This window comes from Pseudomonas sp. 05L36 (assembly GCF_056398125.1).
Window position 1 is genome coordinate 57,672 of record NZ_JBFTOU010000022.1, and the last position, 55,014, is coordinate 112,685.

A 55,014-nucleotide genomic window follows, 5' to 3' on the forward strand; every position below is an offset into this window, starting at 1 on the left:
TGCGGGTTCGGCACCTGCGCTTGAGGCGCCGTGTCTGGTGCGAATTCCACATAGCGGGTCGGGGAACCGGGAACTTCAGCGGTATACACGCCGGTCAACGGGTCCAGCGCTGCATTGACCACCGGTACCCGGGAGTCGATCTCGACACCGGTGCTGGCGACAATGATCGCAGTGCCTTGGGCCTCGACTACTGGCTTTAAGCGGTACTCAACCTCCACCGAGCCGCCCGCATCAGCGATGGCTTGCAACTCTCGACTGTCATGAAGCTCCAGTGCATGTGCTGGAACGGCAACTGCGTGAAACAGGCGAGCACGTTGTTCAGGCGTTAACTCTCCATTTCCCAGTTCGGATGGATACGCTATCCCACCTACGAATATTGCGACTTGCGAAGCGGCAAGTGTTCCTGCTACTTCGCCCAACAGCACCACTGACCGGCTTACTGCAATTGCCAATGCATCGGCCGCCCCGGCAACCGATGCACTGCCGGGAATGGCAAGCGCCGACACGGCAGCCATCGACGGATTGACTGCGAAACGGCAGGTGTTGGCCTGCCTCACCCGCTCTATGCGTATATCAGCGTCAGCCTGCTGCTTGAACCGCACCCGCGCATCACGCTGCTCGGCAACCTGTCGATGACGCTCCCAGATGGCCTCTCTTTCCCGCCAGACAATGGTCTGCTCTGCGTGATGCCGAGACAGCGTCGCAGACCGCTCCGTCAGTGCCTTGATCTGCGCCGATAACAACTGCGCTTCATGGGCTGCGTTGTAAGCGGTTTCCCAAGCCTGGTGACCACTGTTGAGTGCATCGCCGAACTGATCCAGCCGTGCCATGTAATCGCTGGTCGAACGGACGAGTGGATCGTATCCATCGAATGAGCGGGCTATCGAACCCTGAGCATTGAATTCTGCGGCTTTGCGGGCAATCAGCCCGTCGATTTCGTTTTTTTCCCTGGTGATGAGATAGAGCTGCCAGCGCTCGCTCGGGTTGATAGCAGGTGGCCGTCTTGCAGCCAGGACCTCACCGTCAAGCGATGAGGCAAGCTGTTCAGACCTTGCAGCAAAACTGCGATCTGCCTCGACCTTGAAGGCGCTTTGACGCTGGGCCATACCCTCAAGTTGTTGCTGCCGCGTTTGCAGGCGTGCCTGCTCTTGAGCCGCTTGGTCTCGGGCAATGGCTTCTGCCTGCTCTCTTGCCTGCCTGGCGGCATGCTCCAGCTTGGCCTGCCTCCTGAGCGCCCTGGTCCTGGCGCTGGGGCCACCGAAGTTGCCGGAGGCGCCCACACGGTTGCCGCCAAAACCACCACCGCCCCCACCGCCACCACCCACGGCCGGTGGCCCCGACCTGATGACAACGTCCCCAATTGATCCATCATGCAATGTTCGTTGTGCCATACAGTCTCTCCTTGTCTGTAGGGCACAGCTTGTCTTCGGGGCAGCGATCAGGTGCGGTACATATTTATAGGATGCGATTGGTTTACGGGATCAATGAGGGATCGGATGGGCCGCGCCCTGAAACTGACCCGCCTCGGCCCGCGCCTGCAAACCTTCCTGCGTGCCTGTTCCTGTTACGGCCGTGAACCGGACAAAGATCAGGCGCTACGCCAAATCAGGGAATCCTTGTCTACGCTGCATAGTCAGGCCGGGCGCAACAGAGAATCAGTCACTTGTGCACTGCATCCGCCCAACCCCGTTCACGAGAAGGATTTCCCATGACGAATTCGATATCGTTGCGCCATCACTGCGCATTCAGCTTCCTGCTGACCCTGGCCTTGAGCCTGCCGTTACTGGTTCAGGCGGCCGAGCCGCTATCCTCCTGGAACGAAGGCCTGTCGAAAAAGCAGATCACCGAGTTCGTGCAGACGGTCACCGATCAAAACAGCAAGGACTTCGTAAAGCCCGAGGACCGCATTGCCGTGTTCGATAACGACGGCACTTTGTGGAGCGAGCAGCCGATGTACTTCGAGATGCTGTTCGCCCTCGAGGAAGTCAAGCGCACCGCGCCGCAGCACCCGGAATGGAAAACCACCCAGCCCTTCCAGGCGGTGCTGGAAAACGATCACAAGGCCCTGGCCGCCACTGGCATGGAAGGCCTGCTGAAGATTTTCGCAGCGACCCACTCCGGCATGACCACCGATGCCTTCGATGACTACGCCAAAACCTGGCTGAGCCAGGCCCGCCATCCAAAAACCGGCAAGCCGTACACCGAGATGATCTTCCAGCCGATGCTGGAAATGCTCGACTACCTGCGCAGCCGGGACTTCAAGACCTACATCGTGTCCGGCGGCGACACCGGGTTCATGCGCGCCTTCGCCGAGAAGGTCTATGGCATCCCGCCAGAACAGGTCATTGGCACCACCTTTGTCACTGCCTATCAATTCAAGGACGGCCAGGCGTCTATCCTGCGCACGCCAAAACTGGCCCACAACGACGATGGCCCGGGCAAACCGGAAAGCATCGACGCCGTGATCGGACGCCGGCCAATCCTCGCCTTTGGCAACTCCGACGGTGACTTGCAAATGCTCCAGTGGACCGCCGCCGGTCCCGGTAAACGCTTCATGGGCCTGGTGCATCACACCGACGCCAAACGCGAATGGGCTTACGACCGGCAATCGCAGATCGGTCGTCTGGACAAGGCTCTGGACGAAGCAAACAAACGTGGCTGGACGGTCGTCGACATGGCGTCCGATTGGCGTCGGATCTATCCGTTCGATGCCTCCACAGCCGAGCAAGTGCAATAAAAAGACGTGATGCAGGACTGCAATAAACGTTTGTCGCAGTACATTACCGGTGGTTTGTCGGGGAGTGATTGGGTGCCTTGCCCGCGAAGGGGCCATCAGCCCAACGCAACGTCATTTGACACACGCCGACCATCCGGCAAAGCTGCATCGAGCTTCATCGCGCACCGCAAGGCAATCGCACCTGGACCATGGAAGTCGTGATGCCGAAACATAAAAATAAAGCTGCAAACCCACACCCTGTTTCGCAACCGACCCTGATCAACCGTTATCTGTTCCCGGTCACCATCGGCATCTTGCTGCTCGCAGTGGCAGGTATTGGCTGGTTTTTGCTGAGCAGTACACCGACGCAGCTCCAGCCAGTCCCTGTCAGCGCCCCTGCCGTCGAATCGGCCAAGCCGCAACCGGTCGCTCTCGTGCCTGCGAAAATGGTCGACGAGCAACAATGCCAGGGCTGCCACGGCGAGCAGGTCAAGGACTGGCAAGGCTCCCATCACCAGTTGGCGATGCAGCAAGCCAACGCCGACACCCTGCTCGGCGACTTCAATAACGTCACCTTCAAGACCGAAAAAGAGACCACGGTGTTCTCGCGCAAAGGCGACGAATTCCGGGTCAACACCCCCGGTGTCGACGGCAAGAATGCCGACTTCAAGGTGGCCTATGCTTTTGGCGTCGCCCCCTTGCAGCAATACCTGATCGAGGTCGGCGAAGGCCGCCTGCAGGCGCTCGGCGTAGCCTGGGATACCGAGAAGCACCGCTGGTTTCACCTGTATCCGGGCCAGGGTGTGAACTTCAAGAACCCGCTGCACTGGAGCAAACCGAGCCAGAACGCCAATTTCATGTGTGTCGAGTGTCACACCACCGGTTTCAAACGCAATTTCGATGCGGCGAAGAACACCTTCGACAGTCACTGGAACAGCCTCGGTGTCGGTTGTCAGGCCTGCCACGGTCCGGCGTCCAGCCACCTGGAATGGACGGCGAAGAAAACCGACCTGATCCATGCCGGGTTTGCCGTCGACCTCAAGGACAAGAACGCCACCGTCGAAATCGAAACCTGCGCCCGCTGCCACTCGCGCCGCGCACCATTGGACGACGGTTACACAGTCGGCAAGCGCCTGATGGACGACTACCTGCCGAGCGTTCTGACCCGTGAACTGTACGCGCTGGACGGCAAGATCAAGGACGAAGTGTTCGAACACGGCTCCTTCGCCCAGAGCAAAATGTTCGACAAGGGCGTGCGTTGCAGCAACTGCCACGACCCGCACAGCACTCAATTGAAAGCGCCAGGCAACGGCGTTTGCCTGCAATGCCATAACGCCGCCGGCAAAACCACCGTGGAAGGCGTCGACGGCAAGGGCCTGCAAGCGAAAAACTACGATTCAATCGAACACACGCGCCACACCATGGGCCAACCGGGCTCGCAGTGCGTGGATTGCCATATGCCCGGCAAGTTCTATATGGGCAATGACTTGCGGCATGACCACAGCTTCAGCATTCCCAACCCTGAGCGAGCAAAGATTCTCGGTACGCCGGACGCCTGCCTGACCTGCCACCAGGGCAAGGCCGGCGACAAGATCACCGGGCAATTCAAACTGTGGAACACCGCCAACGCCAGCGCAGTGCAAGCCCCGCGTTACGACGAAAGCCTGTGGCTGATCCGTAACGGTCAACCGGGTGCGGCGCAGGCGCTGTTCGAGCAACTGCGACGCAGCAATCTGCCGGCGATCCAGCGCGCGACGCTGCTCGGCGAATTGTCGCTGTATCCGAGCGAACAAGCGTTGAAACTGGCCACCAGGGACCTGAACAACACGGCGCCTGAAGTACGTGAGAGCGCCATACGCGCGCTCAGCGCATTCCTGCCGCCACCGGAACGCGCGCAGCTGCTGACCCCCTTGTTGAATGATCCTGTCAGAGCAGTGCGCATCGCCGCCGCCCGGGATTTGCTGAGCGTGGCACGCAATGGACTGGGCACCGCCCAGGACAGCTGGAATGTCGCCATCGCTGAATACGAGACAGTCCAGAAAAGCCTGCCCGAACGCGCCGAAGCCAACCTCAACCTGGCCATGCTCTATCAGGCTGATGGCCGCAATGCAGAAGTCGAAGGTTTGCTGCGTACCGCCTTGCAGCGCGATCCGGACTTCTACCCGGCGCTGGTCACCCTGGTGCAATGGCTAGAGGCCAACGGTCTCCGTCAGGAAGGCCATGTCCTGCTGGCGCAAAGCCTCAAGGACCACCCCGACTCCGGCCTGCTGCAACACACCCAGGGCCTTGCGCTGATTCGCGCGGGCATGGCCGCACAGGCCATGCCGTACCTGCGCAAGGCCGCGCAACTGGAGCCACAGAGCGGACAGTTCGGCTATGTGCTGGCGGTGGCCCTGCATGACAGCGGCAAGATTGACGAGGCGTGCGCAGAGCTGGAACGGCTGTTGAAAGAACAACCGTCCAACCGCAATGCCCGCTTGTCGTTGATCCAGTACTACCTGGACAACGGCCAGGAGCCCAAGGCGCAAGTTCTGTTGCAGGGCTGGAAGAAAATGAACATGGGGGATCCGGCGTTGAAATAACAGCTGGCGTCACACCTCAAACGCTTTGCTTGCCCTGGCAAAAGTGTATCGAAACCAAGGCGTGAAATGCTCCGGGTCCCGGAGCAGGCGCGCCTCTATTTGCCCTCGGGACAGGTAACAAAACGCTTGGGCTTCATCTGGGTTCAGTACTGGCAACTGGTCGCTGACCCCATAAAATACGTGACCGTATTCGTGCTCCACCAAGCCTTGGTCAACCTCCAGCCGGTACTTGATCTCAAAGCCCTTGTGTAGCGTACACCTGAGGCCCATTTCCTCTTCAAGTCGCCTCTGTGCCGCTGCAAGTGTGTCCTCCCCTGGGTAAGGATGACCACAACAGGCGTTACTCCAAAGCCCACCACAGTGGTATTTGTCCGCGGCGCGCTGCTGGAGCAAAAGCTCACTGCGCGAGTTGAACACGTACACCGTGACCGCTCGGTGCAACAGCCCCTTTTCGTGGGCTGCCAGCTTTTCCATCTCGCCCACCGGATGGTCATTTTCATCAACCAGAATCACTTTGATCTCAGCCATCACAGCTTCACCAGATGCAACTGGACCATGCGCAAGGTACCGACAACGTACAGTGGATCACCCGCAATATGCGCCAGCTGGGCAAGAATGGAATCAGCCTCTTGCCCAGTACACAGCCCCATCGAGATCAAGGGTTGATGAATTTGCGCAAATGAACGCCAAAGCAGGCTTTTCTGGTAGTCGGTGGCCAGGATTGGCTGGCTGAACGAATAAGCCTTTACCCGGACACTGTCCAGTGCATGAACATAGCTCCATAACGGATCAATACAGTCAAAACGCAAGCCCATCCTCGAGGTCAGTGCTTGTCCGAGAGCGTTCGCACGATCGAGCGCTTCATGGCGTGGATAACAGAAAAAGGGAAATCCCGGCTCTTCGATCAGCAGTGAACCGCCCGGCTTACAGAGTGCCAGAGCGTTATGGAAGAAGGTGTCCCACTCTCTCAAATGCAACAGGAGATAGCGGCAATAAACTGCATCTGCCTGTGGAATATCCCGGGCAGGGTCCAGCACATCATGACGATGGAAGCTGACATTCGGCACGTCAAGCGCCACCCGGTTCTGCTCACAGATAAACAGCTGCTCATCTGATAGATCCAGCCCGTAGACCCAGGCCCGGGAGAACGCCTTCGCCGCCCAGCATGTCAGTTGGCCGTGACCACAACCAAGATCAATCAGAGTACTTGCCTGAGCTGGCAGGTGACGTTGCAGAAAATCCTGGCTGCCTGGATCGTAGATGCTGGCCAGCACTTCGAGGCGCTCGCGATCGGCATCGCCCACGCGCAATAGATAGGACCGGGATTGACTGTCCAATTAAAGCTCCATTTTCAAGGTTTATTTCCGGGTAGGTTCAACGCTTGCTCAGCAGTACCGCCACATGCGAGGGGCAAAGGGTGAAGGCGTAAACTTCACTCGTTTCAACGGCGTCCGGGTCCGGTAGCACATGGAAGTTCCTGGCCAATGTGCTGATGGCCATGAGGCACTCCAGTTTCGCCAGGCGATGACCGGGGCAATACCTAGGCCCGGATCCAAAGGGCATGAAGGCCTTGTGGTTGTCATCGACATAGCGTGCGTCATCGAGCCAGCGTTCGGGGCGCATCTGCCAGGCATCGGTAAAGCAGCCAGACTGCTGTCCCAGGTGGCCCGGCAACAGAAACAACGGGGTGCCTCGGGTCACCGACACATTGTCGATCACCACATCCTGGTTAGGCTCAAGCGTCAGGAGCGGAAACACCGGTTTGAGACGCATGCTTTCCTGTATGACTGCGTTGACGTAGCGCAACTCGTCAATTTGCTTTATGTCGCTCAACCGGGTGCCGGCACCGATGACACTGTCCACCTCGCGCTGCATCTCACGCTGAATATCGGGGTGACGGGCCATGTAGTAAATCGTCCAGGCAATCGTATTTGCAGTGGTGTCCTCTCCCGCCAACAGGAAAGTCAGCACATTGCCGACAATCTCGCCATCGCTCAGGGCTCCGGTGTCATTGTTGTTCTGGTAGGCAACCAATGCTTCAACCATGTTACCCGGGCGCTCGCAAAGCGAGGGATCGGCTGCAATACGCACGCGCGCCTGCGCGATCATTTCATTGACTGTCTGGTTTATTTGCGCAAGGGATGCGTCGAACTTGCGGTCCAACCGAGACTTCAGGTAACGCCAATAGGGAAATATCGCGGCCTGACGCCGCGCAGCCGTGTGCAAGAACTGCGACAGGTGCCCCTGCAGCACGCTGTCCCTGTCATTCAAGGTGTTCAGGTCATGACCAAAGGCAAACCCGGCAACGATGTCGACCGTATAGCTCATCGAATCCTGGCGAATATCAAACGCCCGCCGGGCGATAGCGCGCGCGCGCCAATGGTTCTCAAGGCGTTCCGTGACTATCTCCAGTCGACTCCAGAAATGTTTGACATGCAGTTTGTCAAATGTCGGCACAACCAACTCGCGATGGCGCCGCCACTTCTGTCCCTCGGCCACAAACACGCCATCGGCTCCAACTTCCAGGCCCAGCTCTTCCATTTTGCTCCATCGACGAAACTTTTCCGGACGATTGCGCAACAACTCGCCGATCAGTGCCGCATCGGAAATAACCAAAATACGGCGCCAACCGATTCTGAATGTATAGATAGAGCCATATCGGTCCGCCCACTCGCATAGTTGCCTGTAGACCTGCGATGACTTGAGTTGCAATGCATTACCGAGCAACGGCAATCCGGCGGGTCCGGGAAGTTGTTCAATCGCAGGCATTGCTACCCCCTGGTTCGACATCATTTCGAGAGGTCAGGCGTAAATAGGCATTTTTTAATGTTTGATCGAGTTGCCAATCCTGACTGGCACCTGTGCGACCTCTGCTCTGGACGAGTTCAGCGAGATGCAGACTGTCTTCTTTTCCTTTCCAGTTTTTCCGGTACTCACCCGATTTGTATCCATTGCGTTGTCGAAACACATGCAATTCATATTTTTCGCGGTACGTTGAAACTACAGCGTCCCAGTCACTCAGCCCCGACAGGCAAAATATGCGCTCCAGCACAGGCAAGGCAGCCACTCCAAAAATCGCCAGGCCCGCGAACCACTCCAATAGCTGCAGGACATCACAGGCCTTCAGGTCAATCACGCGCTTGTCGAACAGATAATGTTTCACTTCGGGATCTGATTGCCCGACCAGGGCGCGAGCGGAAATACTCAGGTCACCGCGATTTTCACTGATGTGATGGGAGAGGAAGAAGCTCAATACATCCATGAGTTCATATTGAAACTGTTGCGGATCGGGGGCCTGGGGAGTCCACCACTTCCAGCCGTGATGGTCCATGGCCTCGGCGGTTTCAGCCAGAACGCCACGCAGATAAGGATACCGAGCACGGGACCAGTCCGGATCCACCAGGCAATTGAGACTGTTCTGCCATGAGACCAGCGACAGAGCCTGTTCAAACGAAATTCCCTCCATCCGATGAAACCTCTTTGATCTGACCACCCATTCAAGAGCTGAACAAAGTGTCATCTCGGAATCAGAGCAACTATCAGCTTTTTCGGATATGTACGTAGGAAACCACGTTACAGATTCAGCTACCCTAATCGCCGCTCCCACAGGGTTACCTGCCAATCACAAAATTGACAACAATCAGCTGCGCTCGCGGGGAATCAGACTCTGCAACTGCTGCGCCAGAAAGTTCGCATCGAAGGCAAAGGTGTCCGGGTCTTTCAGGCCATTGGTCTTGCGCCACTGCCAGCTGTCCGACGGCGGCAGGCAAACCAGCGAAACACTGCCATACCGCGCCGCCGTGAATCCCATCACCGCCAACGAAATCTGTCCGCCGACACCCATCACGTCCGGTACGAATTCCACCGGTTTGCCGGCGATCAGGATGCTCAGCTTTTCGGTCTTGAATGGAGAGGTCTCCACCGGAACACTCGGCCCCGACGCGACATACACTTCACGTTTCACTTCGAGCAGGTCAGGTGCCTTGACCGGTTCCAGCCACTGCTGGATCTGATCGAACAGCCCACCAATACGCGCTGTCCAATCGGCCGACTGGGACTCAAACAGTTGCTTCTTGTGCGCTTCGCTTTCCGCGTAGTGGCGCAGCATTTCACCCAGTTGCTGTACATCGTCCATTGCAGTGTTCCTTTGGTTGCAGCGGTGCTACGGACATTGAGCATGGCAGATGCGTGCAGCCGGTGTGCAACTAACAGCCGGGAGGTACGCCAGAAGTTTGCCCTGGGTGACTGACTCAACCGGCCTTGGGCGGGCGACGCAGGCGCGCCATGCTCAAGGTGTCCACCAGCACGCCGTCGCGCACGGCGTAATCACGGAAAAGCCCCTCGGTTTCGAAGCCGAATTTGCGGTACAGGGCAATGGCCGCTTCGTTGTCGGCGTACACTGAAAGCTCGATGCGCTGCAGATTCATCCAGTTGTCAGCGATATCCAGCGCCGTCGCGAGCAGCTTCGAACCCACGCCCTTGCCCTGCCACGCCACCGCAACGCCCATGCCGAAACTGCCGGCATGGCTGCGACGAATGCGTGAGAACTGCTCCAGGCCAATGTTGCCAATGACCGTCCCTTGATGCAGGGCCACCACTTTCAGCAGGCGTTCGTTATCCAGCGCCAGGCGACTGCGCCAGAGCTCGGTGGACTGAAACGGCATTTGCAGGGTTTGTCGGGCGATCTCCGGGTCGTTGTACAGCGCCGTGATGCCTTCGATATGGGACTCGTTGAAGCGCTCGAGGGTGATAACGGGTTCGGTGGCTGGCATGGGTGAATCATCCTTGAAGCAGACATGGCCGTTCACTCTATAACGGACGAAACCTTTGTGGCGATTGCAGCTTGCCAAAACATCTTCATTCAAACCACGCCCGGCGCTCGCTGAAGGTGTTTTCGATCAATTCGACGATCATCCTTACCCGCGCGTCGTCCCCGGAATGGGCGTTGACCGCCATCCACACCTGACGTCGCATCGGCTGGTCAAACAGGCCCGGCAAGGCGATCAGCCCGCGGTCGAAGTGGCTCATGTAGTGCGGCAGCAGACCTATGCAGGCACTGCAACGGATCATCTCCAGCATCAGCTCCCAGGATTGCAGCTGCACCGCTCCGGCCAGGCGCTGATCCACCAGCGCATTCCATGGCCGCAAGCTTTCTACATGGCCGTCCTGCTGCCATTGCACCAGGAGAAAATCGGCCAGGTCATCCAGGCATTCCGGCCTGGAAGCGACCCGCGAGTAGCGCTTGGCAATGTGCGCCAGGTAATCCAGTTGCACCAGACGCCGGGGTTCAGTGGTGGCAAAGCTTGGCCCCGGTAACGGAGACTCGGTCTCGCCCAGCCACACCACCACGTCGGCGCTGACCGCCTGCAATGACAATTCGCTGTCGAGCGTGATGATGTCCAGCCGCACGCTGGCGTTGCGCCGCAGCAGTGCAACCAGGCCGCGTCCGAGAATGTCATGCAGGATCGAATCCGCCACGGCCAGGCGAATCAACGGCTGCTCGATCACCGGCAAATTGCGCTCATGGGCCAGGGCGATCAATTGTGCGTGCAAACGCAAGCCATCGCGGCTGAGGCTGAAACCATTGTCTGAATGGTTGAACAATGAACACTGGAGCTGCGTCTCCAGCAGCACCAGTTGCCTGCGCAGGCGGGTGGCCTTGAGGTTGAGACTGCGGGCGGCCTGCATGAAGCAACCGCAACGGGCGCTGGCGGTGAAACACAGCGCCAGTTCGGGGTCGATACCTGCTGCCAACTGGCGCCAGGAGGTGTTTTTATCAATGGCTACACGATACTCGGTAGCCCCCTGGCGGGTGCTGGTTTCCATGACTGACATCGAGGACTCCCTGTCGATCTGACACTGACAGTTGCATCCTGCGGGTCGTTCATGAACCTGCCATGACAAAGACTCAGGTGCTGGGCGTCTGACGAAAGCTCACGGCCAGGCGGTTCCAGCTGTTGATGGTGGTGATGGCGATGGTCAAGTCGACCATTTCGCTTTCACTGAACTGCTCCCGGGTTTGGGCGTAGACATCGTCCGGCACGTGGCTTTCGCAGAGCAAGGTGACCGCCTCGGTCCAGGCCAGCACGGCTCTTTCCCGCGGATTGAAAAAATTACTGTCGCGCCAGACCACTATGGAATAGAGGCGCCGATCGCTTTCGCCCAGGCGCCGTGCATCCACCGAATGCATGTCGGTGCAGAAGGCACAGCCATTGAGCTGCGAAGCACGAATCTTGATCAGGTGCAGCAGGCCCTGCTCGATGCTCAGGCTGCTGGTCAGGGCCTCCATCGCGATCATGGCTTTCATCGCTTTGGGGGACGCGCTGTAATAATCCAGGCGGGGGGTCATGGAGCGATCTCGTGCAGCATTGATGTGACCTTCACGGTAGTCGCTGGCTCGCAGGCAAGACAGATCCAATCAGGCGATTTCCCCGGGGACCACCGCCACCAGACCAATTGACGATTTTTCCACTGCACAACTTCTGTACCACCAGCTGATAGGGGTAATCTTGCGCGACGCACACGCGCCTCAACAGCCCCGGAGCCTCGCCGGTATGGAACTACATGTTGTCATCAACGGCCGCAAGGACCTGGCCGGCCAGCTGTACAACCAACTGCGCAGCGCCATCGAGTCCGGTCGCCTGACCGCCGGGACGCAACTGCCGCCCAGCCGCTTGCTGGCCGGGCAATTGGGTATTTCGCGCAAGACCATTTCCGATACCTACGCCCAACTGACCTACGAAAACTTCCTCACCGGCGTGGTCGGCAAAGGCACTTACGTCAACGCGCGCACTTCGAAGGTGCAGCGTAAACAGAGCCATTGCGAGCTTGCCGGTTTCGAGGTGATCGAGTCCTGGCGCAACCTGCCGGTGTTTCTGCGTCACCCGACGCTTGAGGGCTCGCTACGCTACGACTTCATCGGCGGCGCCACCAGCAAGGGCCAGTTTCCTCAGGATGACTGGCGACGCTGCACCTCTCACGCACTGCGCCAGATTGCCGGTTCCAAAGGCCTCTACAGTCTGCCAGAGGGTTTGCCAGCCCTGCGCAACGCCATTGCCCGGCACATCGCGTTCTCCCGCGGGGTCAATTGCCAGGATGAGGATGTGGTGGTGTGCAACGGCGCGCAGCAGGCGCTGGACCTGATCGCACGGGTGCTGATCAGTCCAGGCAGCCTGGTCGCCATGGAAGACCCAGGCTACCCACCGGCGCGGCTGCTGTTCGGCAGCCATGGCGCCACGGTGATTGGCATGCCGGTGGACGCCGAAGGCATTGTGGTGGACCAGATTCCTCGCGGTACGCGCCTGATCTACGTCACCCCTTCGCACCAGTTTCCGCTGGGCATGCCGATGAGCCCGGCGCGTCGGGTAGCCCTGCTGGCCAAGGCTCATGAGCTGGGCGCGATCATCATCGAGGACGACTACGACAGCGAATTCCGCTACGAGGGCCGTCCTGCCGACTCCCTGCAAAGCATGGATGAACGGGGGATCGTCGCGTACGTCGGAACGTTCTCGAAAACCCTGTTGCCGGAACTGCGTCTGGGCTATGCGATCCTGCCGCCAGCGATCCTCGAGGCCGTGGTGCGTGCCAAACAGCTCACCGACCTGCACACTTCGACCCTGCCACAATGGGCGCTGGCCAAGTTCATCGCCGAAGGCTGCCTGCTCAAGCACATCCGGCGCTGCCATACGATCTATGCCGGGCGCCGCGAGCGAATCCTGGCGCGCATGGCCGGCGATCTTTCGCCCTGGCTGGAGGCGGTGCCGACCACCGCCGGTTTCCACTTGGTGGTGATGTGCAAAGTGCCGATGGATATTCCATTGGTGATCGAACTGGCGAAAAAAGTCGAAGTCGGGCTCTATGCCATCGACAGCTTTTTCTATCAGCAAGCGCCCAGGGCCGGGCTTTTCTTCGGTTTTGGCGCCATCGAAACCCTCGACATCGACATTGCCCTGGACCGTTTGCGCGACATTCTGCAGCAGGTAGCCTGAAGGATTGGCCTGCGGCTTTATCCGGCGATTGGCTATTGGCGGTCCCCGGGGGCAGGCCTATCCTGCATAGGCGTTATCCCTCAATGAGCAGGATTCGTCCGGCCTGATTCAGGAGTGTGAGCAATGTCCCATGAAGTGATCAATACCGTACAGGTACAGGCCGCCGCCGGCCGCTCGGATGAACTGGGTAAGCAACTGCAAAAGATTGTCGAAACCCTGCGTGAACTACCGGGCTGCGAATCCTATATGGTCGACCGCTGCCCCGAGGACACCAATCGCTGGACCGTCAGCGCCCACTGGCAATCGGAAGCGGCCATGCGATCACATTTCAACTGCCCGCAGGTCCAGGGCTTTATCAGCCTGATCGATAGCCAACTGGCCAATGCCGTGGACTTCAACAGTTTTCCGATCGTTTAAAAACAAGATCAAAAGATCGCAGCCTGCGGCAGCTCCCACACGGAATTCTCCGTAGGAGCTGCCGCAGGCTGCGATCTTTGCTTTTAACGCCGGTTAATTGGTCCCCTCGCCTTCCCGAATATTGGCTGTTTGATCGTTACCACTTGCGCACTACTGTGGATTGCAACAACCAACCACCGCAGGTAACGAACCATGAACGTGTTGCGCTTCTGTGCTGCCCCCCTTGCCGCCCTGGTCCTGATGTTTTGTGCATCGGCTTTTGCCCATGATCCTGCGGAAAAGGTCACTGTCCTGCAGGACGAAATGCTGAAGAACGTCCCCGGTAAAAAAGCGCTGATGATCGAAGTCGATTACCAGCCCGGCCAGTCGTCCATCGCCCATAAACACGATGGCACCACCATGGCCTATGTCATTTCGGGAGCAATCGTTTCTCAGGTCAAGGGCGAGCCGGCGAAAACCTACAAGGCCGGTGAGTTCTGGTATGAGCCGGCGGGGTCGGAACACCTGGTGTCGAAAAACGCCAGCGCAACCAAGCCTGCCAAGTTGCTGGTATTCATGGTTTTGGCCCCGGACGAGAAAGTGTTGATCCCATTGGAACACTGATGGCTGAACGTACAGCTATAAATAAAAAGGCTCGAATCACGGATTCGGGCCTTTTAATTTCCTCACGCAATTAACCGAGAACTTTTAAACCAAACAAAACTATTGGCCACCGGACAAGTGCAGGTATTGGCTATTTAAATAAATCATTCAGGGTTTAGTCTTGAGTCACCGCCGGTACCACGCCGGCAACTTTAACTTTCGACTGAAGTTGTTTCACTGGAGAAACACCATGAAACTTGCGCTTGCCAGTACGTTGACCATGGCTGTTGTTTTAACCGGCTGCTCGATCCCCACCGCGCCCACGGCGATCTCTTCGCTGAACGGTATCTTCACCGAACCGGTGGGCCGCAGCGGTGCCACCAGCATTACCAACGGTAGCCAAGTTTCGTTGGGCGTTATCTACAGCCAATCCACTCAGACCAATCGTGCCTACCTTCGGGATTATCAAGCCAACGCCGGCACCGGTTTCGGCCAGAGCCTGCTGGTGCAGCCGATTCATGACGCCTACGTAGCCACCTCCAGGCCAGACCAGGCCGTGGATTGGGTCAAGGCCTCCCTGCAGCGGCAATTTGGCTCGGTTATCGTATACCCGGACATTCAGAGCCTCAGGGCAGCGAAACCGGATGTGATGGCAGTGGTCGACACCCGCAGTCAACTGATGACCTCCCGCAGTTCGGATATCCAGGCGGATGTCCGTGCGGACTTTTATGACAAGAACTTCAACTACATCGGTACTGCACAAGGGCATGACGCCAAGGCACTAAGTCCGGTATGGGCCGACTATAAACGCAGTGAAGAGATAGTTGCGGACATTAATGAACAACAGAACGTGCAAGTCAGGGCGCTGCAAAAATTTGATCAGTCGCTCAGTAATTTACTGACCAGCCCGACAAGTAATGTCTCGATGAGCACTGAAAATTCTTCAGTCTTCCAGTAATTAGTTGATCCTTAGTCCCCCATCGCGGGCAAGCCCGCTCCTACAAGGTTCTTCGGTGTTCACAAAACCTGTGGGAGCGGGCTTGCCCGCGATGGGGACCTACCCTTCACTGCAAAAATTCAGGAAAAAAAAACCCCGCATCTTTCGATGCGGGGCTTTTTCATTCAACGCCTGATCAGGCAGCCGGTTCCAGCTCGGCGGCGACAGCGGCAGGCACTACCGCTTGACCGCTCAACGCCAGGTCCAGCAGTTCGCGGTTGGCCACCGCGTACATGGCGTAGTCGGTGCCGCTGGCGGCACGGATTTCCACCAGCATGACGCGCCAGCGTTCGATCATGCTCTCGTGCTGATCCATCCACAGCGCCAGGCGTGTTTCCACGTCCCGGGTACCATCGCCCTGTTGCAGGACCGAGATGGTGATCGCACGTTGCTGCCAGTCGACGTCATCGCGGAACGCTTCACGGGCCAGGGCCTGCCAGTTGTTTTCAACCGGCAGAGCGCTGATCTGTTGGATGTACCAGGTGATGTCCAGCGCGCTGCCCACGGCGAAGTAGGCCTTGGCCACCTCTGCCGGGTCCTGGCCAGTCACGTCGGAAGCCTCGATGATCGGCAGCAGGGTATACAGGTGCGAGGTGCCAGCCACCATACGCGCCAGAAGCTCCGGAACACCGGCTTCGACGTAAGCCTGATAACGGCTCTGCCAGTTTTCACGGATCTCGCCACTGAGCAGCTCGTCGAGCTTCAGACCCAACTCCTTCAGGTGCGGACCGAAGTGCGCGACGTCACGTGCAGCGTTCTGCTCGTTGCGACGGGCACGCAGGAACCAGCGCGTGGCGCGGCGGCCCAGACGCATCAGCTCGTCCATCAGCTCCAGTTGCACGTCGGCGGAGACCTGGTAGTCCAGGTTCTCGATCTGACGGAACCAGTGCGGGAGGTGGAAAATGTCGCGCACGATCACGTAGGCGCCGGCCACGTTCGCCGGGCTCATGCCGGTCGACTCTTTGAGTCGCTGAACGAATGTGATGCCCATGTGGTTGACCAGGTCGTTGGCGATCTGGGTGCTGACGATTTCGCGCTTCAGACGGTGACGACGCATCGCCGCGGAGAACTTGCTCACCAGGGTTGGCGGGAAAGCGGTTTCCATGTCGCGGGTCAGGTAGTCGTCGTCCGGCACCAGGGAGCCCAGCAGCTGCTCCTTGAGGTCGATCTTGCTGTACGAGATCAGCACCGACAGCTCGGCACGGGTCAGGCCATGGCCTGCCGCGATGCGCTCGTTGATTGCATCTTCGGCCGGCAGGAACTCGATGGCGCGATCCAGCTTGCCACGGCCTTCCAGGTCGTTCATCAGGCGCTTGTATTCGGCAATCCGCGGCAAGGCGCGACGGGCTGCCAGGGACAGGGCCTGAGTCTGCTTGTAGTTGTTGCCCAGCACCAGACCACCGACTTCGTCGGTCATGCTCGCCAGCAACTGGTTACGTTGCTTGTCGGTCATGTCGCCGGCCTGAACCACTTCGTTCAGCAGGATCTTGATGTTCACTTCGTGGTCGGAGCAGTCCACGCCACCGGCGTTGTCGATGAAGTCGGTGTTGGAACCGCCGCCATTGAGGCCGAACTCGACGCGACCCAGTTGGGTCATGCCCAGGTTACCGCCCTCGCCCACGACTTTGCAGCGCAGTTCGTTGCCGTTCACGCGCAGTGCATCGTTAGCCTTGTCGCCGACATCGGCGTGGCTTTCGCTGCTGGCTTTGACGTAAGTACCGATACCACCGTTCCACAGCAGATCCACCGGAGCCTTGAGCAAGGCGTTCAGCAGTTCGGTCGGGGTCAGCTTGTCGGCCTGGATATCGAAGCGCTCTTGCATCTGCGGGGAAATCGCGATGCTTTTCGCGCTGCGCGAGAAGATGCCGCCGCCTTCAGACATGATGCTGGTGTCGTAGTCCGACCAGGCCGAACGCGGCAGGTCGAACAGGCGCTGACGCTCGGCGAAGCTCGATGCCGTCTCCGGGTTCGGGTCGATGAAGATGTGCAGGTGGTTGAACGCTGCGACCAGTTGCAGCTTGTCGGACATCAGCAAGCCGTTACCGAACACGTCACCGGCCATGTCGCCGACGCCCACCACAGTGATGCTGTCTTCCTGGACATTGATGCCGCGCTCGCGGAAGTGGCGCTGTACGCCGACCCACGCGCCCTTGGCGGTGATGCCCATCTTCTTGTGGTCGTAACCGGCCGAACCACCGGACGCAAACGCGTCACCCAGCCAGAAGCCGTAGTCGATGGCAATGCCGTTGGCGATGTCGGAGAAGGTCGCAGTGCCCTTGTCCGCAGCCACTACCAGGTACGGGTCATCGTCGTCATGACGCACGACGTTGGCCGGCGGCACCAGGGCGCCGTCCTTCAGGTTGTCGGTGATGTCCAGCAGGCCGGAAATGAAGATGCGGTAGCAGGCGATGCCCTCGGCCGCGATCTCGTCACGGCTGCCGCCCAGTGGCAGGCGACGCGGCAGGAAGCCGCCCTTCGCACCCACCGGCACGATCACCGAGTTCTTCACTTGCTGGGCTTTTACCAGGCCCAGGACTTCGGTACGGAAGTCTTCTTCACGGTCGGACCAGCGCAGGCCGCCACGAGCCACGTTGCCGAAGCGCAGGTGCACGCCTTCGACGCGCGGCGAGTAGACGAAGATTTCGAACTTCGGTACCGGCTTGGGCAGCTCGGGAATCAAGTGCGGGTTGAACTTGAAGCTGAAGTACGACTTGTTATGGCCGTTGGCATCGGTCTGGTAGAAGTTGGTGCGCAGGGTGGCCTTGATCAGGTCCAGGTAGCGACGCAGGATGCGGTCTTCGTTCAGTACCTGAACGTCATCCAGGGCGCTGAGAATCGCGTGCTCCAGGCGTTGCTGCTTGTCGTCCAGATCGTCGCTGGCCAGCTTGCGTGCCAGGTAGAAACGGGTCTTGAACAACCGGGTCAACTCGCGGGCGATGTCGGTGTGGTTGTTCAGGGTGCTGGCGATATAGCCCAGGTCGAAGCCCAGACGGATCTGCTTCATGTAGCGGGCGTAGGCACGCAGCAGCGCCACGTCGCGCCATGGCAGGCCGGCGGTCAGTACCAGACGGTTGAACCCATCGTTCTCGGCATCGCCACGCACGATGTGGACGAATGCGTCCTGCAGCGTGTCGTTAAGCTGCTGGATGTCGAGTTCCAGGCCTTCGGCGGCAGTGAACGCGAAATCGTGAATCCAGAACTCGCGACCACTGTTGTGGCGCAGGCGGTACGGGAACTCACCCAGCACGCGCAAGCCGAGGTTTTCCAGGATTGGCAAAACGTCGGACAGCGCCAGCGGGGTATCGGCGTGATACAGCTTGCAGTGCAGTTCGCGCTGGCCGGACACCTGGCCCAGCGGCTGGTAGAAGCTCATCACCAGCGGATTTTTTTCGTTCAGGCTCAGCAGGTGCTGCATGTCGACCACAGCCGAGTGGGCTGCGAAACGCTCGCGGTAGCCGGCCGGGAAGCCTTTCGGGAAGTCGGCCAGCACGTTGGTGCCGTGGGCTTCGCCGAAGCTTTCGACGGTCAGGGCGGCGTAGTCGTCCTGCCAGCTGCGGCAGGCCTGCACCACTTCTTTTTCCAGCAGCAGCGGATCGATGTCGAGGCGGTTTTTCGGGTCGACGCGCAGGATCAGCTGCACGCGGGCCAGCACGGACTCGGAGAAGAAGGTCCAGAACTCGCAGTCGGTGGCTTTCAGGCGATCCATCAGCACTTGCTGGATCTTCTGGCGCACTTCGGTGGAATAGATGTCACGCGGCACGTAGGCCAGGCAGTAGCAGAAACGGCCGTACGGGTCTTTGCGCAGGAACACGCGAATCTTGTTGCGTTCCTGGATCTGCACGATCGACATCACGGTGCTGAACAACTCGTCCACCGGGGTCTGGAACAGATCGTCGCGCGGCAGCACTTCGAGCACCTGCGCCAGTTCCTTGCCCAGGTGAGCCTTGGCCTGGAAGCCGGAGCGGTGTTCGATTTCCTCGACCTTGCGGCGGATGTACGGGATCACCCGCACGCTCTCGCCATACACCGACGAGGTGTACAGGCCCATGAAACGGCATTCCTTGATGACCTTGCCATTGGCGTCGATTTCGCGGATCGACACGTAGTCCGGGTAAGCCGGACGGTGCACACGGCTTGGGTGCGCGGCCTTGGCGAACGTCAGCAGGGTCGGTTCGCGCAGGTAGTTCACGGCGTAGTCTTCGATGCGCAGGTCATCGTAGGTCAGGCCGGCGCGCAGCAGCTTGGTCAGGCCAAGGAAGGAGTCATTGTCGTAGACGATGTGGCCGCCATCGGCTTCATCGCTGACCACGAACTCTTCGTAGCCGAGGAAGGTGAAGTGGTTGCCCACCAGCCATTCCAGAAAGCTCTTGATTTCGTTCTTTTCGTCGGCATCGACGGCGAACTGGCTGTTGTCCAGCTTGGTCAGGATGTCCTGGACCTTGGCCTTCATCGGCTCGAAATCGCCAACGGCAACGCGGACTTCACCGAGCACCTGCTCCAGCTCTTTGCTCAGGACATTGAGCTCGGCAGTGTTGGCGCAGCGGTCGATTTCCAGGTACATCAGCGACTCTTGCTGAATGTCGTCGCCCTGGGTGCCTTTAGGCAGGATTTCCAGCAACTCGCCCTTGCTGCCACGACGCACGCTGAGCACGGTGGTTTGCAGGGTATGGATGCTGTAACCGCGGCGGTTCAGCTCGGTACGCACCGAGTCCACCAGGAATGGCAGGTCGTGGTGCAGCACTTCGACCGCGGTGTGGGTCGACTGCCAGCCGTGGCGTTCGTAATCGGGGTTGTAGACGCGCACTTGCGGCTGCGCGTGATCGAAGCGCTCAAGCAGGCGCCACGCAGAAAGGGTGCAGCCAGCAAGGTCGGACAACCGACGCTGCGTCAGCTCGTCAAGGGAAATGATGCCGAAGAATTGTTCAGCGAACAGCGCCACTTGTGGCAGTGCCTGTTCACTGATGTGCTGCGCCAGTGCCGCTTGCAGTTGGTGCTGGAAGTCGGCTTTGCTGGCTGCGGTGAAGAACGCCATCTGTGGTACTCCGCTTGGGCTTGTTATTGATGGAAGCGTCGCGTGCAAAACCCCTGTTCGGGGCTACCCGTCACCCTGTTCCTGATTCTCGGGCAGAGGAAACAGGGTGACAGGTGGGTGAAGCTGGACGAGACACTCAAGTCACATTCACCTTCCGTGAATGGGCATCTGCAAAAACGACTGGGCCGGGTGCAGCGCAATGTCTTTACGGGTGCTCATCCGTTGCGCAGCTTAACGAGTGCGGCAAGGCCCATGCTTGCGGTGCTGCGACATATTCGGTCATCGGTACGCAGCTCTGGGGGCGCACATCGAACAACACTAGCAGCCACAGGCGATTTCGGGGGCTAACTGGACGGTTTTTGCGGGACATTCGTGCCAGAACGACCGGTCGGGACGCGCCCGCCCCGCTTCAACCAAAAATTGACAACATCCATGATCGCCGAACCGACCATGGACGCTATTGGGGCTCATTGAAGAAACCTCGACCGATTCAGTCGATCAAGTCTTCGATCGCTTGAAATTTACTGACTGTCGCGCAGTCGTAACACATCATTCGAACCGTGACTTTGTCCATGCTGGCGTCGACGTTGCGCGAATCACATTCGCGGCAGAACAGCTGCAGATGTCCGGCCAGGTCCGCCCCGCCGGTATCGCCGGAGAAAAACCGTGGCACCAGCTCGTCACGCCAGTAGCCCCCCGGCGATCTGGAAAAACCTGCGCCGCTGTCCTTGAGCACCACGTCATACAAGATTCGGTGCAAAGCCGACTGCGGCACTCGCGAATCGCGATAGGCGGTTTTGCGCCAGTTTCGCGCCAATGCATCCTGCGCCGTGCCCAACATGCTGCCCGGGATGGTGTTGCAAGCATGGGGGCGGCCCCTGGAGTTGCCGGTGGCATAAAAGTGCGCGGCATTCTTCACCGCCAACCGCGCAAAGTAGTAGATATGACTCACCGAGAAGTCCTGCAGGAGCTGGTCGACAACTTTTTTCGCACGCCCTTGGGCACTGAATACAAAGCTCACTTCACTGGCCAATACCTGGATGTACTGAATCGACTCGTCCCGCGCCAGGCTAAACATCAAGGCGTACAGCTCGCTTTTCCAGGCGGGCTGAACAGTCCCGGACAACTCTTGATACAAAGCTCGATACAGCGCGTCGCGAGTGCTTCGTACATCGGGTTCCAACGCGACATTGGGTATCCAGCGCACGGAGGAAAAGTCATTGATCCGGTAATCGGACGCTCGATCGAAGGCCTTGATATCGCCATCCAGATCGACGTCCAATGCACCGGTCTCGTGCAAATCCCTCACCAGCGCTTCACTGGCCTCGTCAGTAGGCGCCAGGTGTTCGCTGCGGGATCCGGCGATAAGCGAGGCAATGCGCTCGGCACCGCCTACCTGGCCGTCGTCCAGCAAGGCCAGCAGTGCCAGTTTCTGGACGAAGCCCAGCGAGGCATAAGGCACCGCCGGACGTGGCGTGGCGTAGCGTTTCTCCAGCTCGAGACGATCGCGCCGCGCTTGTGCGGCAATTTCCTCCTGGCGCAGCTTGTAGCACTCGTTGCAAGTACAGAGTTTGCGTCGCCAGTGGCCGGGTTCAAAGTGATAGTGCTCGCAACGTACACACTTGAAGTGGTTGCGCAGTGAGACAGGCGTGCACTTGGCGTGCCGACGCACCCACATGGGCAGGTCGCAGTAGGGACAGGTCAGGTCCTTGCTGATAATCGGGGGCAAAACCTTCAACAAACTGCGGACTTCAGGCGCAATGTTGAACTCTATTTTCAGATCGGCACTTTTTTCACCATTCAGATAGCGCTGGTACAGTTGCTCGATCTGCTCCTCGGACAGGTGCTTGATCTCATCCGCCCATTCGAAATACTGACTCATCGAAAGAGGTCCTTTTTTCATGATTGACTGCGCAATCCTTTGCGTCTGGGCGATCACGCTAAGGGATTGAATTGCGCCAATACAAGTAAAAAACCTGCGGACGGGCGTTATTTTCACCGCTCGCAAACTTCCTGCAACAGGATCTGAAATTTCCTAGGTCAAGTTAGGAATAGTCCGAGAGAAACACCTCTCACAATTCAAAAAGTCGAATTTTTAACGTTTTTCCATTCATCAAACTGATAATACAAATCGGTTTCTTCCCACAGTTCCCGCACCATAAGGCACAGAAATTTTCGTGGGCTGGGAGAATTGCTTTTTTGTTACGTGGCCCGCTGCGCGGTGTTTTTCACCAAGGCTCGGAGGTGGACTTTCGTGTAACCAAACTGCACTTGATCGCTCGGAATCTGATTCCTCACATTGTTGGGATGACAGGGATAATCCGCGAATAAATAGCTTGTCCCTGATACAACCCATTGCTGAGTGTTGTTATCCACCCCCAACAAGCCAGCGAAATATCCTACATTTTTTTATGAAAATACCTACTCAATTTTTGATCGCTTTTTTAAAGCGTTTCGAGACACTATTTCTTTCAAGTTTTTTCATTTCCTCGAGTGTCCACGATGCCGACGAAAACATTTAGCTTGGCGGGAACACTCGATATATCCCAACTCAAGACTGCTGTGAATAATCTGCTGCTCAGACATACCAATCTGCGGGCAGCTTTCATCTACCAAGGTCTGGAGAACCCGGTGCAAATCGTCACCCAAGACGTCGAGGTACCGTGGAAAATCCACGACCTGTCTTCCTTGGCGCCAATTGAGCAGCACATGCACTTGGAAAGACTTATGACAGAAGACCTGTCACAGCGATTCGACCTTAGCAAGCCTCCGCTGATGCGGTTCACCCTGCTGATTCTGCTACTCCTTCTGTTCTTTCGTAGCGCCTTCACTCCCGTCACGGCCGCAGCCCCCGCCGATGCCGAACGAATGAAGTTCGCAGGAACCCTTGCAGTGTTACGGGGGGACCAACGCCTTTTATTATTCACCCTTGGCGGCATTTTCAGCACGGCCGTCTACGGACCATTGCTGACCTACCTGTCGCAATATCTCATCGTGGTGGAAACGGCCAGTGTCGCTTACGAAACGGTGGCCTACCTCTCCGCCGCGAACGCCGTCGTCGTCATATCATTGCAGTATCTATTTGGCAGCTGGATCAAGGAGGAGAAACTCCTGGCTTGGGTGTCGCTAGTATCGGCAGCCTTCGTAGTAGGACTGATCGGCCTTTCCCTATCGCAGGAACTTTGGATTTGGGTGTTCGCAATCATTATCTTCACTATCGGTGAGATTATCATCGTCCCAGCCGAATATATGTTTATCGACAAGATTGCCCCTAACCACCTTGCGCGGGATCTACTTTGGCATGCAAAACCTCGTTTACATGGGAGTCGCCATTGGACCAATTGTGTGCGGAATAGCATTGAAATACGCAATGCCCGGTGCAATGTTCTACGCCTTGATCAGCATGACGTTAATTGGTTTGTTGTTCTATTACGTTGGTTGCCGACAGGCCGAGAGCGGAGGAAGAAACGGTGTTCGTGTGGGATGAAAAGAAGAACGATAGCAACCGAAATAAACATGGCGTGACTTTCGAGACCGCCGCCCAAACGATCAATGACCCGCTGAATATCACATCACTCGTCTCATTGGAGAAATGATGACCCTCGCTGGCAGACCATCGGCATGGTCGACGGTGCAACAGCACTGCTCGTTGTGCACGTGATCGAAGAGAATATCCACGAGATGGAGGTCATCCGCATCATCTCCGCGCGACGCATCACGAATGCTGAGCGAAGACAGTTTGAATCACTCTACGACGAGCGCCGGAAACAGGTACTTGGGCATGCTGCGAGCCCAAATGATCGGGGTTGGTTCGGACCACGCGGATATCGCGCGCGCCGCAAAGGCAATCAGAGTTAAGCGCCCATGTACTACATAACGAGCTGATTCCTACTCGGTTGATTCGTATGAAAATTTGAGTGTTGAAGGTCCACGATAGGAAACTATGAGTCACACAAGTCGGCAGAAAATCCTTCGAGCTGGCAGAATTGCCTTTTCACCACTCTCGTCGAGCTAGGAACTACCCATGCAAATGACCACCGCCCTCTTGATCGTCAACCCATGCGATGAAGAAGAAGACGACATGGCCATGCTCTGCTGCCACAGCGACCAGGGCGAGATGTTCCTTATGAGTCGCTACCCGGATGAAGACGAGCTGGAAATCACCCTCGACGGCGAACCCTCGACCCTTGATGGCGTGAAAGTCACCCTCAGCCCTTCCCTGCTGAAGATTGAAATTGCTGCAGCAGATGCTGATGCGCTGAATGGGGATGATGTGCTGGAGATCACCCACAGCACGGATGCAAGCGATCTGGCGGAAGTAGAAGAAACGTTGCAGAACATTCTCAAGGGGACCGGCACCTATATCAGCCAGCTCTGAATATCAGCGCCTGTTCCGGCCTCATCGCGAGCAAGCTCGCTCCCACATTTGATCGCATGCCTCAGTGACGGCGTGGTCCCCTGTGGGAGATTGCTCGCGATGGCGTCAGTAAACCCACCACAATACTGAAATGGCACGAAGGGCCAACAATTTCACCCATCATTTCCCGCACTTTGCACAAAATGCCGTTAGTCGCCGCCCCCCGCGATGGATTAAAGTAACGCCCCCAGCCCTGGCGTATTTCGAACGTCCTCGGCCACCCTTTTGCAGGAACAGTCATCGATGGAACATCGTGAAGCGCTACTCGCGCTGCGAACCTTTCTTTCAACGCAGATTCTCGGCCAGGAAAAACTCATCGAGCGCTTGCTCATCGCCCTGCTCGCTGACGGCCACATGCTGGTCGAGGGCGCCCCTGGCCTGGCCAAGACCAAGGCCATCAAAGAACTCGCCGAAGGCATCGAAGCTCAGTTCCACCGCATCCAGTTCACCCCTGACCTGTTGCCAGCCGACATTACCGGTACGGAAATCTACCGCCCGGAAACCGGCAGCTTCGTGTTCCAGCAAGGCCCGATCTTCCACAACCTGGTATTGGCGGACGAAATCAACCGTGCCCCGGCCAAGGTCCAGTCGGCGCTGCTCGAAGCCATGGGCGAGCGGCAAGTCAGTGTCGGGCGCAGCACCTATGAGCTGTCGCCACTGTTCCTGGTGATGGCCACGCAGAACCCTATCGAGCAGGAAGGCACCTACCCGCTGCCCGAAGCCCAGCTCGACCGCTTCCTGATGCACGTGAAGATCGGTTTCCCGGACGCGACGGTTGAACGCAAGATCCTGCAACAGGCCCGTGGCGAAGCCCTGAACGGCGAAGCCAAGCCTGAGCGGCGGGTTACCCAGCAGACGATCTTCGCCGCACGCAAGGAAATCCTCGGCTTGTACATGGCCGACGCCGTGGAGGAATACCTGGTGCAGTTGGTCATCGCCACCCGCACCCCGGCCAAGTTCGATCCGGAAATGGCCGAGTGGATCGCCTACGGCGCCAGCCCGCGCGGTTCGATTGCCCTGGACCGCTGCGCCCGCGCCCACGCCTGGCTGGCCGGACGTGATTTCGTCAGCCCGGAAGATATCCAGGCCGTGCTGTTCGACGTGCTGCGCCATCGCATCATCCTTTCCTTTGAAGCTGAAGCCGCTGGCATCGACCAGGACCGGGTGGTCCAGCGGATTCTCGACGTCGTAGCCGTCGCTTGACCCCGATGAACGCCAGCCTGCCGCCCGAGCCGGGCATCCGTGTCAGCCTCGCCGACCTGATCGAGATGCGCCATCGCGTGCGCGAAGTGCAGCTGTTTTCCACGCCGAGCCAACGCAGCCCGCTGATCGGCCTGCACCATTCCAAATTGCGCGGCCGTGGCGTCGACTTCGATCAAGTGCGGGTCTATCAGGCCGGCGACGATGTGCGCACCATTGACTGGCGCGTGACCGCACGCACCCAGGAGCCTCACACCAAGCTGTTCCACGAAGAACGTGAGCGGCCGATTTTCATCATGGTCGAGCAAAGCCGTCGTCTGTTTTTTGGCTCGGGCCTGATGTTCAAGTCAGTGCTCGCCGCACAGGCCGCGAGCCTGATCGGTTGGGCAGCCCTGGGGCATAACGACCGGGTCGGCGGGCTGGTCTATGGCGACAATCAGCACTACGAAATCAAGCCTCGGCGCAGCAAGCAAAGTCTGCTGCAACTGCTCAACCGGCTGGTGCGGGTCAATCAGTCGCTGAACAGCGAAAGCGAGCCGGACCGTGATGCCTTTGGTATCGCCCTGCGCCGCGCCCGGGAAGTGTCCCGCCCGGGCAGCCTTGTCATTGTGATTTGCGATGAACGCGCGCTATCGGAAAGCGCCGAGCAACAGCTGAGCCTGTTATCGCGTCATTGCGACCTGTTGCTGCTGCCGGTGTCCGACCCGCTGGATCATGCCCTGCCCGCCGCGGGGCTTTTGCGTTTCGCCGAGCGCGGAGCGCAACTGGAACTCGATACGCTGAATTTCGACCTGCGCCAGACTTACCGGGCCCAGGCCGAAGCACGCATCGCTCGCTGGGAGTTGCTCGCGCAGAAGCTGCGCGTCTTGCTGATGCCCCTGAGTACCCAGAGCGAAATGGTCGAACAACTGCGCGAGTACCTGAACCCACAAAAGCCGGGGAAAGGTCGATGAGCGGACTGGAACAACTGCAACCGCTGATTTCTCCCCCGCCGATCGACTTTTGGCCGCCTGCGCCGGGCTGGTGGTTACTGCTGTTAGTGCTGCCGCTAGCCGGTTTCGGGCTGTGGAAGCTACGGCATTTCATTCCTCGTAAACGCCCCGTGGTGCGCGCCGAACAGCCGCTGGACCCGGTTCGCCTGGCTGCACTGGCCGAACTGGCGCTGATGCCCAAGCCGTATGACGGAGCACCGGCCGGTGCCTGGCTGCAGCAACTCAACGGTTTGCTCAAACGCCTGTGCCGCAACCATTACCCCTACAGCCAGAGCCACACCCTCAACGGCCGCAAATGGCTGGCGTTCCTCGACAACCGCTGCCCGGCGGCCGGGCTGACTCGCTGGATGGTGCTTGTGGAAGGCGCCTACAAACCCGAATGCAAGCTCGACGACAAGGCGATCGCCGGCCTGACCCAGGCCGTCGACACATGGATTCGCAAGCATGTTTGAATTTGCCTGGCCGTGGATTTTTGCCCTTCTGCCGCTGCCGTGGCTGATGCGCATCGTATTGCCGGTGGCCGACAGTGGCGAACCGGCACTCAAGGTCAGCTTCCTGAGCGATCTCGAAGGCCTCGCCGGGCGTCGCGCCCGGGCCAACCTGCCGGCATGGCGCCAACAGACGCCGTTCATTTTGCTGTGGCTGTTACTGCTGGTCGCGGCGGCGCGCCCGCAGTGGCTCGGCGAACCTTTGCCGATCGCCGCCAGCGGTCGCGATCTGCTGGTCGCGGTGGACGTTTCCGGCTCCATGGATTTCCCTGACATGCAGTGGCAGGACGAAGATGTGAGTCGACTGTCGTTGGTCCAGCACCTGCTCGGCGACTTCCTCGAAAGTCGCGAAGGTGACCGCGTCGGCCTGATCCTGTTTGGCAGCCGGGCCTACCTGCAGGCACCGCTGACCTTCGACCGCCACACCGTACGCGTCTGGCTCGACGACGCGCGCATCGGCATTGCCGGCAAAAACACCGCCATCGGCGATGCTATCGGTCTGGCCCTCAAACGCCTGCGTTTGCGTCCGGCAACAAGCCGCGTGCTGATACTGGTCACCGACGGCGCCAACAATGGCGGTGAAATCGATCCGCTCACCGCCGCCCGACTGGCGGCCCAAGAAGGTGTGAAAATCTACCCGATCGGCATCGGTGCCGATCCGGAACAAAGTGGCTCCGTGGGGTTCCTCGGTGTCAATCCGAGCCTGGACCTCGACGAGCCGTCCCTGAAAGCCATCGCCAAAGCCACCGGCGGCCAGTATTTCCGCGCCCACGATGGCAAGGAACTGCAATCGATCAAGGACACCCTTGACCAACTGGAGCCCGTGGCCCAACAACCCACCCAGGCCCGCCCGACTCAAGCGTTGTATCACTGGCCGCTCGCCTTGGCGCTGTGCTTGAGCATACTGCTGGTGGTTCCCGTACTCTGGCCGGACAATCCGTTGCAACGCCTGTTTACCAAGGATCTGTATTTGCAAACGCAATTGCTGCCCGACTGGCGCCAGCGTCTTAAACGCCTGCGTCTGCGGAGGCGCCGATGAGTGCGCTGTGGCCCTACTGGTTCCGGCCCTGGTGGCTACTGTTGCTGCCGGTGCTTGGCTGGTTGCTCTGGCAGCTCTGGCACCGCAAGAAGCGCGCCGGGCGCTGGCAGATGATCCTGCCGCCGGCCTTTCACACGGCACTGCTCAGCGGTGGCAGTGGTCGCGACAGTAAACTGCCCTGGGTCGCGCTCGGCGTGGCGTGGCTGTTGACCGTGCTCGCGCTGTTGGGCCCGGGTTGGGAACGCGTCGAGCAAACCAGCCAGAAACCCGCGGACCCGTTGGTGGTGGTTCTTGAACTGACCCCGGAAATGCTCGCCACCGACGTCACGCCCAACCGACTCGAACAGGCACGACGCAAGCTGCTTGACCTGCTGCAGATCCGCAGCGACGCGCAAACCGCCATCGTCGTCTACGCCGGCAGTGCCCACACGCTGGTACCGCTGTCAGATGATCTTTCCACCAGCCGCAACCTGTTGGATGCACTGAAACCGTCGTTGATGCCTGAACCCGGTCATCGCGCCGATCTTGCGGTGCTCAAGGCCCTGGCGCTGCTCGAACAGGCGGCTTTGGGCGACGGCCGGATCCTGCTGATTGGTTCGTCCCTGACCGAACCAGAGCGGCTGGGCATCCGTCGCGCGCTGAACGGCAAATCGACTCAGTTCCTGATGCTCGGCATCGGCACCGCCGAAGGCTCGCCGATCACCCAGGAGGACGGCAGCTTCCTCAAGGATGAACAAGGCGCCATTCTCGTGCCGCGCCTCGACGAGCCCGGCCTGAAAGGTTTTGCCAACGACCTGGATGGGCGCTATCGCCAGGCGCGCCTGGACGATAGCGACCTGCACGCCCTTGGCCTGCTCGACGGTCCACGCAATTTGCGCAACGACGGTCAGACCTTGCGCCTCGATACCTGGGCCGACCAGGGTTACTGGCTGCTGCTGCCACTGTTGCTGCTCGCGGCCTGCGCAGGACGTCGTGGTTGGTTGCTGTGTCTGCCGCTGCTATTCGCGCTACCGCAACCCGGCTATGCCTTCGACTTCGCTGACCTGTGGCTGCGTCCTGATCAACAAGGCGTGCAATTGATCAAGCACAAGCGTCCGGCCGAGGCCGCCCGGCGCTTCGAAGACCATCAGTGGCAAGGCGTGGCGCTCTATGAAGCCGGAGACTACGCCGGCGCCGCCGAGCGGTTCGCTGAAGGCAACGATGCCCATGCCCACTACAATCGGGGCAACGCCCTGGCCAAAAGTGGTGAGCTGGAGGCCGCCCTGGACGCTTATGAACAGGCACTGGAACGTCAACCTGATTTGCGTCCGGCACTGACCAACAAGGCGCTGGTGGAACGTCTGCTCAAGGAGAAAAACACTCCACCCGCTCCTGAGCCAGACGCAGCCAGCAACGCCCGGCCCGAAGCCGAATCGCAGGAACCACCGCCCGGTGCTGCTGCCCAACCCTCGAGCAGCGACGATGGGCAACCGCCCAGCCCGGGTGAGCAACAACCGCCCACCACACCGCCGAAACCGGGGACCAACGAAGTACCAGGCAGCGAACTGGGTGACGAACAACACACCACACCACCCTTGCGCCCGGCCACCGACGGCATCGAAGGTGAACAGCGCCAGGCACTGGAGCAGTGGCTGCGGCAGATTCCGGATGACCCTGGTGAACTGCTCAGGCGCAAATTCTGGTACGAACAGCAACAACATCAGGATCAGGAAGAAACTCGATGACCCGCTTCACCGTTTTATTGCTCGCGCTGTTGCATGGCCTGTTGTTCTGCACCGCCCAGGCGCAGGCAGCAGAGCTGGTCGCCAGTGTGGACCGCAGTCGCCTCAGCTCAGGCGAGACGGTCGAGCTGACCCTGGAATCCACCGATGTCACCCAGTTCGGCAAACCCGACCTGGCACCGCTGGAGCCGTTGTTCGAAGTGCGCGGCACGCGCCAGGTCAACCAGTTGAACACCTTAAGCGGCGAAAACCAGGCCGCCACGCGCTGGATCGTCACCCTCCTGCCCCGGCAAAACGGCAGCGTGGTGATACCGGCACTGCAACTGGGCGAACTGCAGAGCCAGCCGATCGCCCTGCAAGTGGTCGAGAGCGAGACACCGGACAACCCGAACAAACGGGCCCCGGTGTTCATCGATGCCAGCCTCGATCAAACCAGTGTTTACGTACAGGCCCAGGCGGTCCTGACCCTGCGTATCTACCATTCGGTGTCGCTGTACGACGACAGCAGCCTGCCACCCTTGCAGATACCTGACGCACGTATCGAACAATTGGGCGACTCACGCACCTACGAAAAAGACATCGATGGTCAGCGCCACGGCGTGATCGAAATGCGCTATGCGATCTACCCGCAACACAGCGGCGAACTGATCATTCCGGCGCAGGTCTTCAACGCCGCGCTGGTCGATGCGCAACCGACACAGGACGCCACCCAAGGGCCGAAATCCGGCAAGCTGATGCCCGTCACCTCGACCGAATTGCTGTTGACGGTCAAGGCCAAACCCATCACCTATCCGGCCGACGCACCCTGGCTGCCCGCACGCAGCCTGAGCCTGAGCGAGAGCTGGAACCCGGAGCCGGATCACACCCAGGTCGGCGATTCACTGACCCGCAGTCTGACGGTGGAGGCCGAAGGCTTGTCCAGCACCCAACTGCCACCGCTGCCCGGCACCGATGTCGGCGGCTTGCGCCGCTATCCGGATCAACCGGTGCTCGGCAACCAGAACAGCGAACGCGGCCTGGTCGGCAGCCGTGAAGACCGCGAGGCCCTGGTGCCGACAAGGACCGGCGCCATCGAGCTGCCCACTGTCGATGTGGTCTGGTGGAACACCTTCGAAGACCATCTGGAACACAGCAGCCTGCCCGCGCGCACCTTGCACGTGGCGGCCAATCCGAGCCTGGTGGTCGACACCCCGGCCAGCGCCTCACCGGTCGATGCCAGCGCCGACAGCGAAACGCTCTGGCGCTGGAAGCTCAGCACCTTGATTCTGGCCTGCACCACCCTGCTCGGCTTCGGCCTCTGGTGGCGTGGCCGCTGGCAACCGGCGGTGGCGCGCGCCGCTCAAACCGGCCCGAGCCCGCGCACCGTACTCGACGACCTCAAGCGCGCCTGCCAGGCCAACGACTCCCACGCCACCCGCCAGGCCCTCGACGCCTGGGCCCGGCAACAGCCGGAAACCCTGGCCGACATGGCCGCCCGCTTCGTGCCGCTGTCCAACGCCCTCGACGGCCTGAACGGCGCGCTGTACAGCGAAACCGGCCAGTACTGGCAAGGTGACGAGTTGTGGCGGGTGATCAAGGCGATCCCGATTGCCGAACGGGTGCAGGATCCGGTGGGTGATAGTGGGTTGCCGCCGCTTTATCCGAAGTAAAATCAAAAGATCGCAGCCTGCGGCAGCTCCTACAGGTTATCCGCCGTGTAGGAGCTGCCGCAGGCTGCGATCTTTAACGCCTTTCAGCCATTCACAATGAACCCGTCAACAGGTCAGGCGTGTACTTTCCAAAGCACATTGTCGCCCTCTCCAGGCGCCCACTCCTCTACGTGTGCCGTATGTGCCTGAATGCAGGACCAGTTCTGTCCGACGTGGCCCACCACGTCATTTTTCGCATACACAGTACCCAGCTTCCACGCCGGATACTCGCCCCCGCCACCCAGAGTTCTGACGCTCAGGACGTTACTGGACAACGAAAGCTTGTTGTTCAGGTCGCGGGCTTTCACCGCGTAACGGTATTGGGTGTCGGGTGAGAGGTCAGAGTCGTCAAACGAGGTCTGAGCGGCGCTCACGGATTTGATGTGAATGCCGTCCCGTTCGATCAGGTAATCCATTATTGGCGCACTGCCGGCGGAGGCACCCCACATCAGGCTGATGCTTTGCGCAGTCTGGCTCATGCTGTGCAGGTTCGTCGGTGCGGTAGGTCCCTCTCCACCTTCTGGCAAGGTGTGCACTTGAATTGGCCGGCTCGACGCCGAGACATTGCCGTTATCATCGACTGCGCTGATGGCATAGTTGTACTGGGTTTCAGGCGCCACGCCGTTATCTGCAAAAGCAAGATTCGGAGTGTCCACATGAACCAAAAAGCTTCCGTTACGCAAAATGCGGTAGGAAGCGATCGGAAACGGGCCGGTTGCTGCATTCCATTGCAACAGTACCTGCTTGTCAGTGACCTTGACTGCGGCCAGTCCGGTCGGTGTATCGGGAAGTTCACCCCCGCCATCCGGTGGCAGAAAATTCAGATCAATCACTTGGTAAAAAGCCATCGAAGTGTTGGCAACTTCCCAAACCGCCAGACAGACCTGGTACCCATCCCGTTTCGGCAATGGGACGGCATGCGTGGTGGGTGAAGTGGGCAACATTTGCTCGCCATGGGCCCAATGCGGTTGCAGGTTGATTTGCGCTGTGTAAAACGGTACATCTTCAAACTGGCTGCGCGACAAGACCTCGTCAGGATCCCAATCTGCCTTCGTCATGAAATAGTTCCAGCGCCGAGTAGCGTGCTTCGCGCTGAAATGCCAGGAAATATCCAGCGTTTCGCCACCTCTCACATCATGTTTTTGCCAGTGACTTCCTGGTTCATCCAATAATGCGCCGGTCAGTTGATCCGCACTGGCAATTTTTCCATCCGGAGGTGGTGGGACGTTGGCTACATCATCTTTTGCAAAAGCATCTACCACTCCGCCGGAGGTGAGCGGAAAAAATTTTCCGGACTCGCGTTGATTCAAGGCCCCTTCGTCCAGTCGCCCCGCAAGCCATTCGAAATGAGCCCGTGAAGAGGGGGAAAAAACGTGGCCATGTTTCGGACTGTTACTTCTACTGATAGCGTTCGGGCGATCCTGTGACATAGTGTTTCTCCATTAAGGTAGCTTCGATAATCTTCGAATCACATGTAACGCCCTAACCACTTCAGGCACCGCACGACCTACCTCGCCTCCCTTCTGTTGAAAGGCACATCCTGTCGCTTGCACCGCAAGGCTCCATGCTCGAATCCATTAAATACCCGGCTCGCTAGAACGCCTACTGACAGATCTGACAGTAGGGACAGACGGTCGCAAGTTTTCCTGCCGACTGAACACGATTTCAAAGGACCCAACGCGAACGCATGCGACAAAGCGCAGCCCGTCATCATCAGGCTCCGGACACCGACCTCTCGCTGTCGAGATAGAACTCAGTGTCCAGATGAATGGTTTGTAAAAAAGTACTGTCGTGAGAGACCACGATCAATGCCCCTTGATACTGATTGAGCATTTGCTCCAGCGCGATTCGACTGGGCAAGTCCAAATGGTTGTCTGGTTCGTCCAGCAACAGCAATTGTGGTGGCCGCCGTGCATACAACTGCGCAGCGAGCGCTATTTTCAGGCGTGCGCCGCCACTCAACTGGCAGGTCTTGAGCATCGCACGGTCAGCATCAATCCCCATCTGCGCCAAGCGGGTTCGTGCCTCGGCTTCGGGCAACTCAGGATTGCTCTCGTAGAGCCATTGCACCGCCGTGCGTTCGGGATACTGCAATCCGGCGTGTTGATCCAGCCAGCCGACATGGCAACTGCGGATGAGTTCGCCTTCGCGCACCGGCAGTTGGCCGGCGATCACTCGCAACAGGGTCGACTTGCCGCTGCCATTGGCGCCCAGGATTGCCATGCGCATAGGCCCCGTCAACGTCAGATTGATCGGTGCCGCGTAACCGAACGGGAGGATGAGGTCGTTGAGCTGCACAATCAGCTTGCCATTGGGCACTACGCTTTCCGGAGACAACATCATGCGTTGAATGTCCGGTGCACACCGCGCACGGGCCTCGGCGATCCGTTGTTGCTGCTGTTCCCGGGTCACCTGTTGATTGAGGCGCAATCTTCCCTGACTGTTTTCGCTGCGCTCTTTCTGGGCATTGGTGATGAGTTTGGTCTGGCTACCCTCTCGAGCCTGACGGTCACCGCGGGCATTACGCCGTTGCTGACGCTCCATCTGCACGACCATCTCACGTTGCTCACGCTTGGCTTGCGCCCGCTCCCCTTGCAATGCCGACTGGAACGACTGCTGCTCCTGCTCGCGTGCCGCCGCATACTGACTGTAGTTGCCGCCATAAACCGCCAGCCCCTTGGGTGAAAGCTCGACAATTTCGTTGACGTGTTCCAGAAGGCTACGGTCGTGGCTGATCAACACCAGGCCATTGGGCCAGCGCTCGATCTGCTGCGCAAGCTTTTGCTGCTGATCAATATCCAGGTGGTTGCTGGGCTCATCCAGAATGAGCCAGTCGGCCCTCGATAGCCACGCCCCCAGCAGCGCCACCCGTTGCCGCTCGCCACCACTGAGTGCGTCGGTGCGCGTGTCGGCATTCAAGTGACCGAGGCCGATCTGCTGCAGTTGCGCCTCAAGGCGTGTGGCGCAATCCCAATGATCGACTGCCAGCGCATGGTCGTCATCGTCGACGCTACCTTGGGCAATGCGCGCAAGCGCCGCCAGAATATGGTCGACCCCGGCCAGCGCGGCGACGCTGGGATAGCGCTCGGGTTCAAGTAATTGCGCCACGGCGTAAACCCGCCCTTCGCGACGGACGATGCCGCTGGTGGGCAGTTGCTCCCCTGTCAGGAGCCGGCCAAGCAAGGACTTGCCACAGCCATTGGCGCCCACGATGCCCGTGGCCCTGGTACTGAAGGTGTGGTTCAAGTGATCGAACTGAACGCGCCCGTCGGGCAGGTTGAACGACACTTGATCAAGTTGCAGTAACCGTTGAGTCATGACACTTCCTTGAATAATCGACCCGATGGGCAGCGCATCACTCCCTGATGATGCGCAACAGCACCCGGCGGATGGGCGATGACCGTAAACACGGCGCCTGCCCACATTTGAAAATGACCTTCGAACAGCATGCCGGCCCTGATCGACGCAGAGAGGTCTTGTGTCAACCTCAACAGCAGACGTCCCAAGGGCAATGTACCTTGACCAGGCGCCCCCCTCTACCAACAACAGGTTCGAAAGATCGCAGCCTGCGGCAGTTCCTACATTGGGTATGCGCATATCCTGTAGGAGATGTCGCAGGCTGTTTTTTTTGCCTTCTGCATTCCCGACCTTTTGCCAGTAAACTCTCTGCCCTTTCGCCGCCTTCATTTTTCCCGCGGCCATTACCCATTTTGTAGCGGAGTCCGCCTTGCGCTTGTTTCACACCTCCGACTGGCACCTCGGGCAGAACCTGCACGGCCAGGATCGCGATTTCGAACACGGCTGTTTTCTCGAGTGGCTGTTGCGCCAGCTGCAACTGGATCAACCGGATGTGCTGTTGATCGCCGGTGATATCTTCGACACGGTCAATCCGCCGGTCAAAGCCCAGGAACGCCTCTATGACTTCATTGTCAGCGCCCATGAACAGCAGCCATCGCTGACCATCGTGATGATCGCCGGCAACCACGATTCCGGCTCGCGGATCGAACTGCCCGCACCGTTGATGCGGCGCTTGCGCACCCATGCGCTGGGCCGAGTTCTGTGGCTGGATGACGGGCAACTGGATGCCGAGCGACTGTTGCTGCCATTGCCCGATGCCAGCGGCAACATCGCCGGCTGGTGCCTGGCGCTGCCATTCCTGCGCCCGGCGGAAGTCACCGGTGCGCATTTGGGCGACAACTATTTGCGCGGGATCGGTCAGGTGCACGAGTGGCTGATCGAAGCGGCCAACGCCAAGCGCCAACCGGGGCAGGCACTGATTGCCATCAGCCACGCGCACATGGCCGGCGGCTCGGTGTCGGAAGACTCCGAGCGCAGCCTGATCATCGGCAACGCTGAAGCCCTGCCCGCCAGCCTGTTCGGGCCGAGCATCAGCTATGTCGCCCTCGGTCATTTGCACAAGCCGCAGAAGGTCAACGGCGAGGAGCGCATCCGCTACAGCGGCTCGCCGATTCCGCTGTCGTTCTCCGAGATCGGCTATCAGCACCAGATTCTCGACATCAAGCTCGACGGCGAAACCCTGCTCAGCGTCGAGCCGAAACTAATCCCTCGCGCGGTCAACCTGCAACGCATCGGCCCGGCGCCATTGAGCGAGATCCTGCTGCAACTGGCGGACCTGCCGAACATCGACCTGTTGGCCGACATCCAGCGTCAGCCATGGCTGGAGGTGCGGGTGCGCCTCGACGAGCCGCAGCCCGATCTGCGCAATCAAGTGGAAACCGCCCTGCAAGGCAAGGCCGTGCGCCTGGTGCGCATCGCCGCCGAATACGCCGGCAACGGCGGCGGTGACGGTGCCGAGGAAGGCAGCACGCTGATCGAACTGGACCAGCTCACGCCTCAGGAACTGTTCAGCCGCGCCTGGCAGGACAACTACGGCAGCGAGGTCGACGAGCAGACCCTCAAGGACTTTGCCGAGCTGTTGCAGGACGTGCAGATGGAGAGCGAACAGCCATGAAAATCCTCGCGATCCGCCTGAAGAACCTCGCCTCCCTGGCCGGGCCGTTTGAAATCGACTTCATCGCCGAACCCCTGGCCAGTGCCGGACTGTTCGCCATCACCGGCCCCACCGGCGCTGGCAAAAGCACCTTGCTCGATGCCTTGTGCCTGGCGCTGTTTGGCGCCGTACCGCGCCTGAACAACACCGGCCGTGACGCCAAGGTGCCGGACGCCGACGGCGAGATCGGTACCGGTGACCCGCGAACCCTGCTGCGTCGCGGCACGGGTGAAGGCTATGCGGAAGTGGATTTCGTCGGTGTCGACGGCCGCCGTTACCGCGCCCGCTGGGAAGCCAATCGCGCTCGGGACAAGGCAGGCGGCAAGCTACAGGCCAGCCGCCAGAGCTTGCGTGACATCGATCAGGATCAATTGCTCGCCAGCCAGAAAGGCGAATACAAGACTCAGCTCGAAGCCGCGCTGGGCCTGAATTTCGAACAGTTCACCCGCGCGGTGATGTTGGCGCAAAGCGAGTTCAGCGCCTTCCTCAAGGCCGACGACAACGACCGCAGCGAATTGCTGGAAAAACTCACCGACACCGCGCTCTACACCCGCCTCGGCCGTCGGGCCTTCGACAAGACCAAGGAAGCCCGCGAGGCCCACAAACTGCTGCAGGATCAGGCCAGCGGCGTGACGCCGCTGGCGCCCGAAGCCCGCGCGGAACTGGATCAGCGTTTCAACGAAGCTCAGCAGCAACTCAAGGCCCGACAGGCTCAACTCAAGCAGCTTGAACTGCAGGACACCTGGCTCAAGGACCTGCGTCGCTTGCAGGACGAGCATCTGGCCGCCAGCGAACAACTGCTATCGGCCCAGACTCACTGGGAAGCCCTGACCAGCGAGCGCTTGAGGCTCACCCGCCTCGAACAGTTGGGTCCGCAACGGCACCAGTTCGCCCGTAAAGCCGAGGTCGACGGACTGCTGACGCCGTTGGCGGCGCACATTGCCTTGCATGCGCAGCAACATGGCGAACTCGGCGAGCGTCAGACGCAGCTCGAGCAACAGCTTAGCGACGCCCGGATCGCGTTGAACGAAGCGCAACAACGGCAAACCGCCAGCGCGCCGTTACTGCGCCAGGCCTTCGAAGCGCAAAGCACCCTCGCCCGCCTCGCCAAGGACACCGCCCTCAGTGCCGAGGCAAAGCAAAATGCCGAGCAGGCCTGCGGCCAGGGCCAGAGCACGATTCAGACCTTGCTCGATCAGCAAACCCGTGGCGCCGGGGACTTGCAGCGCATTGCCACCGAGCTGGAGCAAAGCACTCATCTGGCACCGTTGAGCGATGCCTGGAATGCCTACCGCGATCGCCTGCAACAGTTGATGTTGATCGGTAACCGGTTGAATCAGGGCCAGGCCGAACTGGCCAACCTCGAGCAAAACGCCACGAGCGCCGAACAAACGCTCAGCGCACAGAAGCAGCAACTGGAGGTGCTGTTCAAGGAGGCCGGCGCCGAACCGGATGCCGTCGCCGAGCAGATCGGCATTCTGGGCAGTCTGTTGCAGGACAACCGCAAACAACTGCGCGCCGTCGAAGACCTTGCACGCTTGTGGGCCAGCCAGCAGGACCTGGACCAGCGCGGCACCGAGCTGCAGCAACGCCAGCTCACCGCGCAGCAGGAACGTGAACGCCTGACCCAGGACGGGGTCAAGGCCAAGGCTGATCTGAGCGTTGCCGAACAGACCCTCAACGTCACTCGCGAACTGCTGGAGCGTCAGCGTCTGGCGCGCAGTGCCAGTGTCGAAGAGCTGCGCGCGCAATTGCAGGATGACCAGCCATGTCCGGTGTGCGGCAGCAACGAGCATCCGTATCATCAGCCGGAAGCCCTGCTGCAGAGCCTCGGCCGTTTTGATGAAAGCGAACAGGCCAACGCCCAGAAGGCCGTTGACCTGCTCAAGGAAAAACTCACCGACCTGCGTGCCGAAGTCGGCGGGTTGATCGCCCAACAAAAGGAACTGCTGCAACAGCAGGAGCATCTGGCGACCCAACAGCAAGCCCTCGCCCCAAGTCTGGAAGCGCATCCGCTGGCTGCCCAACTGCTGAATCAGGACGCCGTCAAACGCGACGCCTGGCTCACCCAGCAAAACAGCCAGCTCAACCAGAGCATCAGCCAGGACGAGCAACGGCAGAGCGCGCTACTCACCCTGCAACAGGATGCCGCACGCCTGACCCAGCAACTGCGCCATGCCGAAACCGCGCACCAGCAAGCGACCCAGCACCTGGGCAACCAGCAACGCGAGCTGGGCAACGACCGTCAGCGCCTGGACGAAGAGCTCAGCGCATTCGCCAATCTGCTGCCAGCTGAAACCCTGCAGGCGCTGCGCGTCGAACCGGCCGCGACCTTCATGCAGCTCGACCGGCAGATCGCCGAGCGCCTGGCGCAACTGGAACAACAAAAGGAAGAACTGGCCGAGCAACAACAGCGCCAGCAAAACCTGGAGAAGGAACAAGACCGCCAGCAAAGCCGCGTGCAGCAATTGCAGGCCGCCGAACAGCAGTTCACCGGGCTGGCCGAGCAGCAACAGGCAAGCCAGCACACGCTCGGGCAATTACTCGGCGAACACAGCAGCGCCGAGCATTGGCAGCAGCAACTGGAACAGGCCGTGGAACAGGCGCGCAGCGCCGAAACCAGTACCGCGCAGGTGCTGCAAAGTGTCCTCACGCAGTCTGTGCAACTCGCCGCCGAGCTCAAGGCCCAGCGGGAGCGCTTGCACGCACTGGAAGGCGAAGAACGTGAACTCGCCGGTAAGATCGGCGACTGGCGTGCCCGCCATCCCGAGCTGGATGACGGCGGCCTCGAAGACCTGCTGCGGGTTGACGACACTCAGGTCAGCGAACTGCGCCAGCGCTTGCAGCACAGCGAAAAAGCCATCGAACAGGCCAGCGTCCTGGTGCAGGAGCGCGACAAGCGCCTGCTCGATCATCAGGCGCAACAGAACGGCAACCTCGATGCCGAGCAATTGGCCACCGCGCTGGTCGACCTGCAGAACCTCGCCGCCACCGGCGAGCAACACTGCGCCGAACTGCGCGCCGAACAGGCTGAGGATCAGCGCCGGCAGAACGCCAATCAGGCCCTGGCGCAGCGGATTGCCGACGCCTACAGCGAATACCAGCGCTGGGCACGCCTGAATACGTTGATCGGCTCCGCCACCGGCGACACTTTCCGCAAGATCGCCCAGGCCTACAACCTCGACCTGCTGGTGCATCACGCCAACGTGCAATTGCGCCAACTGGTGCGCCGCTATCGCCTCAAGCGCGGCGGCAGCATGCTCGGCTTGCTGGTGATGGACACTGAAATGGGCGACGAACTGCGTTCGGTGCATTCGCTGTCCGGTGGCGAGACCTTCCTGGTGTCGCTGGCACTGGCCCTTGGTCTGGCGTCGATGGCGTCGAGCACGCTGAAAATCGAATCGCTGTTCATCGACGAAGGTTTTGGCAGCCTCGATCCGGAATCCCTGCAACTGGCCATGGACGCCCTCGACGGCTTGCAGGCCCAGGGCCGCAAGGTCGCGGTGATTTCCCACGTACAGGAAATGCATGAACGGATTCCGGTGCAGATCCAGGTCCGTCGCCAGGGCAATGGCCTGAGCACCCTGGAGGTGAAATGAACACACTGTATTCCTTCCGCCGCTGCCCGTATGCCATGCGTGCACGCATGGCCCTGCGCTACTCGGGAGTGGCCGTGGACATCGTCGAAGTCAGCCTGAAGGCCAAGCCCGCCGAAATGCTCGCGCTGTCGGGCAAAGGCACGGTGCCGGTACTGAGCGCCGATGGCCGGGTGATCGACGAAAGCCTCGACATCATGCGCTGGGCCCTGGCACAGGATGATCCGCAAGACTGGCTGCTCAAGGATGATCCTGTGGCAGCGGCGCAAATCGCCCCGCTGATCGAACAGAACGATCTGGTGTTCAAGGTGCACTTGAATCGCTACAAGTACGCCGAGCGTTATCCCGAGCAGCCGATGGAGGTTTATCGCGCCGAAGGCGAGGTATTTCTGCAAAGGCTGGATGAGTTGCTGGAGGGACGCGACTACTTGCTGGCCAGCCATCCAAGCCTGGCCGATGTGGCCTTGATGCCCTTCGTGCGCCAGTTCGCCCATGTCGACCGCGACTGGTTCGCGCAGACACCGTATCGGCGTTTGCAGGATTGGTTGCAGCGGTTTCTGGAGTCGGACTTGTTTACCGGTGTGATGCGCAAGTAAGCCCCCTCGCCACAAAAGCCCTCATCGACAGCAGGCTTCAGGCCAACACCTCACACATCCCGATCGCCGAGCAATCGACCTGGAACGGCCCGAAAACCACGCCTTCATTCCTGATCGGTGGATTGCCGGCCAACACCCCCTGGGCACTGGCGCTTTCGATGCTGCGGGCAATGTTGTGGTTGGCTTCGATGGCCCGTGCCACCGAGCCTGCCGAGCCCTGTCCGATCCCCAGCAGGGAGGATCCGTTGGTCATGAACGCCAGGAAGGCAATGACCCAAAGTCTGTGCCCTTTCATGCGCCGGCGACCCCTGCGAGTTCAGCCTGAGCTGAAAGGCTGACAACCAGCACCATGGCCAGGTAAAGACCGATCGCCACATAGGCGCCATGTTTGGCAGAAGTGAGAATTGTGCTGGCCATGATGTTCTCCGCAGGCATGTTTCAATGCCCACAGAATCGATCAAAAAAGCCTGGATAACCACTCAGGGTTATCCATAGTAACCATCAACTTCATTGATCATTAAGCCAGACTATTTCAGTCTTCAATAAAACTGATCAAGCGCTCGCGCGCAGCATCCGGCTCACCCGGAACAGGCTCGGCTGCCGATAAAATGGGGGTGGAATAGAGAAACAGAAGAACCAATGCCAGACGCGTCACCATGCTGCCGATCCTTGCCGTGAGGAGGAGTCAAAAAATCAGCGTCAATTTAAACGTATGGCGATGTGATATCAAGCGCGACATTAATGGCAAAATGATACTGTCGTAAATGCGTTATGCAGGAGCGACATCACTCTGATCGTTTCCGACACTCGGGTTTTCAACACAAGTGTCTTCGATCATCAGTGACTTCGCTCCTGCATAAAGGCAGGGGTAAACGCTCAGGCTTGGGTTTTGTGATCCAGCGCGGCGTAGAAGTTGGCGCTCTGTTGCAGGTACTTCTGGGTGTAGCTCTGGGTGTGGGCTTTTTTGTCGCTGATTTCAACGTTGGCACTGGCTGGCAGCGCAACGGTGGCAGAAATGGCGGAAGCGGCGATAACAGAGAAGATGTTGAAGTTCATGGCGGTATTCCTCGGATTCAGTTGGCTTGCTTGCCCGGTGGGGCCGTGAAGCAAACTTAACCCTCGAGGGTCCGTGCCTTGAAATGCTTTGTAGCAGTACCAGATATCAGCGCCATTGATAAAAGCAGGCAGGCCCCATCAACCGGGGCCTGCGGCTTATTGACGCAGCAGAAACCTGAGATCGCTCGGGGCGTCCATCGGCAGTTTTTGCACGGTCTTGCCCAGCAGACCAGTCTTGGCATCGCGTTCGACGACGACAATCTGGTTGCTCTTCTGGTTGGCGATCAACAGGAATCTGCCGCTCGGATCGAGGCTGAATTCCCGCGGATGATCGCCCTCCACCGCCCGACGTTGCAGCTCACTGAGGTGGCCGGTCGCCGGATCGATGGCAAACACCAACAGTTGATTGGCCGTGCCACGGTTGCTGACGTAGAGGAACTTGCCGTCAGCCGAGGCATGCAACGCCGCCGCAGCCTTGTCCGAGACCGGTTGCCCGGCAGCCAGATCGACCATCTGCGTCTGCTTGAGTTGGCCGTCGTGGTAATCGAACACCGCCACCTGGGCGCTCATTTCCATGGTCAGCCAGGCGTGTTTGCCATCGGCGCTGAACAGCAGATGACGCGGTCCGCTACCGGGCGGCAGTTGCACGAATGCCGGGGTCGCCGGAGTCAATGGTAGTTCGGGGTTGGCCTTGGGGTCGAAGCGATAGGCAAACACCTTGTCGGCGCCCAGGTCGTTTGCGAACACGTATTGGCCATCCGGCGACGGGATCGTCGAATGCACGTGGGCCGAGGCCTGGCGCTCGGGATTGACCCGGCTCGCCGGGTGGCTGCTCATCTGCACCACCGGTTTGAGCTTGCCATCGACCGCCACCGGCAATACCGCGAGGGTGCCGCCCGGGTCCTCGGCCACCGAGTAATTGCTGACAAACAGATGGCTGCCATCGGTGCTGAGGCTGGAATGGGTGGGCTCGTTGCCCAGGCTTTGTACCTGGCTGATCAGGCTCAGCGCATGGGTCTTGGGATCGATCGCGAAACTGCTGACGCGCCCTACCGGATCGGTCTGGCCCGGGCCGTTTTCGTTGACCACGAACAGGTGTCGCTGATCCTTCGACAGGGTCAGCCACGAAGGGTTTTCGCTCTTGATCACTTGCAGGGGCCTGGCATCGATCTGCCCGGTGCTGCTGTCGAAAGCCAGGCGGTAGATGCCCTGGCTTTGACCGGCGGTGTAGGAGCCCACCAGCAGCTGATAGTCATCGGCGGATGCGACCTGGACGCCCATGGCGCCGATGCTGCCGGCCATCAACAGTGGCCAGAGGTTACGCATCTTCCTGGTCGTCATCTTCGTTGTCACCGCTGATGACATCACCCAGGCACACCAAACGGTGTTCACCCGAGTCACCGGTGATCAACCAGCTTTGCAGCGTGGTGTCGAAGGTCGCGGCCTGGATCTGCGCCGGGGTGAACTCCCAGTGTTTGGCCGCACGGCCATCCATGCATTCAATGTGCAGGTTATCGAACTCGTCGAGGGCGAATTCGAAGGCATGCAGCCCGTCGATTTCGACCATTCCGCAGTGTTCGAGGGCATTGAGCAAGGTGTCGGTTGGGGCAGTCATGGCAATCAATCTTTGAATGGGAAAGACGCAATGATAGCTCATGCACCACCTCCCCTGTAGGAGCGAGCTTGCTCGCGATGGCGGCAGTCCAGTCGATTTAAATGTTGACTGATGTTCCGCTATCGCGAGCAAGCTCGCTCCTACAGGGATTGTGCTTGTCTGTTACAACGCCTCACGCGATGGCTGCCCATCCACCAGTCGCTGGATGCGCAGCGGATTGCCGTTCTTCAGCGCGTCCGGCAGCAAATTGTCCGGATAGTTCTGGAAGCACACCGGGCGCAGGAAACGATCGATGGCCAGTGTGCCCACCGATGTACCGCGCGCATCGGACGTTGCCGGGTAAGGCCCGCCGTGGACCATCGAATCGCAGACTTCCACTCCCGTCGGATAGCCATTGAGCAGGATGCGTCCGACCTTCTGCTCAAGCAACGCCGTCAGTCCGGCAAACTGTTCGAAATCTTCCGGCTCGCCAATGACGGTGGCGGTCAACTGGCCGTGCAGGCCATTCAAGGCGGCCAACAGTTGCGCATGATCCGCCACTTCAACCACCACCGTGGTCGGACCGAACACTTCCTCTTGCAACACTTCATCGCCATCGAGCAGCAGGCTGACATCGGCCCTGAACAATTGCGGCTGCGCCTGATTGCCCTGCTGCGGGTTGCCGGCCAGATGCTCGATCCCCGGATGCACGAGCAGTTTTTGCAAGCCCTGGCCGTAGCTGCTCAAGGTTCCGGCATTGAGCATGGTTTGCGCCGGCTGGTCACCCATCAACCCGGCCACTTGCTGCACAAAGGCGCTGAACGACGCTGAGCGAATGCCGATCACCAGACCGGGATTGGTGCAGAACTGGCCGCAGCCCTGAACCACCGACGCCGTGAGGTCGCGCGCGACGGTGCCGGCCCGCGCCTGCAACGCCTGGGGCAACACGATCACCGGGTTGATGCTCGACATCTCGGCGAACACCGGAATCGGTTGCGCACGGGCCGCGGCCATGTCGCACAAGGCCCGACCGCCCTTGAGCGAACCGGTGAAGCCCACAGCCTGAATCGCCGGATGCTTGACTAGCGCCTCGCCGACGCCCCCGCCATAGATCATGTTGAACACGCCGGCCGGCATGCCGGTTTTCTCGGCGGCGCGGATGATTGCGTCAGCCACCCGCTCAGCCGTGGCCATGTGACCGCTGTGGGCCTTGAACACCACCGGGCACCCGGCGGCCAGCGCCGATGCGGTATCGCCGCCTGCGGTAGAGAACGCCAGCGGAAAGTTGCTGGCACCGAACACCGCCACCGGCCCGAGGCCGATACGGTATTGACGCAGATCCGGGCGCGGCAACGGTTGACGCTCCGGCAATGCCCGGTCGATCCGTGCGCCGTAGAAATCACCACGCCGCAGCACTTTGGCAAACAGGCGCATCTGGCCGCTGGTGCGTCCACGCTCGCCTTGAATCCGGCCAGCGGGCAACGCCGTTTCGCGGCAGACCACCGCGACAAAATCATCACCGAGGGCATCCAGTTCATCGGCAATGGCCTCGAGAAACTGCGCCCGCCGCTCCGCGCTCAGCATGCGATAGGCCGGGTACGCAGCCGCCGCCGCGGTGGCCGCCGCATCGACTTCCTGCGCTGTCGCCTGAGAAAAATCCTGGGGCAAGGCCTCGCCCGTTGTCGCATCGAAACTCCGCAACTTGACGCTGCCGGCGGCGCTGCGTTGGCCGCCGATGTAGTTGTGACCAAGAATCCGGGTCATGGGTAAGTCCTCAAAGTGTGCCGACGGTGCCGGGTTCGAAAGCCGCTGCGACCGGTGCGATGCCATTGATCAATGGCGCGCCGAATTCGGCCTGGGTGATCTCGAACACGTCGCCCGGTTGCGTGCGAATGCCGTCGGCAAAGGACAGGGTCGCGGTGCCGAAGAAGTGAATGTGAACATCCCCCGGGCGCAGAAACTGGCTGTACTTGAAATGATGGAATTCGAGGTTGGCGAGGCTGTGGCACATGTTCGCCTCGCCACTGAGAAACTCGTTCTGCCACAGCACTTCGCCGTCGCGCAGGATGCGGCTGGTACCGGCCAGATGCTGCGGCAGTTCGCCGACCCGCAGTTCCGGGCCATAGCTGCAGCTGCGCAGTTTCGAGTGGGCCAGATACAGGTAGTTCTTGCGCTCCATGACGTGATCGGAGAACTCGTTGCCCACGGCAAAACCCAGGCGATACGGCTTGCCGTCGCGACCGATGACGTACAGGCCAGCGATCTCCGGCTCTTCACCGGCATCTTCGGCAAACGGCGGCAGGGGAAACGGCTGGCCCGGCCTGACGACGATGCTGCCATCGCCTTTGTAGAACCATTCCGGCTGCACACCGGCTTGATCTTCTGCCGGTTTGCCGCCCTCCACGCCCCATTTGAAGATGCGCATGGTGTCGGTCATCGCCGATTCGTCGCCACTTTGCTGGTGCATCTTGTCCCGGGCCGATGCACTGCCCAGATGGGTCAGGCCCGTGCCACTGACCAGCATGTGCGCCGGGTCCGGATGGTCCAGGGGCGGCAGGATGCGCCGTTGCGTCAGCAGTTCGGCATAGCCGTGGCTGATGCCCAGCCCCAGGCTTTGCACCTGCTGCTCAAGGCTTGCGCCCGCCTCGATCGACGCCAATGCCAGATCGCGAACGGTGCGCGCATCTTGTACTTCGCGTACCAGACCATCCTCGACCACGCCAACGCGGCGTTCGCCGTTACTCAATTCGAACTGAACCAAACGCATGAAATTTCTCCTGTTAACAATACTTCGCAACGCCGCAGAACCCCTGTAGGAGCTGGCTTGCCAGCGAATGCGATCGAACATCCAACATTCACGCTGGCTGACCCACCGCTTTCGCTGGCAAGCCAGCTCCTACAGGTCCGTATCGTGTCAAGTTCGGGAAGCCCCACGCGCACTGGCCGCAAACTCATCGGCTGGCAGAACGTGCTTGCGTTCCAGCAGGCGATAGACGAGGCCCGTCAGAATCAGGCCAAACACCATCACCCCGGAGAGGAAATACAAGCCGGACGCAAGATTGCCGGTGTACTCCTTCAACGCGCCGATCACGAATGGACCGAGGTAACCACCGAGGTTACCCACCGAGTTGATCAAGGCGATCCCTGCCGCCGCACTGGCGCCGGCGAAGAAGCGACCCGGCAAGGTCCAGAACACCGCCGTGCAGGAGAACAATGCGAATGCCACCAGGCACAACGCCGCCAGTTGCAGCACCGGCACCGACAGCCAGGCGCTGAGGAACAGGCCAATCGCACCCAGTACGTAAAGCACGGCGAGGTGGCCGTAGCGGTCGTTCAAGCGGTCGGAACTGCGTGGAATGATCAGCAGGCCAACGATCCCGAAGATGTACGGCACTGCGGAAACGAAACCGGTCACCAGGTCGCTGCCACCGAATTGCTTGATCAAGGTCGGTAGCCACAAACCCAGACCATAGATGCTCAGGGTCACCGGCAGGTAGAACAGCGCCAGCAGCAGGACGCGTTTGTCCTTGAGGGCGTGCAGCGGGTTGCCATGGCGGGTCTGGCCGTACGCGTCCAGGTCCTTTTTCAGTTCGGTGCTCAGCCAGTCCTTTTCTGCCTGGTCCATCCACTTCACTTGTTGCGGGCCGTCCGGCAGGTAACGCAGCACCGGCCAGGTCAGCAGGATCGCCGGGCAGCCGATGACGATGAACAGCCACTGCCAGCCATGCAGCCCCAACACGCCGTCCATGCCCAGCAAGCCACCGGACACCGGGCCGGTGACCATCATCGCAATGGGTTGCGACAGGATGAACAGCCCGAGGATCTTGCCGCGATGGCGCACCGGGAACCATTGGGTGATGTAGTACAGAACGCCCGGGAAGAACCCGGCTTCGGCGGCGCCGAGCAAAAAGCGCATCACATAGAAGCTGTTCGGCCCCTGGACGAAGGCCATGCCGATGGTGATGGCGCCCCACGTGACCATGATCCGCGCGAACCAGCGCCGTGCGCCGAAGCGGTCGAGCATCAGGTTGCTGGGGATCTCCAGCAGGAAGTAGCCGATGAAGAACAGCCCGGCACCAAGACCGTAGGCGGCATCGCCGAGGCCGATGTCCGCGCCCATGTGCAGTTTGGCGAAGCCCACCGCGGAGCGGTCCACATAGGCGATCAGGTACAGCAGGATCAGGAAGGGAATCAGTTTCAGCGTGATGCGACGGATAAGCCGCAGTTCCTGGCTCATGAGATCGGTCTCCGATTGTTGTTGTTATGGAACCTCGGGGGACGCCTCTCGCGAAATAGTCGCCAGGGCCATCCCTCCGTTTGAGTCGACTATATAGTATTACTATTTACTCAACAACACTTCCAAACAGCGCAATTTGAGCCTATGTTACGCCTCAGCTAGAACAATATAGTCATACAATAAGAGAATCGATCATGTCTGATAAGAAACCCACCCTGCGCTCCGCCCAATGGTTTGGCACCGCCGACAAGAACGGCTTCATGTACCGCAGCTGGATGAAGAATCAGGGCATCGCCGACCACCAGTTCCATGGCAAGCCGATCATCGGCATCTGCAACACCTGGTCGGAACTGACCCCGTGCAACGCGCACTTCCGCCAGATTGCCGAGCACGTCAAACGTGGGGTGATCGAGGCCGGCGGCTTTCCAGTGGAGTTCCCGGTGTTCTCCAACGGCGAATCGAACCTGCGCCCGACCGCCATGCTCACCCGCAACCTGGCGAGCATGGATGTCGAAGAAGCCATTCGCGGCAACCCGATCGATGGCGTGGTGCTGCTGACCGGTTGCGACAAAACCACCCCGGCCTTGCTGATGGGCGCCGCCAGTTGCGACGTGCCGGCCATCGTCGTCACCGGCGGGCCGATGCTCAACGGCAAGCACAAAGGCAAGGACATCGGCTCCGGCACCGTGGTCTGGCAGCTCAGCGAACAGGTCAAGGCCGGCACCATCAGCATCGACGATTTCCTCGCGGCCGAGGGCGGCATGTCCCGCTCGGCCGGCACCTGCAACACCATGGGCACCGCCTCGACCATGGCCTGCATGGCCGAAGCGCTCGGCACTTCCCTGCCCCAAAACGCGGCGATTCCGGCCGTGGATGCGCGCCGTTATGTGTTGGCGCACATGTCCGGCATGCGTGCCGTGGAGATGGTGCGCGAAGACTTGAAGCTGTCGAAGATCCTGACCAAAGAGGCCTTCGAGAACGCCATTCGCGTCAATGCCGCCATCGGCGGTTCAACCAACGCAGTGATCCATCTGAAGGCTATTGCCGGGCGCATTGGCGTGGAACTGGACCTGGATGACTGGACCCGTATCGGTCGCGGCATGCCGACCATCGTCGACCTGCAACCGTCCGGGCGCTTCCTGATGGAGGAGTTCTATTACGCCGGTGGCTTGCCGGCGGTGCTGCGTCGCCTCGGTGAAGCCAACCTGATCCCGAACCCGAATGCCTTGACCGTCAACGGCAAGTCCATCGGCGAGAACACCAGGGACGCGCCGATCTATGGCGAGGACGAAGTGATCCGCACCCTCGACAACCCGATCCGCGCCGATGGCGGCATCTGTGTGTTGCGTGGCAACCTGGCGCCACTCGGCGCGGTACTCAAGCCGTCCGCCGCCACGCCCGAACTGATGCAGCATCGCGGTCGCGCGGTGGTGTTCGAGAACTTCGACATGTACAAGGCACGGATCAACGATCCGGAACTGGACGTGGATGCCAACTCGATCCTGGTGATGAAAAACTGCGGGCCGAAGGGTTATCCAGGCATGGCCGAAGTGGGCAACATGGGCCTGCCGGCCAAGCTGCTGGCCCAGGGTGTGACCGATATGGTGCGCATTTCCGATGCGCGCATGAGCGGAACCGCCTATGGCACGGTTGTGCTGCACGTTGCCCCTGAAGCCGCTGCCGGTGGGCCGCTGGCCGCAGTGAAAGAAGGCGACTGGATCGAGCTCGACTGCGCCAACGGCCGTTTGCACCTGGATATTCCGGATGCCGAACTGGCCGCGCGGATGGCTGACCTGCAACCGCCGCAGAACCTGATCGTCGGTGGCTATCGTCAGCTGTACATCGACCACGTGTTGCAAGCGGACCAGGGTTGCGACTTCGACTTCCTGGTGGGTTGCCGTGGGGCTGAGGTACCGCGTCATTCGCACTGACACCACCCTCCCCCTGTAGGAGCGAGCCTGCTCGCGATGGACGTGAACGATAACGCGTGCTGTCTGAAAGCAAACGTCGTCTTGAAGTCCATCGCGAGCAAGCTCGCTCCTACAGTCGTTCGGCGCCAGTATCAAACCCGGCTCTGGCGACCATCCCTCCCGCGCCTGCTATCATGCGCGACACCTATTCGCACAGGACCGCGCCGCTCCCCATGGATTACCGCAAACCCTCCGACCGCAAAAGCATGCACTCGCGCATCGTCCAGGAACTGGGCATGCAGATCGTCTCGGGACGGTTCCTGCCGGACGACAAACTGCCCGCCGAAGCGCTGTTGTGCGAAGAATATGCGGTCAGCCGGCCGGTGCTGCGTGAAGCCACCCGAGTCCTGGTTGCCAAAGGCCTGGTGTATTCCCGTCCGCGGGTCGGGACTGTGGTCAAGCCGCGCAAGGACTGGCACATGCTCGACCCGGACGTGCTGCACTGGTTGATGCAAAGCAGCCCGCAGAATCAGTTTTTCGACCTGCTGACCAGTGTGCGCAGCATCATCGAACCGGCCGCTGCCGCCCTCGCCGCGCAATTCGCCACGGATGCAGACATCGCGTCCATCGGTGAAGCCTACCAGCGCATGGAAGCTGCACCGACGCCGGAGGCGCTGTTGCAGCCGGACCTGGACTTCCACAGTCGCATCGCCGATGCCACGCACAACGACTTACTGGCCAACCTGTGCAACATGCTCTCGGTGGCCATCGCCGAAGCATTGAAACATTCGAACCAGCGGCCGAACCTGCATGAACTGGCGCTGCCACGGCACAAGGCAATCCTGACCGCCATCGAGAATCGTGATGCATTGGGTGCGCGACATGCGACGCTGGTGCAGTTGGATGATGCGCGCAGTGCGTTGAATGTCGTATTGGGCACAGATCCCGCCTGACCACCACAATACCTGTAGGAGCTGGCTTGCCAGCGAAAGCGGTAGTCAGTCGAAAGTGATGTTGGCTGCGCCGCCGTCTTCGCTGGCAAGCCAGCTCCTACAGGGGTTATGCGATCTTGAGATGTAAAAAAGCCGCAACCCTGAGGTTGCGGCTTTCTGGTTTCAGCGATCGATCAGTGGGCGAACAACGAGTTGCCCTTCTGCCCCGCCAGTTTTTCCGGCTTGATCAGGAACCGCGCCAGTGCCGGCAACAGCCACAGCGCACCGAACATGTTCCACAACAGCATGAAGGTCAGCATCAGACCCATGTCGGCCTGGAACTTGATGGCCGAGAAGATCCAGGTGCACACGCCGATGGCCAGGCACAGACCGGTGAACAGCACCGCCTTACCGGTGGACTTCAGCGTCTGGTAGTACGCTTCTTGCAGCGGCAGGCCGGCACGCAGGAAGCTTTCCAGGCGGCTGTAGATGTAGATGCCGTAGTCCACGCCGATCCCCACCCCGAGCGCCACGACCGGCAGGGTCGCCACTTTCACGCCGATGCCCATGAAGGCCATCAGGGCGTTGCCGAGTACCGACGTCAGCACCAGCGGCAGCACGATGCACAAGGTCGCCGCCCACGAACGGAAGGTGATCATGCACATGACCGCGACGCAGATGTACACCAGAACCAGGATGGTCAGCTCGGACTTCTTGATCACCTCGTTGGTGGCCGCCTCGATCCCGGCGTTACCGGCAGCGAGGATGAACTCCAGGCCTTCCTTGTTGTTTTCCCTGGCGAACGCCTGCACCGCATGTACCGCGCGATCCAGGGTCTCGGCCTTGTGATCGTTGAGGAACACCAGCACCGGCGCCAGGGAGCAGCTGTTGTTGTACAGGCCGTCAGCGCGGGCAATGGAGTTGTTCAGCACATCAGGGTTACGCGACAGGGTTTCCCATTTCAGGTTGCCCTCGTTCATGCCCTTGATCATTTGCTTGGACACTGTCACCAGGGAAATCGCCGACTGCACGCCCTCGGTGTTCTGCATCTTCCACATCAGCTCGTCGATCGGCGCCATGGCTTCATAGCGCGAGCAGCCTTCGGCCTTGGTCTTGACCATCACCACCAGCACATCGGAGCTGGTGGAGTAGTTGTTGATGATGAAGTTGTTGTCCTTGTTGTAGCGCGAGTCCGGACGCAGCTCCGGGGCACCCTGGTCGAGGTCGCCGATTTTCAGGTTCTGGCTGTACCACAGGCCGCCGCCAAAGGCGATCAACGCCAGCAGGATGGACACCGGTGCAACTTTGGCGCTGGCGAAATTCGCCAGCAGGCGCCAGAACGGGTGTTCGCGCACAGCGTCTTTCTTGCTGCGCTCGACCGCACGCTTGCTGATGCCGACATAGGAAATCGCCACCGGCAGCAGGATCAGGTTGGTGAACACGATCACCGCCACACCGATGGATGCGCCGATGGCCAGTTCACGGATCACGCCGATATCGATGATCAGCAGCGTGATGAAACCCACGGCATCGGCGAGGATCGCGATCATCCCCGGCAGGAACAATTGACGGAAAGTACGGCGCGCGGCCGTCAGGGCGTTGTCCGCCTCGCTCGATTGCAGGGCGATCCCGTTGATCTTCTGCACGCCGTGGGAAATACCGATGGCGAAGATCAGGAACGGCACCAGCATCGAATAGGGGTCGAGCCCGAAGCCGAAAAAGTGCATCAGGCCCAGTTGCCAGACCACCGCCACCAGCGTCGTGCTCAACACGGCGACGGTACTGCGCAGGCAGTTGGTGAACCACAGCAGGAGGATCAGGGTGATGACGAAGGCGATGCCGAAGAACATCACCACCATCACCAGGCCATCGATCAGGTCACCGACTTTCTTGGCGAAACCGACGATGTGGATCTTCACATTCGGGTTCTGCGCTTCGAACTTGGTGCGGATCTTGTCCTCAAGCTCGTGGGAGAACTGGCGATAGTCCAGCGCCAGCAGCTTGCCCTGGTCTTGCGGGTCCGGGTAGGACTCCAGCAACGGAATGTCGACGATGCTCGACTTGAAATCGTTGGACACCAGGCGCCCGACCTGGCCGGACTTGAGCACGTTGTTGCGCAGCAAATCGAGGCTGGCCTGGGAGCCGTTGTAGCTCTGCGGAATCACTTCACCGCCGGCGAAGCCCTCTTCCGTCACTTCGGTCCAGCGTACGCTCGGGCTCCACAGCGACTTGAGGCCGGAACGGTCGACACCAGAAATGTAGAACACCTCATCGTTGATCTGACGCAGGGTCTCCATGTACTCCTTGGAGAAGATGTCGCCATTGGTGGCCTCTACCGAGATCCGTACGGTGTTACCCAGGTTCGCCAGATCGTTGCGGTGCTCCATCATCTTCTGGATGAAGGGATGCTCCAGCGGGATCATTTTTTCGAAGCTGGTGGACGGACGGATCAGCGTCGCCTGCCAGAACAGGAAAATACTGACCAGCAGACAGATCGTGATCACTGCCGGGCGGTTGTTGAAGATCAGGCGCTCGAGGAACGTCGCCTTGTCCTGGTGATGAGAACTCAAGGAAGTCATAGCTCCGCCTTCTTATTATTAACCCGGCTCATTTGCCCGACTCGGTACCGTTGGGCGAAGTGACGCGAACGCCGCCCTGCCCGGCCAGAACCAGATTGCCATTGCCTGCCGCAGTCACTGCCGAGACCGAAATACGGTCCGCACGGTTGACCACTTTGAAGGTTTCGCCATTGTCGCTGCTGCGGATCACCGAGCCGCCGTTGCCGACAATCACGATGGAACCGTCGTCGAGCAGCGTGCCGCCGGACAGCCCGAACTCCAGGTCGCCACGTTCAGCCTTGAGCTCGACTTGCTCCCAGGTGGTGCCGAAGTCCGTGGAACGGTAAAGGTTGCCACGCAAGCCGTAGGCCAGCAGCGTATTGGGCTGCGCCGTGCCGATCACGCCGAACAGCGAGCCTTCGTACGGACCTTCGAGCTTTTCCCAGGTATGGCCCCAGTCCGCGGAGCGAAACATGCTGCCCTGCTCGCCGACGATGAACAGCCCGGCGTCCTTGACCGCGGCAATCGCGTTCAGGTGGTACTGGTCTTCATTGTCCAGGCGGTCGCTGGCGTCTTCCCAATGCTTGCCACCGTCGGTGGTTTCCATCAGCGAGCCGTAGGCGCCCACGGCAAAGCCGCTGTCGACGTCCTTGAACCAGACATCGAGAAGCGGCGATTCGCGTTTCAGATCTTCGAATTGCCTGGTCCAGGTAGCACCGCCGTCCTCGCTGGCGAGGATCTGTGCGTCATGACCGACGGCCCAGCCGTGTTTGTCATCGACAAAGAACACTGACGTCAGCAGGGCCCGGGTCGGGACCTTGGCCTGGGTCCAGGTGGCGCCCTGGTCATCGGAATACAGGATGTGCCCACGATCCCCGACCGCCACCAGGCGCTTGCCGGCATGGACGACATCGAGCATCAGGCTTTTGGCGGCCTTGGCCGATTCAATGGAATAAACAACATCGGATGCTGGCGCCGCCGCGGCCAGCGCAGGTGCCGACAGCATGGCAGAGCCCAACAGCGAGAGCGCTGTAGCCAGCAACGCGAATTTGCGCAGTGCCGGCGGGCGGCAGATACCCACACCCATGACAGGCTCACTCATAGACCTTCTCCCATTATTATTGTTAGGTCGTTCAACCTTTCTGGGCGTCGCAAGGGTGCGTGTCTGGACCGGCTGTTTCAGAGCATAGTCCTGAAACCCGCAATCCAGAGCCCCTTCGGAAGCTGGCTTATCCTATCGGTGTTTTTTAATGTCTGACAATCGACGCCACGTTATGTTTTGTTAACCGGGGGGATGGGGGGTTGTTCTGAATGGTTGGGTATCAGGTGGGGTGTTTGGTGTACATATCCGTTGTTGCGGTAACGGCGGCTTATGGTTCCGCTCTTACAGCGGGTCACTTTGGAAGAGCGCCAAAGTAACCAAAACGCTTTGCCCCTGACATTCGGTGCCTCGCCTAGGCTCGGCATGCCCTCGCTCCGGTCCTGCTCCGTGGGCCCGCCGCGATCGGCCATCCATGGCCCAGAGTGTGTAAAAACTGGTTCAAACATCGTCGACACTAGCGCCGACGATGTTTGGCTGGCTAACTACACCTAAAGCGCTCTTCGTAGCTCCAGCCCGCTTTTAATGCCACCAGTAACGCTTCTCAGCTCGTCCATCGGGCAAAA

The 55,014-nt window shown here is 59.9% G+C and carries 44 protein-coding genes and 2 pseudogenes (1 of these 46 cut by a window edge); 21 read left to right on the forward strand and 25 right to left on the reverse strand.

Features of this window, described 5'->3' with window-relative positions:
- Positions 1-1,391, reverse strand: the 5' portion of a protein-coding gene (locus tag AC1DKH_RS21955) for an S-type pyocin domain-containing protein (RefSeq protein WP_477799285.1). 832 nt of this gene lie to the left of the window's left edge; only the first 1,391 of its 2,223 coding nucleotides appear in the window; its start codon is at positions 1,389-1,391; its stop codon lies off the left edge, out of view.
- Between the two features lie 102 nt (positions 1,392-1,493).
- Between AC1DKH_RS21955 and AC1DKH_RS21960 the strand changes: the two are divergent.
- The 3 genes and pseudogenes from AC1DKH_RS21960 to AC1DKH_RS21970 form a co-directional block, all read left to right on the forward strand.
- Positions 1,494-1,712, forward strand: a pseudogene (locus AC1DKH_RS21960) (BatD family protein); the annotation flags it as partial.
- Positions 1,709-2,737, forward strand: a complete 1,029-nt coding sequence (locus AC1DKH_RS21965; protein ID WP_477799286.1) for an HAD family hydrolase — start codon at positions 1,709-1,711, stop codon at positions 2,735-2,737. The pseudogene AC1DKH_RS21960 and the gene AC1DKH_RS21965, both read left to right, overlap by 4 nt.
- A 200-nt stretch (positions 2,738-2,937) precedes the next feature.
- Entirely contained in the window at positions 2,938-5,298 is a 2,361-nt protein-coding gene (locus tag AC1DKH_RS21970) for a tetratricopeptide repeat protein (protein ID WP_477799287.1), read from the forward strand.
- A gap of 9 nt (positions 5,299-5,307) precedes the next feature.
- Here the strand turns inward: AC1DKH_RS21970 and idi are convergent, their stop codons facing one another.
- From idi to AC1DKH_RS22010, 8 genes are all read right to left on the reverse strand, one after another.
- A complete protein-coding gene (gene idi, locus AC1DKH_RS21975; protein WP_477764146.1) occupies positions 5,308-5,826 on the reverse strand; it encodes an isopentenyl-diphosphate Delta-isomerase in 519 nt (172 codons plus the stop codon).
- Positions 5,826-6,635, reverse strand: a complete 810-nt coding sequence (locus AC1DKH_RS21980) for a class I SAM-dependent methyltransferase (RefSeq protein WP_477799288.1) — start codon at positions 6,633-6,635, stop codon at positions 5,826-5,828. Before AC1DKH_RS21980 ends, idi begins: the two co-directional genes overlap by 1 nt.
- Positions 6,636-6,672: 37 nt before the next feature.
- Positions 6,673-8,067 (reverse strand): cytochrome P450, encoded by a 1,395-nt coding sequence (locus AC1DKH_RS21985; RefSeq protein ID WP_477799289.1) that lies wholly within the window; start codon positions 8,065-8,067, stop codon positions 6,673-6,675.
- Positions 8,054-8,764 (reverse strand): dUTP diphosphatase, encoded by a 711-nt coding sequence (locus AC1DKH_RS21990; protein ID WP_477799290.1) that lies wholly within the window; start codon positions 8,762-8,764, stop codon positions 8,054-8,056. The genes AC1DKH_RS21985 and AC1DKH_RS21990 overlap by 14 nt, the downstream gene beginning before the upstream one ends.
- A gap of 174 nt (positions 8,765-8,938) precedes the next feature.
- The gene (locus AC1DKH_RS21995; RefSeq protein ID WP_477799291.1) at positions 8,939-9,433 is read right to left on the reverse strand and encodes a hypothetical protein; all 495 of its coding nucleotides are present in this window, start codon (positions 9,431-9,433) and stop codon (positions 8,939-8,941) included.
- A 115-nt stretch (positions 9,434-9,548) separates the two neighbouring features.
- Positions 9,549-10,070 (reverse strand): GNAT family N-acetyltransferase, encoded by a 522-nt coding sequence (locus AC1DKH_RS22000; protein ID WP_477799292.1) that lies wholly within the window; start codon positions 10,068-10,070, stop codon positions 9,549-9,551.
- 85 nt (positions 10,071-10,155) lie between these two features.
- A complete protein-coding gene (locus AC1DKH_RS22005; protein WP_477799293.1) occupies positions 10,156-11,133 on the reverse strand; it encodes a LysR substrate-binding domain-containing protein in 978 nt (325 codons plus the stop codon).
- Between the two features lie 73 nt (positions 11,134-11,206).
- Positions 11,207-11,647: a carboxymuconolactone decarboxylase family protein gene (locus AC1DKH_RS22010; protein ID WP_477799294.1), complete on the reverse strand. Its 441-nt coding sequence runs from the start codon at positions 11,645-11,647 to the stop codon at positions 11,207-11,209.
- 205 nt (positions 11,648-11,852) lie between these two features.
- Between AC1DKH_RS22010 and pdxR the strand changes: the two genes are divergently transcribed.
- The 4 genes from pdxR to AC1DKH_RS22030 all read left to right on the forward strand — a co-directional run bounded on the left by pdxR (position 11,853) and on the right by AC1DKH_RS22030 (position 15,243).
- Entirely contained in the window at positions 11,853-13,286 is a 1,434-nt protein-coding gene (gene pdxR, locus AC1DKH_RS22015) for a MocR-like pyridoxine biosynthesis transcription factor PdxR (RefSeq protein ID WP_477754546.1), read from the forward strand.
- Positions 13,287-13,409: 123 nt separating this feature from the next.
- On the forward strand, positions 13,410-13,703 hold the full coding sequence (locus tag AC1DKH_RS22020) for a putative quinol monooxygenase (RefSeq protein WP_108215849.1): 294 nt from the start codon (positions 13,410-13,412) through the stop codon (positions 13,701-13,703).
- A gap of 192 nt (positions 13,704-13,895) precedes the next feature.
- Positions 13,896-14,306: a cupin domain-containing protein gene (locus tag AC1DKH_RS22025; RefSeq protein WP_477799295.1), complete on the forward strand. Its 411-nt coding sequence runs from the start codon at positions 13,896-13,898 to the stop codon at positions 14,304-14,306.
- A 229-nt stretch (positions 14,307-14,535) separates the two neighbouring features.
- Positions 14,536-15,243, forward strand: a complete 708-nt coding sequence (locus AC1DKH_RS22030) for an ATPase (protein ID WP_477799296.1) — start codon at positions 14,536-14,538, stop codon at positions 15,241-15,243.
- A 175-nt stretch (positions 15,244-15,418) separates the two neighbouring features.
- Here the strand turns inward: AC1DKH_RS22030 and AC1DKH_RS22035 are convergent, their stop codons facing one another.
- Positions 15,419-20,314 carry an NAD-glutamate dehydrogenase gene (locus AC1DKH_RS22035; RefSeq protein ID WP_477799297.1) on the reverse strand — a complete coding sequence of 1,632 codons (4,896 nt, stop codon included), beginning with the start codon at positions 20,312-20,314 and terminating at the stop codon, positions 15,419-15,421.
- A gap of 490 nt (positions 20,315-20,804) precedes the next feature.
- Positions 20,805-22,196, reverse strand: a complete 1,392-nt coding sequence (locus tag AC1DKH_RS22040) for a hypothetical protein (protein WP_477799298.1) — start codon at positions 22,194-22,196, stop codon at positions 20,805-20,807.
- A gap of 587 nt (positions 22,197-22,783) precedes the next feature.
- Here AC1DKH_RS22040 and AC1DKH_RS22045 point away from each other — a divergent pair.
- The 9 genes and pseudogenes from AC1DKH_RS22045 to AC1DKH_RS22085 all read left to right on the forward strand — a co-directional run.
- Positions 22,784-23,839, forward strand: a pseudogene (locus AC1DKH_RS22045) (condensation domain-containing protein); the annotation flags it as partial.
- Between the two features lie 96 nt (positions 23,840-23,935).
- Positions 23,936-24,172, forward strand: coding sequence for a BrnT family toxin (locus AC1DKH_RS22050; protein ID WP_477799299.1), 237 nt, complete (start codon positions 23,936-23,938; stop codon positions 24,170-24,172).
- Between the two features lie 166 nt (positions 24,173-24,338).
- A complete protein-coding gene (locus tag AC1DKH_RS22055) occupies positions 24,339-24,692 on the forward strand; it encodes a hypothetical protein (RefSeq protein WP_477799300.1) in 354 nt (117 codons plus the stop codon).
- A 282-nt stretch (positions 24,693-24,974) separates the two neighbouring features.
- Positions 24,975-25,934 (forward strand): AAA family ATPase, encoded by a 960-nt coding sequence (locus AC1DKH_RS22060; RefSeq protein WP_477754551.1) that lies wholly within the window; start codon positions 24,975-24,977, stop codon positions 25,932-25,934.
- 5 nt (positions 25,935-25,939) lie between these two features.
- On the forward strand, positions 25,940-26,884 hold the full coding sequence (locus tag AC1DKH_RS22065; RefSeq protein WP_477754552.1) for a DUF58 domain-containing protein: 945 nt from the start codon (positions 25,940-25,942) through the stop codon (positions 26,882-26,884).
- Positions 26,881-27,375 (forward strand): DUF4381 domain-containing protein, encoded by a 495-nt coding sequence (locus tag AC1DKH_RS22070; RefSeq protein WP_477754553.1) that lies wholly within the window; start codon positions 26,881-26,883, stop codon positions 27,373-27,375. The genes AC1DKH_RS22065 and AC1DKH_RS22070 overlap by 4 nt, the downstream gene beginning before the upstream one ends.
- Positions 27,368-28,450 carry a vWA domain-containing protein gene (locus AC1DKH_RS22075; protein WP_477760030.1) on the forward strand — a complete coding sequence of 361 codons (1,083 nt, stop codon included), beginning with the start codon at positions 27,368-27,370 and terminating at the stop codon, positions 28,448-28,450. The genes AC1DKH_RS22070 and AC1DKH_RS22075 overlap by 8 nt, the downstream gene beginning before the upstream one ends.
- Positions 28,447-30,174 carry a VWA domain-containing protein gene (locus AC1DKH_RS22080; RefSeq protein ID WP_477799301.1) on the forward strand — a complete coding sequence of 576 codons (1,728 nt, stop codon included), beginning with the start codon at positions 28,447-28,449 and terminating at the stop codon, positions 30,172-30,174. The genes AC1DKH_RS22075 and AC1DKH_RS22080 overlap by 4 nt, the downstream gene beginning before the upstream one ends.
- Positions 30,171-31,820, forward strand: coding sequence for a BatD family protein (locus tag AC1DKH_RS22085; RefSeq protein ID WP_477760028.1), 1,650 nt, complete (start codon positions 30,171-30,173; stop codon positions 31,818-31,820). Before AC1DKH_RS22080 ends, AC1DKH_RS22085 begins: the two co-directional genes overlap by 4 nt.
- Positions 31,821-31,933: 113 nt before the next feature.
- On the opposite strand, the gene AC1DKH_RS22090 is transcribed toward AC1DKH_RS22085, so the two are convergent.
- The 3 genes from AC1DKH_RS22090 to AC1DKH_RS22100 form a co-directional block, all read right to left on the reverse strand.
- Entirely contained in the window at positions 31,934-33,289 is a 1,356-nt protein-coding gene (locus AC1DKH_RS22090; RefSeq protein ID WP_477799302.1) for a lytic polysaccharide monooxygenase, read from the reverse strand.
- 283 nt (positions 33,290-33,572) lie between these two features.
- Positions 33,573-35,177: an ABC-F family ATP-binding cassette domain-containing protein gene (locus AC1DKH_RS22095; RefSeq protein WP_477799303.1), complete on the reverse strand. Its 1,605-nt coding sequence runs from the start codon at positions 35,175-35,177 to the stop codon at positions 33,573-33,575.
- A complete protein-coding gene (locus AC1DKH_RS22100) occupies positions 35,174-35,365 on the reverse strand; it encodes a hypothetical protein (protein ID WP_477799304.1) in 192 nt (63 codons plus the stop codon). The genes AC1DKH_RS22095 and AC1DKH_RS22100 overlap by 4 nt, the downstream gene beginning before the upstream one ends.
- Before the next feature lie 221 nt (positions 35,366-35,586).
- On the opposite strand from AC1DKH_RS22100, the gene AC1DKH_RS22105 reads away from it, so the two are divergent.
- From AC1DKH_RS22105 to AC1DKH_RS22115, 3 genes are read left to right on the forward strand one after another with little or no spacing between them, the layout of a single operon-like run.
- Complete coding sequence (locus AC1DKH_RS22105) at positions 35,587-36,831, forward strand: exonuclease SbcCD subunit D C-terminal domain-containing protein (RefSeq protein WP_477799305.1); 1,245 nt, start codon at positions 35,587-35,589, stop codon at positions 36,829-36,831.
- Positions 36,828-40,469, forward strand: a complete 3,642-nt coding sequence (locus AC1DKH_RS22110; protein ID WP_477799306.1) for an AAA family ATPase — start codon at positions 36,828-36,830, stop codon at positions 40,467-40,469. Before AC1DKH_RS22105 ends, AC1DKH_RS22110 begins: the two co-directional genes overlap by 4 nt.
- A complete protein-coding gene (locus AC1DKH_RS22115; protein WP_477799307.1) occupies positions 40,466-41,062 on the forward strand; it encodes a glutathione S-transferase in 597 nt (198 codons plus the stop codon). The genes AC1DKH_RS22110 and AC1DKH_RS22115 overlap by 4 nt, the downstream gene beginning before the upstream one ends.
- 37 nt (positions 41,063-41,099) lie before the next feature.
- Here AC1DKH_RS22115 and AC1DKH_RS22120 read toward each other — a convergent pair whose 3' ends face one another.
- From AC1DKH_RS22120 to AC1DKH_RS22160, 9 genes are all read right to left on the reverse strand, one after another.
- Positions 41,100-41,357 (reverse strand): hypothetical protein, encoded by a 258-nt coding sequence (locus AC1DKH_RS22120; protein WP_477799308.1) that lies wholly within the window; start codon positions 41,355-41,357, stop codon positions 41,100-41,102.
- Entirely contained in the window at positions 41,354-41,479 is a 126-nt protein-coding gene (locus AC1DKH_RS22125; protein ID WP_477764283.1) for a hypothetical protein, read from the reverse strand. Before AC1DKH_RS22125 ends, AC1DKH_RS22120 begins: the two co-directional genes overlap by 4 nt.
- Positions 41,480-41,594: 115 nt before the next feature.
- Positions 41,595-41,720 carry a hypothetical protein gene (locus tag AC1DKH_RS22130; protein ID WP_263287176.1) on the reverse strand — a complete coding sequence of 42 codons (126 nt, stop codon included), beginning with the start codon at positions 41,718-41,720 and terminating at the stop codon, positions 41,595-41,597.
- 218 nt (positions 41,721-41,938) lie between these two features.
- Positions 41,939-42,118, reverse strand: a complete 180-nt coding sequence (locus tag AC1DKH_RS22135) for a hypothetical protein (RefSeq protein WP_007979950.1) — start codon at positions 42,116-42,118, stop codon at positions 41,939-41,941.
- 156 nt (positions 42,119-42,274) lie between these two features.
- Positions 42,275-43,444, reverse strand: coding sequence for a lactonase family protein (locus AC1DKH_RS22140; RefSeq protein WP_477799309.1), 1,170 nt, complete (start codon positions 43,442-43,444; stop codon positions 42,275-42,277).
- Positions 43,437-43,775: a DUF5629 family protein gene (locus AC1DKH_RS22145; RefSeq protein ID WP_477799310.1), complete on the reverse strand. Its 339-nt coding sequence runs from the start codon at positions 43,773-43,775 to the stop codon at positions 43,437-43,439. Before AC1DKH_RS22145 ends, AC1DKH_RS22140 begins: the two co-directional genes overlap by 8 nt.
- Before the next feature lie 120 nt (positions 43,776-43,895).
- The gene (locus AC1DKH_RS22150; protein ID WP_477799311.1) at positions 43,896-45,476 is read right to left on the reverse strand and encodes an aldehyde dehydrogenase (NADP(+)); all 1,581 of its coding nucleotides are present in this window, start codon (positions 45,474-45,476) and stop codon (positions 43,896-43,898) included.
- 10 nt (positions 45,477-45,486) lie between these two features.
- A complete protein-coding gene (gene araD1, locus AC1DKH_RS22155; RefSeq protein WP_477799312.1) occupies positions 45,487-46,479 on the reverse strand; it encodes an AraD1 family protein in 993 nt (330 codons plus the stop codon).
- A 147-nt stretch (positions 46,480-46,626) separates the two neighbouring features.
- Positions 46,627-47,949, reverse strand: coding sequence for an MFS transporter (locus tag AC1DKH_RS22160; RefSeq protein ID WP_477799313.1), 1,323 nt, complete (start codon positions 47,947-47,949; stop codon positions 46,627-46,629).
- Positions 47,950-48,143: 194 nt separating this feature from the next.
- Between AC1DKH_RS22160 and AC1DKH_RS22165 the strand changes: the two genes are divergently transcribed.
- Both AC1DKH_RS22165 and AC1DKH_RS22170 read left to right on the forward strand, forming a co-directional pair.
- Positions 48,144-49,880 (forward strand): IlvD/Edd family dehydratase, encoded by a 1,737-nt coding sequence (locus AC1DKH_RS22165; RefSeq protein ID WP_477799314.1) that lies wholly within the window; start codon positions 48,144-48,146, stop codon positions 49,878-49,880.
- A 212-nt stretch (positions 49,881-50,092) separates the two neighbouring features.
- A complete protein-coding gene (locus AC1DKH_RS22170) occupies positions 50,093-50,812 on the forward strand; it encodes a FadR/GntR family transcriptional regulator (RefSeq protein ID WP_477799317.1) in 720 nt (239 codons plus the stop codon).
- Between the two features lie 173 nt (positions 50,813-50,985).
- Here AC1DKH_RS22170 and AC1DKH_RS22175 read toward each other — a convergent pair whose 3' ends face one another.
- Together AC1DKH_RS22175 and AC1DKH_RS22180 are read right to left on the reverse strand one after the other, a co-directional pair.
- Positions 50,986-53,370, reverse strand: coding sequence for an efflux RND transporter permease subunit (locus AC1DKH_RS22175; protein WP_477799315.1), 2,385 nt, complete (start codon positions 53,368-53,370; stop codon positions 50,986-50,988).
- A 28-nt stretch (positions 53,371-53,398) separates the two neighbouring features.
- Positions 53,399-54,451, reverse strand: a complete 1,053-nt coding sequence (locus AC1DKH_RS22180; RefSeq protein WP_477799316.1) for a WD40/YVTN/BNR-like repeat-containing protein — start codon at positions 54,449-54,451, stop codon at positions 53,399-53,401.
- Positions 54,452-55,014 lie beyond the last annotated feature (563 nt).

What these genes read in the sequence shown, in the direction of transcription:
- AC1DKH_RS21965 (WP_477799286.1), top strand. Translation starts at nt 1,709, where the DNA reads ATGACGAATTCGATATCGTTGCGCCATCACTGCGCATTCAGCTTCCTG.
- AC1DKH_RS21970 (WP_477799287.1), top strand. Translation starts at nt 2,938, where the DNA reads ATGCCGAAACATAAAAATAAAGCTGCAAACCCACACCCTGTTTCGCAA.
- idi (WP_477764146.1), bottom strand. Translation starts at nt 5,826, where the DNA reads ATGGCTGAGATCAAAGTGATTCTGGTTGATGAAAATGACCATCCGGTG.
- AC1DKH_RS21985 (WP_477799289.1), bottom strand. Translation starts at nt 8,067, where the DNA reads ATGCCTGCGATTGAACAACTTCCCGGACCCGCCGGATTGCCGTTGCTC.
- AC1DKH_RS21990 (WP_477799290.1), bottom strand. Translation starts at nt 8,764, where the DNA reads ATGGAGGGAATTTCGTTTGAACAGGCTCTGTCGCTGGTCTCATGGCAG.
- AC1DKH_RS21995 (WP_477799291.1), bottom strand. Translation starts at nt 9,433, where the DNA reads ATGGACGATGTACAGCAACTGGGTGAAATGCTGCGCCACTACGCGGAA.
- AC1DKH_RS22000 (WP_477799292.1), bottom strand. Translation starts at nt 10,070, where the DNA reads ATGCCAGCCACCGAACCCGTTATCACCCTCGAGCGCTTCAACGAGTCC.
- AC1DKH_RS22005 (WP_477799293.1), bottom strand. Translation starts at nt 11,133, where the DNA reads ATGTCAGTCATGGAAACCAGCACCCGCCAGGGGGCTACCGAGTATCGT.
- AC1DKH_RS22010 (WP_477799294.1), bottom strand. Translation starts at nt 11,647, where the DNA reads ATGACCCCCCGCCTGGATTATTACAGCGCGTCCCCCAAAGCGATGAAA.
- pdxR (WP_477754546.1), top strand. Translation starts at nt 11,853, where the DNA reads ATGGAACTACATGTTGTCATCAACGGCCGCAAGGACCTGGCCGGCCAG.
- AC1DKH_RS22020 (WP_108215849.1), top strand. Translation starts at nt 13,410, where the DNA reads ATGTCCCATGAAGTGATCAATACCGTACAGGTACAGGCCGCCGCCGGC.
- AC1DKH_RS22025 (WP_477799295.1), top strand. Translation starts at nt 13,896, where the DNA reads ATGAACGTGTTGCGCTTCTGTGCTGCCCCCCTTGCCGCCCTGGTCCTG.
- AC1DKH_RS22030 (WP_477799296.1), top strand. Translation starts at nt 14,536, where the DNA reads ATGAAACTTGCGCTTGCCAGTACGTTGACCATGGCTGTTGTTTTAACC.
- AC1DKH_RS22035 (WP_477799297.1), bottom strand. Translation starts at nt 20,314, where the DNA reads ATGGCGTTCTTCACCGCAGCCAGCAAAGCCGACTTCCAGCACCAACTG.
- AC1DKH_RS22040 (WP_477799298.1), bottom strand. Translation starts at nt 22,196, where the DNA reads ATGAGTCAGTATTTCGAATGGGCGGATGAGATCAAGCACCTGTCCGAG.
- AC1DKH_RS22050 (WP_477799299.1), top strand. Translation starts at nt 23,936, where the DNA reads ATGGTCGACGGTGCAACAGCACTGCTCGTTGTGCACGTGATCGAAGAG.
- AC1DKH_RS22055 (WP_477799300.1), top strand. Translation starts at nt 24,339, where the DNA reads ATGCAAATGACCACCGCCCTCTTGATCGTCAACCCATGCGATGAAGAA.
- AC1DKH_RS22060 (WP_477754551.1), top strand. Translation starts at nt 24,975, where the DNA reads ATGGAACATCGTGAAGCGCTACTCGCGCTGCGAACCTTTCTTTCAACG.
- AC1DKH_RS22065 (WP_477754552.1), top strand. Translation starts at nt 25,940, where the DNA reads ATGAACGCCAGCCTGCCGCCCGAGCCGGGCATCCGTGTCAGCCTCGCC.
- AC1DKH_RS22070 (WP_477754553.1), top strand. Translation starts at nt 26,881, where the DNA reads ATGAGCGGACTGGAACAACTGCAACCGCTGATTTCTCCCCCGCCGATC.
- AC1DKH_RS22075 (WP_477760030.1), top strand. Translation starts at nt 27,368, where the DNA reads ATGTTTGAATTTGCCTGGCCGTGGATTTTTGCCCTTCTGCCGCTGCCG.
- AC1DKH_RS22080 (WP_477799301.1), top strand. Translation starts at nt 28,447, where the DNA reads ATGAGTGCGCTGTGGCCCTACTGGTTCCGGCCCTGGTGGCTACTGTTG.
- AC1DKH_RS22085 (WP_477760028.1), top strand. Translation starts at nt 30,171, where the DNA reads ATGACCCGCTTCACCGTTTTATTGCTCGCGCTGTTGCATGGCCTGTTG.
- AC1DKH_RS22090 (WP_477799302.1), bottom strand. Translation starts at nt 33,289, where the DNA reads ATGTCACAGGATCGCCCGAACGCTATCAGTAGAAGTAACAGTCCGAAA.
- AC1DKH_RS22095 (WP_477799303.1), bottom strand. Translation starts at nt 35,177, where the DNA reads ATGACTCAACGGTTACTGCAACTTGATCAAGTGTCGTTCAACCTGCCC.
- AC1DKH_RS22110 (WP_477799306.1), top strand. Translation starts at nt 36,828, where the DNA reads ATGAAAATCCTCGCGATCCGCCTGAAGAACCTCGCCTCCCTGGCCGGG.
- AC1DKH_RS22115 (WP_477799307.1), top strand. Translation starts at nt 40,466, where the DNA reads ATGAACACACTGTATTCCTTCCGCCGCTGCCCGTATGCCATGCGTGCA.
- AC1DKH_RS22120 (WP_477799308.1), bottom strand. Translation starts at nt 41,357, where the DNA reads ATGAAAGGGCACAGACTTTGGGTCATTGCCTTCCTGGCGTTCATGACC.
- AC1DKH_RS22125 (WP_477764283.1), bottom strand. Translation starts at nt 41,479, where the DNA reads ATGGCCAGCACAATTCTCACTTCTGCCAAACATGGCGCCTATGTGGCG.
- AC1DKH_RS22130 (WP_263287176.1), bottom strand. Translation starts at nt 41,720, where the DNA reads ATGGTGACGCGTCTGGCATTGGTTCTTCTGTTTCTCTATTCCACCCCC.
- AC1DKH_RS22135 (WP_007979950.1), bottom strand. Translation starts at nt 42,118, where the DNA reads ATGAACTTCAACATCTTCTCTGTTATCGCCGCTTCCGCCATTTCTGCC.
- AC1DKH_RS22140 (WP_477799309.1), bottom strand. Translation starts at nt 43,444, where the DNA reads ATGCGTAACCTCTGGCCACTGTTGATGGCCGGCAGCATCGGCGCCATG.
- AC1DKH_RS22145 (WP_477799310.1), bottom strand. Translation starts at nt 43,775, where the DNA reads ATGAGCTATCATTGCGTCTTTCCCATTCAAAGATTGATTGCCATGACT.
- AC1DKH_RS22150 (WP_477799311.1), bottom strand. Translation starts at nt 45,476, where the DNA reads ATGACCCGGATTCTTGGTCACAACTACATCGGCGGCCAACGCAGCGCC.
- araD1 (WP_477799312.1), bottom strand. Translation starts at nt 46,479, where the DNA reads ATGCGTTTGGTTCAGTTCGAATTGAGTAACGGCGAACGCCGCGTTGGC.
- AC1DKH_RS22160 (WP_477799313.1), bottom strand. Translation starts at nt 47,949, where the DNA reads ATGAGCCAGGAACTGCGGCTTATCCGTCGCATCACGCTGAAACTGATT.
- AC1DKH_RS22165 (WP_477799314.1), top strand. Translation starts at nt 48,144, where the DNA reads ATGTCTGATAAGAAACCCACCCTGCGCTCCGCCCAATGGTTTGGCACC.
- AC1DKH_RS22170 (WP_477799317.1), top strand. Translation starts at nt 50,093, where the DNA reads ATGGATTACCGCAAACCCTCCGACCGCAAAAGCATGCACTCGCGCATC.
- AC1DKH_RS22175 (WP_477799315.1), bottom strand. Translation starts at nt 53,370, where the DNA reads ATGACTTCCTTGAGTTCTCATCACCAGGACAAGGCGACGTTCCTCGAG.
- AC1DKH_RS22180 (WP_477799316.1), bottom strand. Translation starts at nt 54,451, where the DNA reads ATGAGTGAGCCTGTCATGGGTGTGGGTATCTGCCGCCCGCCGGCACTG.